Below are 56,602 nucleotides of genomic sequence, written 5' to 3' on the forward strand. Positions count from 1 at the left end.
GGTTGTGGATTTCCCGCCAGTGCTCCCGCACCTCAACCGGGCGGCCGGGCAGCACAGCCAGCACGGGCTGCACGGCCAGCACGGGCTGGCCGGGCAGCACGGGCTGGCCGGGCAGCACGGGCTGGCCGGGCAGCACGGGCTGGCCGGGCAGCACGGGCTGGCCGGGCAGCACGGGCACAAACTCAAGACCAGGCACGCCCTCAGGCTAAGCCCGCCCCACCAAAGCGCGGACTTCAGAACCCTGCACCCACCCAGGCACAGCCGCACCGCCGAACGGAAACGTCAGAACCGCCCCGGCAAAGCCGCACCACCAAGCCCGGCCACCAGATGCATTCGCTCAGCGCGCCACGACGGCTAGCCGACTCGGTCCAGGAAGGTGTGCAGGGCGGCGTTGAACACCTGCGGCTGCTCGAGGTTGGGCAAGTGGGCGGCTCGGTCGATCACGGTCAGGGTCGAGTCGGGCAGGAGGGCGTGCATCTCCTCGGCGTCGCTGACCGGGGTGAAGGTGTCGTCGGCGCCGACCACCACCAGGGACGGCACCGTCACCGTGGTCAGCAGGGTGCGGTAGTCGGGGCGCTCGGCCCGGCCCCGCAGGGCGGCCGCGGCGCCCTGCGGTGGGGCGCCGAGCATCATGCGGCGTACGTGAGTGGCCACCGATGGGAGGGCCGGCACGTTGTAGGGCGCGATCATCCTGGTCAGGTTCTCCGACGCATACCACTCTGTGCCTTCGGCGACGAGGCGGTCGGCGGCTGCCCGGCGGGCCTGCCTCGCCTCCGGAGGGTCGGCTCGCGGGAACGTGTCGGCCAGCAGCAGGCCTGCGATGCGGGACGGGAACTGGCGGTAGCACTCCATGACGATCTGGCCGCCCATCGACAGGCCGCCGAGGACGAACCGCGCGATGCCCAGGCCGTCGGCCAGGGCGAGCAGGTCGGCGGCGAACGTCGACAGCGGGGTCTTGCCGGGGACGACGGTGCTCGACCCGTAGCCCCGGAGGTCGGGCGCCACGACGCGGCACCGGGACGAGAACTCTGCCACCTGTGGGCCCCACATCGACCGGTCGAACGGGTGCCCGTGCACGAGCACCAGGGCGGGCCCGGCGCCCGCGTCGTCGTAGCCGACCTCGATCCCGTTCGTCAACACCGTGCCATCAAACCAACGCTGACCTAATTCTGCAATCGTTTTCAGAGGGTAGACGGCCACTTCAGACCGTCATGACAACTGATCATGGTCGATCTATTGACAACGATCAGAAATGGATTTCAGACTGGCCCGCATGGCCGTGACGATCAAAGATGTGGCGCGCGCCGCCGGCGTGTCCGCGTCGACTGTCACGCGGGCGCTGAGCAATCCGGAGATGGTCAATCCGGCTACGCGCGACCGGGTGCGGCAGACCGCGGCCGCGCTCGGCTATCAGCCCAACCGGGCCGCGCGGGGGCTGATCACCGGGCGCACCGGGAACCTCGGTCTGCTCGTCCCCGATCTGGCCAACCCGTTCTTCCCGAGCATCGTCAAGGGTGTGCAGGCCCGGGCCCACGAGGCCGACTACGCGGTCTTCCTGGTCGACACCGACGAGGACGCGACCGCCGAGGCGGGGCTGGTCAGCAAGCTGTCCAAGCAGGTCGACGGCCTCATTCTGTGCTCGCCGCGGATGGCCGAGGAGGAGCTGCGCGCGATCCTCGCCGAGACCCCGGTCGTGCTGATCAACCGGCGGGTCGGCCGGGTGCCGTCGGTCACGCCGGCCTTCACCGATGCCATGCGCCAGGCGGTCAGCCATCTGACCGCTCTGGGTCACCGCCGGATCGCGTATGTGGCCGGGCCGCGAAGCAGCTGGGCCAACCGCGAGCGGGTGCGGTCGCTGCGGGCCGTCGTGGGGCAGGGAGGCGTCGAGCTGGTCGAGATCGGCAACGTGATCCCGCAGTTCCCGGGTGGGGTGGCCGCGGCCGATCAGGTGCTGGCGGCCGACGTCACGGCGGTCATCGCCTACAACGACCTGGTCGCGCTCGGGCTGCTGCACCGGTTCGCCGCCCGGGGTGTGGCCGTGCCCGCCGACATCAGCCTGCTCGGCTTCGACGATATCGCCCTGGCCGAGATGGTTCACCCGTCCCTGACCACCGTCGCCCTCCCCAAGGAGCAGGCCGGCCGCGCCGGCGTCGACCTGCTGCTGCAACTGCTGGAGCAACCGGACCGCGCCGGCGGGGTCCGCCGCGAGCTGCCCACCCAGCTGATGGTCCGCGGCTCAACCGGCCCGGCGAGGACTTGACCCAGCGAGACAAAAGGACCAAGCGCCCGAGCACGAGAGAAGGCAGCAATGAAGCGTAGAACTCTCCTCACCACCGCCGCCGCGGTCCCGGTCGTCCTCACTGGAGCGGCGGCGTGCGGCGCCCCGGACAAGCCGGGCGGTTCGAGCGGCAAGACCGACGGCCCGGTGCCCGACAAGCCCGGCAAGGCGGTCACCCTCAACATCCTCGATGTGGCCGGTAACCTGCAGCTGACGCAGGGCATGATCGATCAGTTCTCGGGTCAGAACAAGGATCAGATCGGCAAGGTGACCTATTCCAAGGCGACCGCTCCGGAGCTGGTCGGCAAGGTCAAGGCACAGCAGGCCGCGAACCGGGTCGACATCTCTCTGGTCCTGACGGGGGTCGACGGCCTCGCCGCCGGCATTGACCAGAACCTGTGGCTGCCGCTGCTGCCGGCCTATCAGGGCCGCCTGCCCGGGATGAGCAACTATCTGGACGGCGCGGCCGCGATGCAGAAGCTGGCCGGCGACTTCGGCGTGACGATCACCTACTACCCGTCCGGGCCGCTGATCGAGTTCCTGCCGGCGAAGGTGCCGACGCCGCCGAAGAGCGCCGACGAGCTGCTGGCGTACGCGAAGGCCAACCCGGGCGCCGTGCAGTATGCGCGGCCGTCCAACTCGGGCCCCGGCCGTACGTTCCTGATGGGTCTGCCCTATCTGTTGAAGGATTCGGATCCGAAGGATCCGGTCAACGGCTGGGCCAAGACCTGGGCCTATCTGGCCGAGCTCAACAAGTACGTCACGCTCTACCCGTCGACGACCTCGGACACGATGAAGAACCTGGCCAACGGGTCGGCGAAGATCATCGCGAGCACGACCGGGTGGGACATCAATCCGCGGGTGCTCGGCACGGTGCCCAAGGAGGCCGCGATCGGCACGCTCGAGGGCTTCCACTGGGTCACCGACGCGCACTACGCGGTGATCCCGAAGGGTGTCGACGTCGATCAGCAGGCGGCGATCCTCAACCTGCTCAAGGACATGCTGACCCCGCAGCAGCAGGCGAAGGCCTACGACAAGGGCTACTTCTATCCCGGCCCGGCGGTCAAGGACGTGACGATTCAGATGGCGCCGGCCGAGAGCCAGAAGGCGATCACCGAGTACGGCCGCCCGGAGTACGAGCAGCTGATCGCCGGCAACCCGCTCGAGGTGCCGCTGGACGCCAAGGCGCTGGTGGCCGCGTTCGACAAGTGGGACCGGGAAATCGGCGGCGCCAAGGTGAAGAAGTGACCGCAGAGGGATTCCAGCAGCTCCGGCTGGACGGCGTGACCCGTCGTTTCGGCGGCAAGGACGCGCTGACCGGCCTGAGCCTGACGATCGGGCGGGGCGAGTTCATCGCCCTGCTCGGCCCGTCCGGTTGCGGCAAGTCGACCGCGCTGAACTGCCTGGCCGGTCTGCTCCCGCTGTCGGAGGGCAGCATCTGGCAGGACGACCGGCGCCTCGACACGCTTCCTCCCGAGCGGCGCGGTTTCGGCATGGTCTTTCAGAGTTACGCGCTGTTCCCCCATCTGTCGGTCCGTAAGAACATTTCCTTCGGCCTGCAGATGCGCCGGGTCCCGCGTTCGGAGGTGCGGCGGCGCACCGACGAGGCGATCCGGCTGGTCCGCCTGGAGGAGCACGCGCGCAAGTTGCCGGGTCAGCTCTCGGGCGGCCAGCAGCAGCGGGTCGCGATCGCCCGGGCGGTGGTGCTCGAACCGTCGCTCGTGCTGATGGACGAACCTCTGTCCAATCTCGACGCCAAGCTGCGGCTGGAGATGCGCACCGAGATCCGGCGGCTCCACCAGTCGCTGGGCCTGACCACGGTCTATGTCACGCACGACCAGGAGGAGGCGCTGTCGATGGCCGACCGGCTGGTGGTGTTGCGCGACGGCCGGGTGCAGCAGGTCGGCACGCCGGAGGAGCTGCACACGCGTCCGGCCAACCGGCACGTCGCAGATTTCATGGGCTACCGCAACCTGCTCCCGATGACGGTCGCCGAGGCGACCGGGGCGGTGGTCACCGTCGAGGGAGCCGGTTTCCGCTTGCGGGGTACGCCGGTGGGCCGCGTCCGCGTCGGCGACGAGGTGATCGCCGCGATCCGTCCCGAAGACCTGGTCCCGGGCTCGGACGGCGTTCCCGCGACCGTCGACGTGGTCGAATACCAGGGCCGCGAGCTGGCCGTCGAGGCCCGCACCGAGTCGGGCGTCGCCCTGCACCTGAGAGCGGCCGAACGCCCCGCCCCCGGCGACAAGATCACGGTCACCGCCGACCCGGCCCGGGTCCTGGTGTTCAGTTCATGACGCCGCACACCGAAGACCGGAAGACCGGGCTGGGCAACGACAGCACCGGCGAAGGCCGGAAGACCGGGCAGCACACCGCCGCGCCGCGCGACAGCGGCGCCGGTGAGGGAGGCGGAGCATGACGGCCACCGCGGACAACCCGGCAACCACGCGGCTCGCACTCCGGCACCGGCTGGCCGAGCGGGGCATCGACCGCCAGCTGCTGCTTCTCGCGCCCGCCCTGCTGGCCGTGCTGGTGCTGTTCGTCTACCCGTTCGCCTACGGGGTCGGGCTCTCGTTCCAGCCGTCGCACGGCGGCACCCTCGGGGCCTATCGCGACTTCTTCAGCGACGCCTACCAGCGCGACACCATCTGGACCACGCTGAGACTGTCGCTGCCCGCCGCGCTCCTCAACGTGGCGGCCTCGGTCCCCATCGCGTACCGGATGCGCGGAAGGTTCCGCGGAAAGCGGATCCTCACGACGGTTCTGGTTGTTCCGATCACGCTCGGGACCGTGCTCACCGCCGAGGGCCTGCTCAACTTCCTCGGGCCGACCGGGTGGTTCAACCGGGTGCTCATGGGCATCGGGCTGACCGACGGTCCGCTGCGGCTGACCAACAACTACTGGGGTGTGTTCTTCTCGCTGGTCATCACCGGCTTCCCGTTCGCCTTCCTGCTGATCCTGTCGTATCTGTCGGGCATCGACCCGACGCTGGAACGGGCCGCGGCGACGCTCGGGGCCGGCTGGTGGCAGCGGTTCCGCCGGATCACCCTGCCGCTGCTCGCGCCCGGCCTGGCCACCACGTTCTGCCTGACCTTCGTGCTGGCCTTCAGCGTCTTCCCGTCGGCGGTGCTGGTCGGCGACCCGGCCGGCACGACCCGGGTCATCTCGATCGCCGCCTACCACGCCGCCTACGAGGTCTACGACTATTCGCTGGCCAGCGCCATCGCGGTCGTCATGGGCGTCGTCGAGCTCCTCGTCGTGGCCATCGTGCTGGGCGTGCGCACGCTGTTCTACACCGGATCGACGGGAGGTAAGGGATGAGAAGCCGAAGGATCGTCGCCTCCCCCGGCGCCTGGATCGTGTGGGGCGTCGTCATCTTCTTCTTCGTCAACCTGGCCGGGCTGATCGGCTCGGTGCTGGTGAGCTCGTTCGGGAGCCGCTGGTTCGACACGTGGCTGCCGCAGAGCTGGACCACCCAGTGGTATGGCCAGGCCTGGCACGAGTTCACGCTGCTCGACGTGCTGATCGTGACCGTCGAGGTGTCACTGCTGGTCGTCGTGATCTCGGTCCTGGTGGGCGTCCCCGCCTCGTACGTCCTGGCGCGCCGGACCTTCCCGGGCCGGCGCCTGCTCTATCTGTTGTTTCTTCTGCCGATTTTGATGCCGCCGATCACCTACGGCATCCCGCTGGCGACCGTGCTCTACAAGTACGGCTTCGCGGGGCATCTGAGCGGCGTCGTGCTGGCCAACCTGGTGCCGTCGATCCCGTTCGTGATCCTGACGATGACGCCGTTCATCGAGCAGGTCGACCCGGCGATCGAGCGCGCGGCCCGCATGTGCGGTGCCCGCACCTGGCAGGTCTTCCTGCGCATCCTGGCGCCGCTGCTGGTGCCGGGCATCCTGGCCGCGTCGATTCTGGTGCTGGTGCGCACGGTCGGCATGTTCGAGCTGACGTTCCTGACCGCCGGACCCGACTCGCAGACCCTCGTCGTGGCGCTCTATTACACGATGTCGGCGGCCGGCATCCGCGCTCAGCAGTCGGTCGACGCGATGGCCGTGATGTACATGGCGATGATGCTGGTCCTGCTCGTGATCGCGTTGCGCTTCGTCAATCCGACCCAGTTGGTGGCCCGGGTCAAGGAAGACGTCGAGTGAGGATCGCGTCGGCAAGGGTCGTCGTCTGCTCCCCCGGCCGCAACTTCGTCACGCTCAAAATCGAGACCGACGAGGGCGTGACGGGGGTGGGCGACGCCACGCTCAACGGGCGGGAGATGGCCGTCGCGGCCTATTTGACCGAGCACGTGATCCCGGCGTTGATCGGGCGGGATCCGGCCCGCATCGAGGACACGTGGCAATACCTCTATCGCGGGGCCTATTGGCGGCGTGGGCCGGTGACGATGAGCGCGATCGCGGCCGTCGACACCGCCCTGTGGGACATCAAGGGCAAGGTGGCGGGGCTGCCGGTCTATCAGTTACTGGGTGGGCGGTCACGGGAGGGCGTCACCGTCTACGGTCACGCGAACGGCACGTCCGTCCCCTCGTTGCTCGAATCGGTCGCCCGATTTGTCGAGCAGGGCTATCGGGCCGTCCGGATCCAGGCCTCCCCGCCCGGCATGACCGACATTTACGGTATTTCGACCGCACCGATCTATGAGCCCGCCTCGTCGGCCATCCCCAGCGAGACGATCTGGTCCACTCCGGCCTACCTCGACTTCATCCCGTCGATCTTCGCCGCGGTCCGGGCCGAGTTCGGCCCGTCGTTGAGACTCACGCACGACGTCCACCACCGGCTGACCCCGATCGAGGCGGCGCGGCTGGGCCGCGCGCTCGAGCCGTACGCGCTGACGTGGCTGGAGGATCCGGTGCCGGCGGAGTCGCAGGAGGCGTATCGGCTGATCCGGCAGCACACGACCACTCCCCTGGCGGTCGGCGAGGTGTTCAACTCGATCTGGGACGCCTCGACCCTGATCTCCGAGCAGCTGATCGACTACATTCGGGCCACCGTGGTGCACGCGGGCGGGATCACCCACCTGCGGCGCGTCTTCGACCTGGCCGCGCTGCACCACGTGCGCACCGGCTCGCACGGCGCCACCGACCTCTCGCCGGTCTGCATGTCGGCCGCCCTGCACCTCGACCTGGCGATCCCCAACTTCGGGCTCCAGGAATACATGCCGCACAGCGCCGAGACCGACGCGGTCTTCCCGCACGGCTACCGTTTCGAGGCCGGCTATCTGCATCCATCCGAGGAACCGGGGCTGGGCGTCGACATCGACGAGGCCGAGGCCGCCCGGTATCCCTACCGGGCGGCCTCCCTTCCCGTCGCCCGCCTCGAGGACGGGACCATGCACAACTGGTGAGCCGAGTGACGGATCAGCCGACCAGTGCGTGTGTCCTCTCGGGCGGGGCGGTCTTCTCCTGCGTGCGGCCTATCGTCGGCAGGAACGCCTCGGCAGTCAGCGCGGCGACGGCGATCCGGGGCAGGTCCCGGGCGGTCGGGAAGCACAGGTAGCGGGGCAGCCACTCGGGCTGATACTTCGCGTTGGCCCGGTAGAGCGACTCGATCTGCCACAGCCGGGACGCGGCCTTCAGCAGCCGGTGCCACAGCCGCAGGACCGGACCGGCGCCCAGCTCCTCGGCCCGGGCGAACACCGAGCGCAGGACGGCGAAGTTGAGCGACATGCGGCGTACGCCCAGAGCCGGCGCCGCCTCGGCCGCCGCGACCACCATCATCTCGGTGAGGCCGTTGTCAGCCGTGCGGTCGCCGCGCATGAGGTCGAGCGACCAGCCGTCGGCGCCCCAGGGCACGAACTGCAGGACGCCCCGGATCCGCTTCTCGGGGTCGCGGCCGACGACGAGCACGCAGTCGCCGTCGCGCGGGTCGCCGAAGCGGGACAGCGCCATCGAGAAGCCGCGTTCGACCGAGCCGTCGCGGAAGTCGGTGGCCGCCCGGATCGCCTCGGCCAGGCGCTCGGAGGTCATGTCGCTCTGCCGGGCGACCTCGCAGGTGTAGCCGGCCCGCTGCATCCGGTTGACCGCCTGCCGTACGCCGCGCATCGGCCGGCCCTGCAGCGAGAAGCCCGGGAGGTCGAGGATCGCCTCGTCGCCCAGTTCGATCACGTCGAGGCCGTGTTTGCGGAAGGCCCGGCCGCTCCGGTTGCTGCAGCCCAGCACCGCGGGGGTCCAACCGTAGGCGGTGCACTCGGCCAGCCAGGCCGAGATCACCTCGGGCCAGGCCGACTCGGGGCCGATCGGGTCGCCGGAGGCCAGGCTCACGCCGTTGATCACCCGGTAGGCGATGACCGCGGCGCCGTTGGGCGCCCAGATCAGCGACTTGTCCTCGCGGAGGGCGAAGTATCCGAGTGAATCGCCGTGGCCGTGCCGGGCCAGCAGATCGCGGAGTCTCGTCTCGTCGGCCTCGGTCCGCGACGGCCTGGCCGAACCCGGCCGCAGCAGCAGGATCACGGTCGCCACGGCGGCGAGCAGCCCGAACGCACCGGTCGTCAGCGTGACCGCCTCGGCCCCGATCGGCGACACGAACTTCAGGGGTCCCGGCACCCCGGCCAGCCCGAAGAGGGCCTGTTCGGCCCAGTCCCGCACGCCCGGCGCGCCGACCAGGTGGTTCTCGCGGATCGCGATCTCGGCGAACCCGAGGAGGAAGCCGGCCCCGCCGAAGCCGAGCAGGGCGGCCGGGGCCCGCCGGCGGTTGCGGCGGTCGGGCCGGGCGTGGAACTCGCGCCGGACGACGAACAACAGGGCGAGCAGGGCCGCCGAGACCGCCGCGGCGTCGAGGTCGAGCCCTTTGACGACGTGGAGCAGGGTGCCGGCGGCCGAGGAACCGACGGCCAGGAGCCAGGCGCGGTGCTTGCCCCGGCGCAACCCCGCCCCCACGTAGATCAGGAGGACGCCGGCCACCGCGGTCGCCGCCCGAGCCGAGAGCATGCCGGTGGTCGGCACGAACTCGCTCAGATCGGCGATCCGGCCGTGCCGCGGCGGCAGGACGGTGGTGAGCACGTCGAACAGTCCGACGAACTGCACGATCCGCGCCACCGCGGTGCGCGACAGCGGCGGCCTCGACCGCCAGCAGGGCTCTGACATGACCGGAACGCTAGGTCCGGGCCGATGAGAAGACGATGAAGGGGCGTCTCACTCTGCTCTCATGCTGGTCTTGACAGCCTGCTCCGGTGCCGTTGACGAGTCTCCGCCTGATCGTGCTCGCGGCCGTCGTGACCGTGGGAGCGCTCGCCGCGACCGTCCTGGTCTGGCCGCGCTGGGGCCGCTGGCGGTTCCTGGTCCGGCCGTCCGGTGTGCTCCTGACCGAGGCCCTGCTGATCGTGACGGTGGGCCTGGCCGTGAACCGGTCGCAGGAGTTCTACCCGTCGTGGGCGGCCCTGCGCGACACGTCGGGCCCGGGGCCGGCGAGCTATCACGTCTCGGCGGGCCGCCTGGACGCGTGGCTGGCCGCCCGGCCGTCGGTCCTGTCGTTCCCCTGGCGGCCGCCGGGCTGGACGTCCTGGCACCTGGCCGCCGCGCCGACGGTGACCGTTCCGGCCGACTACCTGGCCCACCCGGCGTGGCGGTATTCGGCGGTGCTGATCGTCGGGACCCGCCCCTGGGCCCTGCCGCCGGTCGCCGGGCCGACCGTGCTGGTGAACGTGACCACGACGGCTTCCACGTCGGCGTCGACCCTGGCCGGGGCGCTCCCGGGGTCGCTCGGGCGGGATCTGCGGGTGACCTCGCACCGGTGGGCGCTGGTGACGTCGGCGGCCGACAGCGCGCTGGCCCGGCGGGTCGCAACTGCCGCGCGGGGGCGGTTCCCGGCGGTCGCGTTCGTCGGGGTCGCGGCTCCGGCCCGCGCGGCACAGACCGCCTACTTCCCCCGCGCAGCAATGATCAAGGCCGCTCTGACCTGGGCGGCCGACGAGACGCCCCCGCCGCTGGCCGCGTCCGCGCCCGAGCCGGCCTACCTCCCGCCGGCCCCGCGACGTTCCCACCACTTGAAGCCGAAACCGAAACCGAAAGCGGTACGACATGGCGCCCGACAGCCTCGCCCTTGAGATCGTGGCGGGCGTCCTGACCCTGCTGACCGCGGCCGGCCTCGGCGTCCTCTGGTCGTTCGCCACCGGGCGCCTGCGCTGGGTCAACCGCGCCGCGGCGATCGTCGCCTGCCTGGCCGCGACCGCCGCGACCGGACTGATCTGGGTGAACCGCCAGGTCGACGCGTACCCGACGTGGGCGAGCCTGCTCGGTTCGACCGCGGCCGCCGCCGACGCCCCGATCACCCAGACCGACGACGGCCAGGTCGTCAGCTTCACCGTCCACGGGCCGGCCAGCCACCTGAGCATGCCGGTCTACGCCTACCTGCCCCCGGGCTACCGGAGCGACACGCGCACCCGCTATCCGGTGATCGAGGCGCTGCACGGCTACCCCGGATCACCCCTGCAGTGGATCAAGAAGCTGGGCGCTCCGCACGTGCTCGACACCGAGATCGGCGCCGGGCGGATGGCGCCGACGATCGTGCTGTTCCCCTACCAGACGCCGAACCCGCGGCTCGACACCGAGTGCACCAACCTGGTCGGCGGGCCGCAGACCGAGACGTTCCTGACCGTGGACGTTCCGGCCTACGTGCGGGCCCATTTCCGGGTGCTGAGGACCGGCTGGGGCCTGACCGGCTATTCGGCCGGCGCCTACTGCGCCTCCGACCTGCTGCTGCGGCACCCCACCGAATACGTCGCGGCGGCGAGCCTGAGCGGCTACGCCGACCCGGGGATCGCGGTCGGCAACGGCACCGAGCACACCGGCTACAACGAGATGTGGCGCCTGGCCCACCTGCCGATCCCGGCGGTCGCCCTCTATCTGGCCTGCGCCCGGACCGACAAGAACGCGCTGCGCGGCACCCAGGCGGTGGCCCGGGCCGCCCGGGCGCCGATGTCGGTGACCACGTCGTACGTCAACGGCGGCGGCCACAACCAGGCGACCTGGGTGGCCATGGAGGCGCCGTCCTTCGACTGGCTGTCGTCATGGCTCCCCCGGCCGTCGGCCTAGGACAGGGGATCGAGCCGGTAGCCGGCGCCGCGCACGGTCTGGATAGTGCCGCGCCCGAACGGCCGGTCCACCTTGTCACGCAGGTAGCGGATGTAGACGTCGACCACGTTGGAGCCGCCGTCGTAGGCGAAGTCCCACACGTGGTCGATCAGGTAGGTGCGGCTGAGCGTCTCACCGTGCCGCCGCATCAGCTCGTGCAGCAGCGCGAACTCCTTGGCCGACAGGGCGATCGGGGTGTCGCCCCGGTGCACCTCCCGGGTGGCCGGGTTGAGCACGAGGTCGCCGACCGTCAGCGAGGACGGGCGCTCGGACGTCTCGCGCCGGGTCAGCGCCCGCACCCGGGCCAGCAGCTCGTCGAACGCGAACGGCTTGGTCAGGTAGTCGTCGGCGCCGGCGTCGAGGCCGCGTACCCGGTCGGTGACCGCGTCCCGCGCGGTCAGCATCAGCACCGGGGCCCAGCGCCCCTTCTCCCGGATCTGGCGCAGCACCTCGAACCCGTCCGGCGGCGGGATCATCGCGTCGAGCACGACCACGTCGTAGTCGGTCTCGGCGATCGTCCAGACCGCGTCGGTGCCGGTGGCGGCGGTGTCCACGGCATAACCGGCCCGGCGCAGGCCGCGGCTCAGCATGGCCGACATCGCCGGGTCGTCCTCGACCACGAGAAGTCGCATGCCGACCACCCTAAGTGCCGGCCCTCAGGCCGGCTCGCCCGCCGGGGCGACGATGCTGCGGCGGGGTTCGGGGGCGGGCTCGCTTACGGCGTACGCGGAAAGCGGGCGCAAGTCGAAAGCGGAAGCGAGCAACGGCCCCGGGAACCTCGAAGCGGTCCGCCGATAGGCGGTGACCTGGCCGTTGAAGTCATCGACGGCGGCCCGCAGGGGTTCGTCGAGCGCGCGCAACCGGTCGAGGGGAGCGTGCAGCCGGGCGTCGCCGCGCAGGCCCGGGTCCCGCCCGGCCGCGTCGACCAGCCGGGTCAGCGTGGCCGTCAGGTGCTCCTCGGCCCGGCAGGTGCCGGCCGGATCGGTGAGCACCCCGGCGCTGATCGCGGCCCGGCGGGCGGCCCGCACCGGACCCGCCTCGGGCGAGCGGGCGTCGTCGAGCAGCATGCCGATCAGGGTGTGCCGGCGCTGCAGCAGGGTGTCGACCGTGCGCCAGGAATGCGCGGCCCGGTTCCGGCCGGCGATCAGAATGAACAGGTCGGCGGCGGCCCCGGCCAGGACGAGGAGCAGGGCCAGGACGACGATCAGCGCTACCGGCACGGGAGGCCTCCTCCGCTTCTGGTTCGTTCGAAGATCAGCTTTGCTCGCGTTGGATGACATCACGATGAGAATCGGGGTTCAGAATGGTTCGCGTGGTGCCGCGCTCGGTGCGGACGCGGCTGGTGCTGTTCTTCTCGGTCGGCACCGCGCTGGTCCTGCTCGCCTGCCTGCTGGTGCTGCACGAGGCGCTCGACCGGCAGCTCCACGGCGCGCTGGCCAACGACCTGTCGGGGCGTTACGACGACCTGTCGGCGGCGGTCGCCGCCGGCGACCTGCGGGCGGTGGCCGACGACCCGCTGGCCCAGCTCTACCGCGCCGACGGCACGCTGGTCACCGGGTCGCGGAGCTTCCGGGACCGGCGGCTGCTGACCCCGGACCAGGTGCAGGCGATCACCCGCCAGCAGACGATCTCGGCCGAGCTGCCGGCCGGGATCCACTTCACCGAGGCCGACGTGCAGATCCTGGCCGCGCCGGCGCACCACTACGTGCTGGCGGTGGCGGCCCGGTCGGATGTCGTCGACAACGCGGGTGGCCGTCAGCTGGTCGTGCTCGCGCTGGCCGCCCCGCTGCTGATCGCGGGCCTGGCGGCGGCCGGCTGGGTGACCGTGCGGGCCACGTTGCGGCCGGTCGGGCTGCTGAGCCGGGAGGCGGCGGCGATCTCGTCGCTGGACGCCGAGCGCCGGCTGCCGGCCGTCGAGGGTGACGACGAGATCGCCCGGCTGGCGGCGACGCTCAATCAGATGCTGGGGCGGTTGCAGGTCGCCTTCGCCCGGGAGCGTGCCTTCGTCGACGACGCCTCGCACGAGTTGCGGACGCCGCTGGCCGTCCTGCGCGGGGAGATCGAGTTGGCGTTGGGCGCTCTGGACGACCGTTCGGAGCTCGAGCAGTCGCTGCTGGCGGCCAAGACGCAGGCCGAGCGGTTGACCCGGCTGGCCGAGGATCTGCTGATGCTGGCGCGGGACCGGGACGGGACGCTGGCCCTGAATCGCCAGCCGGTGGATCTGTTCGATCTGGTGCGCTCGGAGGCGGCCGCTCTCGGGCCGGCTCTGGATCTGGACATCTCCGCGGTCGGCGACCCGGTGGTGATCGATGCCGATCCGAGCCGGCTGCGGCAGGTGTTCGCGAATCTGGCCGCCAACAGTGCGGCCGCCCGGGCCACCCATGTGCGGGTCTCGGTGCGGCAGTCCCACGGTGACGTTGTTCTGGAATGGGCCGACGACGGGCTCGGCTTCTCGTCCTCGCTGCTCTCATCGGCTTTCGAGCGCTTTGTTCGAGGCGACACCGCCCGAACCGAGACCGGCGCCGGCCTCGGGCTGTCGATCGTGCGCGCCATCGTGGCCGCCCACGGTGGCACCGTTTCGCTGGGAAACGGCCCACCGCTGGAAGGAGCGGTTGTTAGCGTTCACATCTAGGGTTGTACCGGGTTCCAGCCGTCACTGCCGGCGAGGTATTTCTGGGAGGTGTAGTCGGCCGCGGTGGCCGCGCTCATCTGCGGGCGGTCGCTCGTGCCCTGCGTCTTGCCCGAGCCCGAGTTGTTGTATTCGGTGAAGCGGCACGTCTTCCACGAGAAGCCGCTCATGTCCTGCCAGGCGCCGGCCTGCCGGATGTGGCCGCCCAGGCTCGAATCCCGGACGAGCACCTGGCCGATCGCGTCGGCCGCGTTGCCGGCGTGCCAGCAGCGGCCGAGGGCCACCGTCTGGGCGGCCGCGCTGCTGCTCAGCGTCGACCGGGTGATCAGGATGCCGTACTTGTTGGAGGCGTTGGTCGCCGCCGCCGTGATGTAGCCGTTGTTGCTGCTGTTGCGGTTGAGCGACACGATCGTCGTGCTGTCGATGACCAGGTCGCCGTTGCCGTAGATGAAGTCGACCGCGCCCTCGATGTGGCTCTTGTAGACGTACTGCCGGACCTGGGCGCTGCCGGTGCCGCCCCAGGAGAGGAACGTGTCCTGGAAGCCGAGCATCCGGACGTTGCGGTAGACCTGGCGGTCGGCGCCGGCGTAGACGGCCAGGGCCTGACTGCCCTCGCCGTACGTGTTCTGGACCGTCAGGTTCTTGACCGTCGTGTCCTTGGCCAGGTTGAGCAGCGTGGCACTCCCCTGTGCCCCGGCGGTCGACTGCGGCGTGTTCCCGGTGATCACCACGTCGGTCGCGGTGCCGCTCGCACCCTGGATCGTGAGACCGGACTTGCCGGCCGGAACGCTCACCTGGCCGTGATAGGTGCCGGCCTTGACGCTGATGACCGTGCCGCTGCTCGCCGCGGCGACCGCGGCCTGAATGGTCGTGTAGTTGCCGGAGCCGTCCGCGGCAACCGTGATCGTGGCCGCCGCCACCGGTGCCGGGACGGCCATCAGCGCGACCGTGAGAACGCTTGTGAACGTGAACATTCGCTCACTGTAGCCATCGATGCTGATCGATTCAATTGTCGGCCGGTGTTTCGAGCTTCGGCAGCACCGCCTTCATCACAGTGATCTCCTCGGTCAGGTTCTGATCGTCGGTCCCGGCATGCGAGTACACGTCGACCTGCACGTCGTCGTCCCGCACGTAGAGATGCCCGGCCAGGTCGAAGGCGTCATACCCCTCCACCCCGTCAACCGGCTGGGCCTGCGACACACCGGCGTCGAAATCGTCGGCCGTCGTCTTGGACAGGAACAGCGCCAGCTGGCCGCCGTCCTGCTGCCACTGGCAGTAGCGGCTGGAGTCGCCCGGCTTCGCGTCGTCCCCATCCACCTCGGTGATCTGCCGCCCGGTGAGGCGGACAACCTCGGAACGGCTCAGCAGGGAACACGGATCGGGCAGGTCGTCACTTCGGTCAGCTTCCCCGAGCCCGCTGACCCCGGTCGGCGTCGAATTCGGTCCGGCCGCGTCGGCGGCAACCGGCCGCCCGGCATCGGCATCCAAAAAGCCGCACCCGCCGAGGGCGGCGACGGCGAACGTAGCAGCGGCGAGGGCAGACAGGCGTCGCTTCATGCTGCTCAGAGTCCCGGCCCGGACGGCGCCGGCCAAGCAACTCGGCCCGCGGTGCACTCCTGGGCGGGAGACTTTCAGTCCTTAGGAACGGCGGCCACACCGGAAAAAGACAAGACTGTCATCGAGCCGGTTCCCGGTCTACCTTCGCCGTCGTGACAGGCGACGTACTCATCCTGAGCGGCCCACCCGCGGCCGGAAAAACCACGGTGGCCCGCTTGCTGGCCTCCTCGGCCCCGAAGCCCACCGTCCACCTGGAAACCGACCAGTTCTTCCGAGCCATCCGCACCGGCTTCGTCCTGCCCTACCTCCCGGAAGCGGAACCCCAGAACAAGGTGGTCCTGACCGCAGTGGTGGACGCGGTGGCCGCGTTCACGTCGGGCGGCTACGACGTCATCGTCGAAGGCATCATCGGCCCGTGGTTCCTACCCCGCTTCTCGCCCTTGGCGGCCCTACGCATCGACTACGTCGTGCTGCTGCCCTCACTGGAGGCCACCCTGGCCCGAGCAGACACCCGCGCGGCCTCCCACCTCCGCGACCCGGGGCCGATAACCGGCTTGCACGGCGCCTTCCCCCGAGACGCCCACACCATCGACACCACCGGCCAGGAGCCGTCGCTAACGGCTTCCCACGTACGCGAGGGGCTCGCATCCACCCGCTTCCGCCTGCCCGCCCCCCAACTGTCAGCCGAAGTCGCCGAGTAACCGCGCACTCCCACCGCTCCCACAGCTGGCACCGCTGCCACCGTTCGGCACCGCTCCCACCGCTCGGCACCGCTCCCACCGCTCGGCACCGCTTCCACCGCTCGCCACCGCTCGGCACCGCTCGGCACCGCTCGGCACCGCTCGGCACCGCTCGGCACCGCTCGGCACCGCTCGGCACCGCTCGGCACCGCTCGGCACCGCCGCCGAGGCGGCGCGCCCTCAACTGACGCCGTGGATCCGGTCCGTCAGCGGCGGAACGCCCCCTCGCCGCCGCACCCGCAGTCAGGACCGCAACCATCGCCGGAGCAGCCCGAACGGCCCGGCGGCATCCGGGTCCGATCCCCCGCTCAGCGCATGTCCTCAAGCTCCCGCTCTTTGCGGCCGTCGCCAAGCCTTGCCCGGCAGCCGGTTCCGGTTTACTGACGAGTCCCCGCCAGCGACCACATGTCCGGCGCCACACCCTTCACCTGCCACGCCTCGCCCTTGATCGTCCTTCACCCGCCGCACCCTTAGCCTGCCGCGCCCTCACCCGCCGCACCCCTCACCCGCCCCGCCCTTAAAGAGTTCCGCCCTTCACCCGCTGCGCCTTCATCGCCGCGCCCTCACCCGGCGCGCCCTTCACCCGGCGCGCCCTTCACCCGGCACGCCCGTCACCCGGCACGCCCGTCACCCGGCACGCCCGTCACCCGGCACGCCCTTCACCCGGCGCGCCCGTCACCCGGCGCGCCCTTCCACAGCGGTGTCCTTCACTCCGGTGCCTTCGACCGCGGCGCCTTTCAACCGCGGTGCCAGCGCGCCAGCTTGGGCGGGCTCACCACGATCCAGAGGCCGACGACGTGGGTCTCGGTCACCTGGACAGCGACCACGGCGAGGGCCCGGCCGGCCCGGCGCAGCGCGAGGCCGGGGCGACCGTTGACCGACTCGACGGTCAGGTCGGTCCCGGGCCGGCCGCAGAGCAGCACCTCGCAGAGCCGGCCGACCTCGCCGGCCCCGTGCACCGGGCCGGGCATCGGCCCCGGTCCGCCGCCGTCGCAGAGGGCGAAGACCTCCGCGTCGAGAAGCGCGGCGACATCGCCGGCACGGCAGGCTTCCGCGAACCTCCGCACGACGTTGTCATGCGGACCGGGCATGTCCGGTCGGGACCACTTCCCCGCCGACCGACTCCGACCCGCCGCCACCGCCACCACCCAGCAGCCCAGCGTCAGCACCGGCATCCAACGACTCCGGCGCGGCGCCTATGTGCGACGGCCCGGGCCCGACACCGCCGCCGTTCGAGCGCCCCGACGAGGCGCCGTCGGCTGACGTGCCGGCCGCCAGCGACCCCGACGAGGCACCGCCACCCGGCAACCCCGACCCGACGCCGTTCGACGGGGCGTCGGCGCCAGTCAGGGCCGGCGGAGTGGCGGGGGCCGGCGGCTCGGGCTCGCCACCGTTGATGAAGGCGCGACGCGGGTGCTGGACCGAGGCCAGTGACACGATGTCGCGGCCGAACAGGGCCGCGGTCAGCCAGACCGCCAGCACGCGGACCTTCCGCTCCCAGCTCGGCACCGCCAGCACGTGGTAGCCCCGGTGCATCAGCCAGGCCGGCAGGCCCTTGATGACGACGCGGTGGAACTGGAAGATGCCCCGGCCCAGCCCCAGCGTGGCGACCGTGCCCAGGCTGTGGTGCTTGTACTGCTTGAGCGGCCGGCCGCGCAGCGACGCCACGAGGTTGCTTGCGAGCAGTTTGCCCTGGCGTACGGCGTGTTGGGCGTTGGGCACCGTGGCCGCGCCCGGCTCGGGGGCCGCGAGGTCGGGCACCGCGGCGTCGTCGCCGGCGCCCCAGGCGTCGGGCACCGGCTCGGCGTCGGTGCCGACGCGCAGGTCGGCCCGCACGACGAGCATGCCGCGGGCGTCGATCGGCAGGTCGGTGTGGCTGCGGACCATCGGGTTGGCGCCGTTGCCCACCGTCCAGACGATCAGGTCGGAATCGAAGGCCTCGCCGGTGGAGAGCACGACGCGCCCGTCGCGCGCCGATGTTACTTGCGCCTTGAGGTGTACGCGGCCGCCGCGCCGCTCAAGAGCGCGAACCACCCACCGGCCGGGGCCGTCGGTGACCTCGGGGAGGATGCGGTCTCGGGCCTCGACCAGGTGGAAGTCGAGCTCCGCCGGGTCGATCTCGGGATAGCGCCGGGCCAGGGACGACGCCAACGACAGCAGTTCGCCGAAGCCCTCGACGCCGGAGAAGCCGCCGCCCACGAAGGTCACGGTCAGCAGCCGGCGGCGCGCGGGTCCGGGCGGGAGCGTCGACGCCCGGTCGAAGTTGGTCAGCAGGCGGTCGCGGATCGCCACCGCCTCCTCGACGTGTTTCATGCCGATCGCCTGCTCGGCCACGCCGGGGATGGGGATCTTGCGAGTCACCGCGCCCGCCGTCACCACCACGATGTCGTACTTCACGGGGAACGCGGGGGCGCCGGAGGTCGGAAGCACGGTCGCGGTGCGATGCGCGTGTTCGAGTTTCACGACCGTACCGGAAATGAGCCGTGAGCGGCGCAGATGCCGTCTCAGAGAGACGGCGGCGTGCCGGGCTTCGACCGAACCGGCGAGGACCTCGGGCAGGAAGGGCTGATAGGTCATGTAGGGGCGCGGATCGACGACGATCACCTCGGCCTCGTCGCGCCGGAGCTTCTTCTCCAGCTTCCAGGCCGTGTAGAAACCGGCGTAGCCGCCGCCGACGACGAGAATGGTCTTCACGCGACATAAGACAACGCGGGGCGCCGGTTTGTGACACCGGAACTCAGGCCAGTTGGGTCAACTTTTCCGGAACCACCATCCAGAGCACCCGGTCGATCAGGTCGTTCGACGCGGTGACCGTGATCACGCCGAGGAACGCGCCGTCCTTGTGCATGACGGCCGCGGTCCGGCCGTTGGCCTCGGCCCAGCTGATCTCGACACCCTCCCAGTACCAGCTAGAGACCGCGGTGAAGAACTTCGCCACCCGAACCGGCCCGAGCACCGGCGTGCGGGCGACCCGGATCGCGCCGTTGCCGTCCGACACGCTCTGCACGTCGGCCGCGAACAGCTTCTCGAGCCCGGCCATGTCACCGCTGCGGGCCGCCGCGATGAACCGCGTGAGCAGCTCCTTCTGCTCGTCGGCCGCCACCGGGGCGCGCCGGTCGCCGGCGACATGCTTGCGGCCCCGCGACACCAGCTGGCGCACCGCCGGCTCGGTCGACTGGAGAATGTCGGCGATCTGCGCGTACGGGTAGCCGAACGCCTCCCGGAGCACGTACGCCGCCCGCTCGCTCGGGGTCAGCTTCTCCATCAGCAGCAGGGCCGCGAACTCCAGCGCCTCCCCGCGCTCGGCCCCCAGACAGGGGTCGGCCGACGTGTCGACGGGCTCGGGCAGCCACGGGCCGATGTACGTTTCGCGGCGCACCCGGGCCGACTGCAACTCGTTGATCGCCAGCCGGGTCGTGGTCGTCGCCAGGAACGCGCCCGGATTCCTGACCTGGCTGCGATCGGTGGTCTGCCAGCGCAGCCACACCTCCTGCAGCAGGTCCTCGGCCTCGCTGGCGCTGCTCAGCATGCGGTACGCGATCCCGAAGAGCCGGGGCCGCACGCTCTGGAACACCGCCGTCGCGTCGTCGAGATCCGTCACCGCCCCATCGTGGCGCACCGAAACGCATTTACCAATCAGGCGACGCCCTTGTCACAGATTCGCCGGCCGCCTGCCGGGCTGCCCACGGGCACGCCGGCCTGGCAGAGCATCCCGTCCTGGTTCATCTTCGGCGACCAGGACCTCAACATCCCGGTCGCCCTGCACCGTTTCATGGCCGAGCGGGCCACGGCCAAGGGCGTACGGGAAATCGCCGGCGCGTCCCATGCGCTCAGCTTCTCCCAGCCCGACGCCGTCGCGACGTCGATCCTCGAGGCCGTCGCCGCCTCCTGAACAACCGCGGTTCCCGGCCCGGCCGCCGGGGACCGCCTCCGAGCGCGCATCCCTTACGGTGTCGGCGTGACGGGGCATCTTCTACGCGTACGCCTGATCGCGGTAGCGGCGATAGCCGCCTTCCTGGCCCTGGCCTTCGGCATCCGCCTGGCCTTCACCGGCGGCAACGTCCTCAACAGCTCCCCGGGCCTGGCCCAATACTCAGGCACCGCCCTGTACGCCGCGACCGTCTACGCCGCCGTCTTCGCCCTGTTCCCCCGAACCCGCCCCGGGCCGGCCGCCGCCGCCGCGATCGCCTTCTGCTGGCTCATCGAGTTCTTCCAGATGACCGGCATCCCGGCCCACCTCTCCGACCAGAGCGCCCTGGCCCGCCTGGCCCTGGGCCGCACCTTCGACCCCACCGACCTGCTCTGGTACGCACTGGGCGTACTCCCCCTGGCCCTACTCCACCACCTCGTGACCCGCCACCGCCCAGCCGGACCACCGAGGGTTTCGGGTTAACCGCAAGCGGCACGGTTTCTGCCCGCGCACCCCACCACCCAGGGCCGCCCGGGTGACAAACCCGATGTCGAAAAACCAAGGCGCGGCAGCCAGACCCCCCACCCGTCAGGTGACCGCCCAGCAAGAGCTGCAACCAGCAGCGCGGTGCCAAAACCAAAGCGTGGGTGAAAACCATGCAAGGTTGCCGAGCAAGAAAGCCAGGCCCAGCCCAGAAAACCTCAGCGCGAAGACGGCACCACAGTCTTGGACCACCGCATGGCCTCCATGACGGTACGAGTCAACTCGGCCCCCGAATACTGCCCCTCGAACGCTTCCATGTCTCCCCGCTGATAGGCCTCAACGGTCCGAAGCAGCCGGCCGAGCGAGCCCGTGCCCCGGGCCAGCGCCAACTCGATCTCGTCGGTCAGCGGCAGGTGCTGCGCGAGCATCGCCGGCGTGACCGCGAGCAGGGCGGCCACCGCGGTCACCAGCCCGGCGATGAAGGCGGTGTCCGGGTCGGCTGAGAAGGCCGGTGCCAGGTTGCTGCACAGGCGGGCCCGGTGGAGGGCGTCGACCAGCTGAGCTTCGGTGGCTTCGGCCACGTCGTCGACGACCATCAGCATCGCCCAGCGGCGGATCTGGTCGAGTCCCTGCATGACCACGGCCTGCCGGATCGACGAGATGCGGGTGGTCGGGCAGGCGACGGCCGAGTTGCTGGCCCGCAGCACGCGCATGGTCAGCGCCGGGTCGCTGGCGATGATGGTGAGGACCTGTTCGAGGTCGGCGTCGGAGCTGCCGAGGGCGGCCACCAGTTCGAGCCGGTGCAGCTTGGTCGGGGACAGCGAGGCCGCGGTCAGCACCTGGGGTCGCGAGAGGACGTAGCCCTGGCGCAGTTCGAACCCGTAGTGGTTGGCCAGCTTCAGGTGGTCGGGGGTTTCCAGTCCTTCGGCCACGATCTGCATCTGCGGGAACCGCCGGCAGGCCGCGATGATCTCGTCGACGTGCTCGGTGACGCCGTTGAGGAGGTCGAGTTTGACGTACGACGCGAACGGGATGAGCCGTTCGTGGCCGGAGCCCCAGACGAAGTCGTCGAGCGCGATCCGGTAGCCGGATTCGACCAGGGAGGCGATCCCCTCGACGACCGCGTCGTCGACGACGACCGTCTCCAGCACCTCCAGCACCACCTGCTCGGGGCCGAACGGCAGCGGCAGTTCGCCGACCAGGAACTCGCGGGTCATGTTGATGAAGCAGGTGCGGTCGCCGACGACCTCGTCGAGGCCGAATTCGGTGAACGCGTTGACCACGACCTGGCTGGTGGCGTACGAGTCGCGCCGTTGGGCGTCGACGGCGTCCATCTGGCCGCGGAACAGCAGTTCGTAGGCTACGACGTCGCCGGTCCGGTCGAAGATCGGCTGCCGTGCCACATGGACGAGATGAGTGCCCGGTGCGGGCGACGACAGACGAATCAGCACGGACCACTTATCGGGCGGCCAGGTCCGAATGTGAGAGGTAACGGCGGACCACCCGGGGCCCGATGCCGGTGAGGATCTCGTGCGGGTTGGTGTCGGCCCAGCGGGCCCAGTCGGCCGCCGTCGGTTCGCCGGACGTGCCGGGCCCGAGCATCACCGCGACGTCGCCCGGCTGGACGGGCAGGTCGCCGATGTCGACGACGACCTCGTCCATGGTTATCCGGCCGGCGATCGGGACGCGTACGCCGTGAAGCTGAAGCGACGCACGGCCCGCCACCCGCCAGGGAATCCCGTCGGCGAAGCCGAGCGGGATCTGAGCGAGGGAACCGCTCACCGAGACCACCCGGGCCCGGACGGTCATCGCCGGGGAGAGGCCGAAAATTCGGCCGGGCACCGGCTCGATGCCATAGAGCGCGATTCCCGTACGCACGAGGTCGTGCCGCGTCTGCGGCAGGTGCAGGGTGGCCGCCGAGTTGGCGAGGTGGATCAGCGGCGCGAGCACCCCGGCCGTCTGGGCCGCGCGGCGGAAGTCGGCGAACCGGCGGATCTGCTCGTGCAGGCCCGCGTCGGTCGTGTCCTCGGCGGTGGCCAGGTGGGACCAGAGGCCGGTGACGCGGACCGCGCCGTCCTCCTCGAGCCCGCGGGCGGCCTCCAGCAGGCGAAGCCACTCGGAGGGCACGGCGCCGCCGCGGGACATGCCGGTGTCGGCCTTGAGGTGCACCGAGGCGGGCCGGCCGGTTTTGACCGCGTCGGCCGCGACCGCCTTGAGCACGGACACGTCGGCCACCGACACGTCGACCCCGGCGGCCAGGACCGGGCCGAAGTCGTGGTCCGGCGGGTAGAGCCAGAGCAGCACCGGCGCGTCGATTCCGGCCGCGCGCAGGTCGAGCGCCTCGCCCGGGGTGGCCACGCCGAGCCAGGTGGCGCCGCCGGCCAGTGCCGTGCGCGCGACCGGCACCGCGCCGTGGCCGAAGCCGTCGGCTTTGACCACCGTCATCAGTTCGGCGCCGCCGGCCGCCCGCAGCAGCAGCTCGGTGTTGTGGGCGATCGCGCCGAGGTCGATGACGGCCTCGGCGAGAACGTCCAGGCCGTAGGAGACGCTGGTCATCCGGCCACCGCGGCCACCTCGCGGCGCCCGGAGGCCAGCGCGGTGGCGATGAACTCGTCGAGGAGCCGGCTGTACGACACGCCGGCCGCCTGCCACATCTGGGGGTACTGCGAGTGGGAGGTGAGGCCGGGGATGGTGTTGACCTCGTTGACCACGGGCACGCTGTGGCCGTCGCGTTCGGTGAGGAAGAAGTCGGCCCGCAGCAGGCCGGCGCAGCCGAGGGCGCGGAAGACGCCGACCGCGGCCTCGGCGAGCAGGCGCTCCTGGGTCGCGTTGAGGTCGGCCGGGATGACGAACGTGGTGCCGGCGTCGGTGTATTTGCCCTCGTAGTCGAAGAAGCCGCGGTCCTCGGCGATCTGGATCTCGAGGGCGGGGGCGGTGACGATCGTGCCGTCGGCCTTCTCGAGCACGGCCACGTCGATCTCGCGCCCGTGGACGGCCGCCTCGACGAGCACCTTGCTGTCGCGGGAGCGGGCCTCGTCGAGCGCGGCGGCCAGGTCGTCCCAGTCGTCGACCCGGGAGACCCCGATGCTGGAGCCGCCGCGGGCCGGTTTGACGAACACGGGCAGCCCGAGGCGCTCGCGGTCGGCCAGTCCGACGGTCTCGTCGTCGGGGCGGACGACCACCCCGTCGGCGACCGCGAACCCGGCCGTGGCCAGGATCTTCTTGGTGTATTCCTTGTCCATGGCGGTCGCGCTGGCGAGGACGCCGCTGCCGACGTACGGCGTGCCGGCCATCTGCAGGAGCCCCTGCATCGTGCCGTCCTCGCCGAACGGGCCGTGCAGGACCGGGAACACCACGTCGACGTTGCTCAGCACCTGGAGGGCCTCGGCGATGCTGGCGAGGGGCTTCGTGTCTTTGTCGCCGGTGCCTTTGTCGCCGGTGCCGAATCCTTCGAGCAGGGAGGACACGTCGGCCGGCGGTCCCTGGTCGACGCCGGGCACCCAGACTCCGTCGACCGTGATGTGCACCGGGGTGACCCGGTAGCGGGCGCGGTCGAGGTGGCTCAGCACGCCGACCGCCGACTGGCAGGAAACCTGGTGTTCCGTGTTACGCCCGCCGAACAGCACAGCGACGTTGATCAAGTCCGACAATTCAGTGACTCTCCGTAACTCGGTCGCGACCCGCTCGGGGGCGGCGTGGCCCTTCTGCGCGCTTACCATTTCTCGGACGCCCATTTCTCGCCACGGCCCGGGAATGGTAGTTGCGCGCCCAAGATACCGGCAACATATCGAACCGTCGCAATGTCGCGTGTCCTGGGTCACACCCCAGCCCGCACGGGCACCTGTCCGAGGCGACCGGAAACGGTCACTGAGCAGCGCGGATCGCAAAAAGGGCGACAAGGTATTCACCTCTGGTCAACCGGCGGCTCACCCGTTCCGCGAGCAACTCCGGCCGGCCCGCGAAAATGTTTTTCCGTGCAAACTCTCGACGTCGGCCGAGAAAGAAAAACGGCTCGCGCGACTGGTCGGTCACGGCTTATCACTATGGCATTCGCCCAGTCACCGTGAGTCACGTAGGCATGGGTTGCGGGCGGCGATCGACCCCCGTCACTGGCTACGATCACCTGAGCGACCGAGGGAGTGCGGATGACCAGCGAAGACACATCGTCCACGTTCGACAGCGGGGTGCCGCACCCGGCGCGGCGCTACGACTACTGGCTCGGCGGGAAGGACAACTTCGCCGCCGACCGGACGTCCGGAGACGCCGTCGAGGCGCAGTTCCCGACCATCCGGGTCAGCGTGCGCGAAAACCGCTGGTTCCTCCACCGCGCCGTGGCGTTCGCCGCCCGCCAGGAGGGGCTCCGCCAGTTCCTCGACATCGGCACCGGCATCCCGACCAGCCCCAACACCCATCAGATCGCCCAGCAGGCCGACCCGACCGCCCGGATCGTCTACGCCGACAACGACCCGATCGTGCTCGCCCACGCCCGCGCCCTGCTGACCGGCACGCCCGAGGGCCGAACCACCTACCTCGACGCCGACCTCCGGCAACCGGCCGAGATCCTCCGGCACCCCGGCCTGCGCGCGACGATCGACCTGTCCCAGCCGGTCGCCCTGATGCTCATCGCCGTCCTCCACTTCCTGCGCGACGACGAGAACCCCCGCGCCATCATCGACACCCTGATCGACGCGCTCGCCCCGGGCAGCCTGGTCATCGCCTCCCACGCCACCCTCGAACACCTGCCCGCCGACCAGGCCGAAGCGATCACCCGTGCCGACGGCCGTGCCCACCCCCGCCCCGGGACGGCGCTGGCCGCGTTCTTCGACCGCCGCGACCTGCAGCCGGTCGAGCCCGTGAAGTCGGTGTCCCGCTGGTGGCCGGACGCGGCGCCCCAGCCCCGGCCCACCGTGGAAGACGTGGCCTGCAACGGCTTCGTGGCCCGCGTCGTCCCAGGCGCGCTCTGAGCCGCACCTTCCTTGAGCGGTGGGCATCGACTCCCAGCGGACCGCCGGCGTGCCTGAGACGACTGAACTGGTCCCTGAACATGGTCGCCCGCCGTACTACGCTGTAAGACCTGCCGTATTACGGGAGGTGCGTTTGTCAGTGCCGGCGATCCCGATCGATGCTTGGGCCCGATCAATGCTTGGGGGAACTGATGGATCACGAAATCAGGCTGAGGGCCGGACAACGCGCCCCGCAGACCGGTCTCTACCGGTCGACGAGCACCGGGCAACAGATCGCCGTGACGAAGAATGAGAAGCTGCCCCACGGCGGCGGGTGGCAGCTGGTGGAGCAGGGCGGCGACCAGGAAGCGGACCCCCTCACGGGCATGACCGACAGCGAGATCGCCCAGCTGGCGGAGCAGGCCTACGAAGAGCGTGACAATGCCGGCGCCTGGGAGGACGTTCCGCCGCCCGAGACTGCTGCTGACGTTCGGTCGGTCGTGTCTGTTCGGTTCAACCCCGGTGAGTTGGCGGCGGTCGAAGCGGCCGCACGGTCGGCCGGGATGCCGCTTTCCACCTATATCCGGCATGCCGCGTTGGCGACCAGCTCGCCGGTTGATGTGGAGCAGGTGCGCGGGGCGGCGGAAAAGCTGCAGAGGGATTTTCTCAGCGACTTCGTCGCGCTCGCCGGGACCCTCGGGATGGCGGGCAGAGCTGCGGACCTACTCGTTCGCCTGGGTGGGGGCCTGCCCGTGGGCAAGTAAGGACGAGGCTCGTCCGGGGATGACGCGGATATCGCTGGTGGAGTTGCCGCCGGGAGGTGATGCCCAGCTGGTGGCGCCTGCGGGCGAATCAGTGCAGTAACGCACCTACCGCGTTGATGAGGGCGAGATGGCTGAACGCCTGAGGCAGGTTCCCGAGCGCGTGACCGTCCGGGGCCATCTGCTCGCTGAGTACTCCGACGTCGTTGGCCAGCGCCACCGCGTCCTTCATCCGCGCCGTGGCCTCTTCCTTCCGGCCCAGGATCGCCAGCGCCGACACCATCCAGAACGAGCAGGCCACGAACGCGCCCTCCTCCTCGCGCATGCCGGTGTACCGGTAGACCAGCGGACCGTCCGACAGCTCGCGCTCGACGGCGGCCAGGGTGCCGGCCAGCCGGTCGCCCCGGTCGAAGCCGAACGGGCCGGCCAGCAGCGTCGCCGCGTCCAGGTCCTCGGTGCCGGCGTAGAAGGTGTAGGAGTTCTTCGCGCCTGACCAGCAGTGCTCGTCGACCCAGGCGTGAATCAGGTCCCGCTCCCGGCGCCAGCGGTCCACGTGCGTGGTCGGGACCTGCCCCTGCTCGTGCAGGCGCACCGCCCGGTCCAGCGCCACCCAGCATCCCATCTTGGACTGCGTGTAATGCCGGTTGACGTGCAGCTCCCAGATCCCGGCGTCCGGGTTTGCCCACTGGTCGCAGCAGCGGTCGGCGAGGTCGGCGAGCAGTCGCCCGGTCGGCGGGTCGAGGGCGTGGCCCGCGTCGACGTACTGCCGGACGGCGTCGAGCAGGTGCCCGAACGTGCCCAGCTGTGTCTGCTCGGCGGCCTCGTTCCCGGACCGGACCGGCCGGCTGCCGCGATAGCCCGGCGCGTCCAGTTCCCGCTCGGCGTCCGGCACCTCGCCGTCGAGATCGTAGAAGACCTTGAGGTGCGGCGCGGTCGACCGGGCGCACCGCAGCAGAAACGACAGCCCGGCGTGCACCTCGGCGTGCAGCCCGAGCCGGATCAGCGCGTCCACCGCGAACGCGGCGTCACGCACCCACATGTACCGGTAGTCCCAGTTCTTGTCGCCGCCGACCCGCTCCGGCAGCGATGTCGTGGCCGCCGCCGCGATCGCTCCGGTCGGCTCGAACTGCAGCAGCTTCAGCATCAGGGCCGAGCGGCGCACCTCCGCCTGCCAGGGCCCGCGGTAGGCGAGAGGCCAGGCTTTCCAGCGGTCCCCGGTCGCCTTCCGGCGACCCAGAAGTTCGGCCCGGCCGGGCAGCGGAATCGGTCCGTCGTCACCGACGGTCAGGGCGAGGAGCGTACGGCGTCCGGGTCCGGCCCGGAACCGCCCGGCCAGGGCGCGCGGGGCCGTGGTCGGGTCACCGGCGTCGAAGTGCCGGACCGCCAGGTGTTGATCGCCGCAGTGCAGCAGGTGGCCCCGGCCGGCGCCGAGCGGCTCGGACCAGGGCTGGGCCGTGCCGAAGCGGGTTCCGGGACGCACCTCCCAGCGCATCGGCACCTCGCCGGCGATCCCCTCGACCTCCCGCACCAGCTCGGTCCAGGGCAGATCCGTATTCAGCGCGTCGGTGACCCGCACCTCGCCGCCCGCGGTCCGGAAGGTCGTCTCGAGGATCGGCGTCCCGGGCAGGTAGCGCCGCGACGTGGTGAACGGCTCCTCCGGCCGCAGCTCGACGAACCCGCCGTCCGGTGGATCCAGCACCGCGGCGAACACCGGCGGCGCGTGCATCGAGGGGGTCGGCAGCCAGTCGATGCGGCCGTCGGTGGCGACCAGCGCCACCGTCCGCCCGTCACCGAGCACGGCGTAATCCTCCAGCGGCACGTAGCCGTCGACCCGCTCGCCCACGCCGCTTCCCGCGCGTCAGCGGGACGTGCCCAGCGCCCGGAGCAGCTCGGCCTTGGTCATCGACGAGCGGCCCTCGATGTGGCGGCGGCGGGCTTCGGCGTACAGCTCAGCCTTGGACCGTTCGGCCTTGGACCGTTCGGAGCCGGCCTTCGCCGGGGTCCGCGGTTTGTCGGACGACTTCATCGTGCGGGTCGGCTTGCCGAGCTCGCGCCAGCTTCTCTCGGTCATCTCGACGCCGAACTTGCCGGCCGCCCGCTTGATCCGGCGGAAGGCCTCGTCGCGCTCGGCGTCGGAGACGTCGCGGACCTGGTCGAACCGGGCGATCGCGTTGCGCACGTGGCGGGCGTCGTTGAGCGGCTCCTTGCGCACCCGCGGGAAGGCGAAGGTGCGGTCGGACATCGCGTTCCGTTCGGCGGCATCAAGTTCGTGCTTCTTGGTAGCCATGGAGATCGCGTACCCCTCGCGGCGCCACACAAACCAGTTACCGGCCCGGATAGCCGGGTATGCCGTGGTCATGATGAAAGCTGTCGTCTACCGGGGACCGCGGAACGTCGAGGTGACCGAGGTCCCGGAGCCATCCGTCCAGGCGCTGACCGATGCCGTCGTGCGCATCACCACGACCAACATCTGCGGTTCCGACCTGCACATGTACGAGGGCCGCTCGGCGGTCGAGGAGGGCAAGGTCCTCGGGCACGAGAACCTCGGCGTGGTCGAGGCGGTCGGCGACGCGGTCAGCCGGATCAAGGTCGGCGACCGGGTGTCGGTGCCGTTCAACATCGCCTGCGGCACCTGCCGCAACTGCGTCGCCGGCTGGACCAGCTACTGCCTGCGGACCAACCCGACCGACGGCGTCGACGGCGCGGCCTACGGCTACGCCAACATGGGACCGTACGACGGCGGCCAGGCCGAGTTCCTGCGCGTGCCGTACGCCGACTTCAACCTGCTCGAACTGCCGCCGGGCCCCGAGCACGAGAACGACTTCGCGATGCTGTCCGACATCTTCCCGACCGGTTGGCACGGCACCGAACTGGCCGGCCAGCAGCCCGGCGACCGGGTCGCGATCTTCGGCGCCGGCCCGGTCGGGCTGATGGCGGCCCACAGCGCGATGATCCGCGGGGCCTCCGAGGTCTTCGTCGTGGACAAGGAGCGCGACCGCCTCGACCTGGCCGGCAAGATCGGCGCCACCCCGGTCGACTTCTCCCGCGGCGACCCGGTCGAGCAGATCCTCGACGCGACCGGTGGTCGCGGCACCGACTGCGGTGTCGAGGCGGTCGGCTATCAGGCTCACGACCCGGCCGGCGAGGAGCACCCCGAGCTGGTGCTCGACAACCTGGTCAAGGTGGTGCGGTCGACCGGCGGCATCGGCGTGGTCGGCGTCTACGTGCCCTCCGATCCCGGGGCCGCGTCGCCCCTGGCGCGGGAGGGCCGGATCGCCTTCGACTACGGCACGTTCTTCACCAAGGGCCAGCGCATGGGCACCGGCCAGTGCCCGGTGATGCGCTACAACCGGCACCTGCGCGACCTCATCGTCACCGGCCGCGCCCAGCCGTCGTTCCTGGTGTCCCACGAGCTGCCGCTGGCCGAGGCCGCCGACGGCTACGCCAAGTTCGACCGGCGCGAGGCCGGCTGGACCAAGGTGCTGCTCAAGCCAGGCGCGTAGGCCGGGATCGGCGGGCGGGATCGGCGGCCGGGTTACAGGGTGGACGGATCGACCTCGACCCGGTCGCCGGCCGTCAGGTCGACGGTGGTCCGGCGGCCGGCGAACGTGACGGTCACCGTGGTGCGGCCCGAGGGACGGCGAGCGCGCAGCGCGATCGCCGTCGGCCCGATCCGCCCGTCCCGGGTCGACCAGGTCAGGTCGACCGAGACTCCCGGGCGGGCCACCAAGCCGGTCACCCGGCCCGACGGCCAGTCCGGGGGCACCGCCGGCAGGAGGTCGATGGCCCCGTCGTGGCTCTGCAGCAGCATTTCGGCGACGGCGGCCACGTAGCCGAGGTTCGCGTCGATCTGGTAGGGAGGATGGGCGGCGAGCAGGTTCGGGTAGAGGCCGCCGCGCTCGCCCGTCTGGTCGGCCGTCGCGGGGCGCAGCATCAGCGGCAGCAGGCGGGACACGTGAGCGGGCTGGCGGAGGCGGGCCCGCAGCGCCAGCTTCCAGGCCAGCGACCAGCCGGTGGAGTCGTCGCCGCGGTCGTCCAGGCTGCGGCTCGCGGCCTCGAGCAGCGCCGGATCGGCCGGGGTGTCGCCGGGATAGACCCAGACCAGGTGGCTGACGTGCCGGTGGCCGGGCTCGCCCGGCGGCGGGTCGCCGGCCCACTCGGCGATCAGGCCGCCGGCGCCGACCGGGGGCCCGGGGATCAACGGCCGCACCTCGCGGACCGAGGACACCACCGGGTCGTCGGATCGGCGGGCGGAGAGTGCCGCGCCGCCGGGCGAGGCGGCCTGGTCGTCGCGATCGAGCCGACCAGCCAACGAAGTCAGCGCGTCGAACAGTCCCGCGATCAGGGCCAGGTCCATCGTGGACGACTCGCCGGCCGCGGCCGGACGGCCACCGGCCAGGAAGTGGTTCTCGGGCGAGGTGGACGGCGAGGTTCCCATCGAGCCGTCGGGAAGGCGCCGCAGCCAGTCCAGGGCGAAGGCCGCCGTCCCGCGCAGAACCGGCCAGGCCCGCTCCCGCGCGAACTCCGCCGAAGCGCCGAAGCGGACGTGCTCGTGCAGCAGCCGGCTCAGCCATACCCCGCCCATCGGCCAGAACGCCCACGACGGATCGGCCCGGCCGCGCCCGACCGGAGCGGTGAACGCCCACGCGTCGGTGTTGTGGTGGGCGACCCAGCCGCGCGCCCGGTAGAGGTCGCGGGCGGTCGCGGCTCCGGCCCGGGCCAGGGCGTCGAGCAGATCGGCCAGCGGGGCCACCGTCTCGGCGAGGTCGGTGGTCTCAGCCGCCCAGTAGTTCATCTGCGTGTTGATGTTGATCGTGTAGTTGGAGCTCCACGGCGGCCGCATCTCGTTGTTCCACAGGCCCTGCAGCGTCGACGGCAGGCCGCCGGCGGCCGACGAGCAGATGGCGAGGTAACGCCCGTAGGTGAACAGCAGCGCGGCGAGCCCGGGGTCGCCGTCGCGCAGCCGGGCGCCGGTCGGCCGGTCTGAGGTGGAACCGAGGTCGAGCGTCACCCGGTCGAACAGTTCCGCGTGCGCCTGCTCGTGCCGGGTGACCAGCGCGTCCACCCCGCGGGCGAGCGCCCGCGAGACCCGCGCAACCGCCCGCTGACGAGCCTGCTCGGCCGAACCCTCGGGCGGTGCGCCGATTCCGGCGAAGGAGGTCTCGGTCGCGAGGACCAGGTCGAGGTGGCGGACCCCGTCGGCCCCGCCGGCCACCGCCCGGCCGTCGTGCGAGACGCGCAGGACGACCGCGCCCCGCACCGCGGCCGCCGGGTCGGCGTCCCAGACCGGCGACAGGTCGGGCTCGTGGGGCGGCGGCATGTCGCTCGGCAAGCGCACCAGCAGCGAGCCGCCGCTCTCGTCGACTTCACCGCCGTACACGAAAAGCGGCGACGTGATCTCCCAGCGCACGCCGACCGGTTGCCGCGCCGTCAGGCGCAGCACGAGAACCCCGTCGGCCCGGGAGACGAAGGAGTTCCAGGCCGTCTCGACTCCGTCGAGCCGATAGGCGACGCGACAGGTCGCGGTCGAGAGGTCGAGCTCTCTGCGGTACGCCTCGACGACGCCGCCGGACTCGCCGGCCGTCAGGTGGAGGTCGGCGAACGGGAGGTAGGCCTGGGACCAGCCGCCCTGCAGGTCGCGCAGCCGCTGGTCGGCGGCCGAGGGTTCGCCGCGCGAGATCGCCGCCCGGGCGTCGTCGAGGGCCGAGGCGGCGGCGGCCGGGTCGATGCGGCTGTTGGCGGCCTCGTTGAGCGGGCTGCCCGACCACGCCGTGCCGTCGTTGATCTGCAGGTGCTCGCGGCCCGGGGTGCCGTGGACCATGGCGCCCAGGCGGCCGTTGCCCAGCGGATAGGCCTCGAGCCAGCGGGCCGCCGGGGTCTCGGACCAGAGAAGGTTCTCCACCGGCGGCATCGTAGCCGCGAGCGGGCTAGTCTTCGATGCCCGCGCCGCACCCACGGAGGGACCCAGTGACGATAAAACCGCACGGCAAACGCCACAAATCACCCCTCTGGGCGCGGCTCACGCTGGCGCTGGGCATCGTCCTGGTGATCGTGACGGGCAGCGGGTACGCGGCGATGGGCGTCGTGTCACACAAGGTGAACTCGGCGCTCCCGGACGAGGACCTGCTGGGTTCCGTCCAGGGGTCGGGCGCGCAGAGCCACAAAGACGTCAAGGGCGCGAAGAACATCCTGCTGGTCAGCCTGGACACCCGGCCGAGCTGGTCGAAGTCGCACGAGCCGAGCCGCTCCGACTCGATCATCATCATGCACATCCCGGCCGACCATTCGACGGCGTACATGCTGTCGATCCCGCGCGACACGCTGATCGACATCCCGGCGTACGACAACGGCGCCCAGAAGTACGCCGGCGGCGCCAACAAGGTCAACTCGGCGTTCGCGTTCGGCAGCCGCGGCCTGGACGGTGACAAGGCGATCCAGGACGGCACCAAGCTGCTCGCGCTGACCATCCAGAAGAAGTTCGGCATCGTGCCCGACGCCGCCGCGATCATCGACTTCTCCGGCTTCAAGCAGATCATGCAGGTGCTGGGCAAGGTCTGCATGTACGTGGACGAGGACGTGACGTCGATCCACGTCGGCCGGAAGAAGTCGGACGGGTCGTTCGCCGTGCCGTACAAGACCGACTCGGCCGGCGCCCACCCACGAGCGGTGCCCGGCACGATCCCCAACAAATACACGATCGGCAACCACTGCTTCACGCCGACCGAGGCGCTCGACTACGCCCGCCAGCGCGACCTGCTCTCCAAGGGCGACAGCGACTACGGCCGCCAGCGCCACCAGCAGCAGCTCCTCAAGGCGATCATGAAGCAGACGGTGAGCAAGGGGTTCAGCTCGCCGACCAAGCTGCCCGGCCTGCTCGACGCGATCGGCAAGGCGATGGTCATCGACAAGGGCGGCATCGAGCTGCAGGACTGGGCCCTGAGCATGAAGGACATCAACCCAGACCATCTGGTCACGCTCCGCACCAACGGCGACGCGCCCAACGGCTTCCGGACCGTCCCGTCGAGCCAGACCCCGCCGGGGGTCGGCGAGGCCCAGTACCTCGACGACGAGAGCCTGCAGATGTTCCAGGCGGCCAGGAACGACGCGCTCTCGTCGTTCGTCCTCGACCACCCGACCTGGGTGGCGGCGAACTAGCCGGCCTTCACCTTGTCGTGCAGGCCCTTGATCGCCTGCACATAGATCTCGGAGAAGGTCGGGAACGGCTGGATCGTGTCGCGCAGGACGTCCAGCGGCACCTTGGCCCGGATCGCCAGCGTCGCCTGCTGCAGCCACTCCCCCGCCTCCGGGCCCACCGCGTACGCCCCGGTCAGCACCCGCCCGTCGCTGAGCAGGGTGAGGAAGCCGGTCGACTCGGCGTACGCCCGGGTGTAGGCGGCCGTCTTGGCCACGTCCTTGAGCGGCACCGTGGCGCTGAACGGCGCCTCGGTCGCCCCGGCCGCGGCCACCTGCGGGTCGGTGAAGACGACCCGCGGGACGGCCGTGTAGTCGGCCGGCCGGGGCGAGCCGAGGATGTTGTCGGCGACCACCTCGCCCTGGTATTTCCCGACGTGGGTGAGCATGAACAGGCCGGTGGAGTCGCCGACCGCCCAGGTACGCTCGGCCACCCGCAGATGGTCGTCGACCGGGATGCCCCGCGCCGTCCCGGCGACACCGATCGTCTCCAGGCCGATGCCCTCGACGCGGGGCCGCCGGCCGGTCGCGATCAGCAGCTTCGAACCGCGCAGCTCCTGGCCGTCGTCGAGGGTCAGCACATAGTCGTCGCCGTCGCGGCGGGCCGCCGTCGCGTGCGGGCCGAGCACCACCTCGACGCCGTCCCGGCGCAGGACCGTGCCGAGCGCCTCGCCCATCGACTCCGGCTCGCGGGGCAGCACGTGCCGGCCGGGACCGGTGATGACCACCTCGCCGCCCAGCCGGCGGACCGCCTGCGCCATCTCGACCCCGACCGGGCCGCAGCCGAGCACGATCAGCCGGCGCGGAACCTCCTTCATGCCGGTGACCTCGCGGTTGGTCCAGATGCCGGGCAGCTCGCGCAGGCCCTCGATCGGCGGGATGATCGGGTCGGCGCCGGTCGCGATGACCACGTGGTCGGCCGTGTACTGCCGGCCGGCCACCTCGACCACGCCCGTCCCGGCCAGCCTGCCGGTGCCCCGGATCAGGGCGATGCCGCCGGCGGCCAGCCAGCGCTCCTGCCCGGCGTCGGAGTAGTCCGACACCATGAAGTCGCGCCAGGCCAGGGCCGCCGCCACGTCGACCTCGGCGGTGGCCAGCGCCTCGCGGGCGCCCTGCACCGCCTCGCCCGGGCGCAGCAGGGTCTTGGACGGGATGCACGCGTAGTACGAGCATTCGCCGCCGACCAGTTCCCGCTCGACCAGGGCGACCCGGAGCCCGCCGTCGGCCAGCGCTCCCGCGGTGTGCTCGCCGGGCGACCCGCCACCCATCACGATGACGTCGAAGTCGTTGCTGCCACTCATCGATAACCCCTCACCACGTTTGATCCCCGGCCCGGACGAGCATCTCGTTGACCGCCATCCGCCGTTCCCGGGTGACGATGTAGGCGATCGCGTCCGCGATGTCGGACGCCCGCAGCGCCTCGATCCCGGACACCTGACGGCGGGTCGCGTCCCGGGTCGCGTCGCCGAGATGGTTGACCAGTTCGGTGTCGACGGTTCCCGGTTCGACCACACTGACGCGTACGTGCTCGCCGAGCAACTCCTGCCGCAGCGACTCGGTGAAGCCCTGCAGCCCGAACTTGGTCAGGTTGTAGACGCTGCTCCCGGGGCGGGCCACCCGTCCCGCGGTCGAGCTGACGTTGACCAGGTCGGCGACCTGCCGCGGCGAGGTCGCGGCCGCGTCGATCAGGTACGGCACGGCGGCGTGCGTGATGTGCAGCAGCGCCGCCACGTTGAGCGAGACCATGCGGTCCCACTCCTCGACCGTGGTGTGCAGGGCCGAGTTGAGCAGCATGATCCCGGCGTTGTTGACCAGGATGTCGAGCCGCCCGAGGCGGTCCAGCGCGCGCTGGACCACCTCGTCGGCGCTCTGGGGGTCGGTGATGTCGGCCTCGACCGGGATCGCGGTCCCGCCCTGGTCGGCGATCGCGCCGGCCACCTGGTCGAGGCGGTCGCGGCGCCGGGCCACCAGCGCCACCGTCGCGCCTTCGAGGGCGAGCCGGCGCGCGGTGGCGGCGCCGATCCCGCTGCTGGCCCCGGTGACGAGCGCGACCGCCCCGTCCAGCGTCGAGTCGGGCATGGCCGCCGCCCCTCAGGAGGGAAGCTCGGTGCCGGCCTGCTCGGCCACCATGTAGCCGGCGTACCAGTCGGGCCAGTTGGCGTCCTCGGTGCCGGTGCGGGCCTCGTGCTCGCCGTGGGCGGCGGCCGCCCGGCGCAGCGCGGCGGCGAGGTCGGAGCTGGACGAGAACTGGGTGACCGACGGGTCGAGACGGCCCGGGAGCCGGTTGGTGATCTCCTGCAGGACCCAGCCGTTGCCGTCCGGGTCGCTGAACGACAGGAACGAGCCGTAGCTGTTGCGCTGCGGGTCGGGCCCCTCGACGCGGGCGTCGGTGCCACCGTGGTGGAAGATGCCGCCGGCGTCGTGGAAGACCTCGCTCGGCTCGGCGCCGAGGCGCTTGAGCTCGTCGTGGGCGGCCTCGACGTCGTTGACGACCAGGTGCAGCCCCTGGGTGGTGCCGGGTTCCTGGGCGGTCACCGACGTACCGAAAATGACCGAGGCCGGCGAGCCGGGCGGAGTGACCTGAACGACGCGGAAGTCGTCGCCGGTGGCGACGTCCGCGTCGAGCCGCCAGCCGAGCGCCGTGTAGAAGTTCTTGGCCCGGTCGACGTCGCTGACCGGGATCACAATGACTTCCAGTTTCAAATCCATGACCAGAGCCTCCAGCGCTCATTCGTGTTGCCGACGGCTAAAGACTGCCGCGATCACCCCGGGGTCGCGCCAGGGAGAGTCCCTGGCCTGTGCCGCCGGCCGCCGCTCAGGGCCGCAGCGCCTCGCGCAGCTGACGCCGGGAGCCGATCCCCAGCTTGGCGAACACCTTGCGCAGGTGCCATTCGACCGTCCGCGGACTGAGGAACAACCTCGCGCCGACCTCGGGGTTGGACATCCCGTCGCGGACCAGCAGGGCGATCTGCCGCTCCTGGGCGGTCAGCTCACCGTCGGTCGCGGCCTCCGGCGTACGCCGCCGGGCCGTCTCGCCGGTCGCCAGGAGCTCCCGCCGGGCCCGTTCGGCGAAGCCGGCCATCCCGATGGCCGAGCACATCTCGTACGCCGTCCGCAGTTGCGCCCGCGCCTCGACGCGCTGCCGCCGCCGTCGCAGCCACTCCCCGTACAGCAGGTGGGCCCGCGCCAGTTCGGGCCGCAGCCGGGTGCGCCCGAGCCGCTCGACCGCCTCGGCATAGAGCAGCCGGGCCGCCGGACCGTCGCTGACCAGTGCCCGGCTCCGCGCCGCGAGGCCCCGCGCCCAGTCGGTGTCGCACCCCTTGGTCGCCTCGGCCAGATCGGCCCGCGCGGTGCGGGCCCGCTCGCTGTCGCCCACCCGGACGGCCGCCTCGACGAGTTCCGGCAGCGCCCACCGGGAGACCCACGGATCGGCGGACGCCACCGCGGCCCGGGCCGCGTCGAGCGCCTGTTCGTAGCGGGCCAGACCATTCCCGAGCACCGCGGCCGTCCACAGCCCGGCCGGTCCGGGCGCCGCCGCGCCGTCCCCGCGCAGCGCGGCGATCAGCAGCCGGGCATCCGGATCGACCGGAACACCGGCCGCCTTCCCGACCCGCCCGGCCTCGGCCGCGATCGCCGCCGCCGCACCGAGATCCCCGGTCCAGGCGGTCGCCACGGCCAGCGGCACGAGGCTGCTCGGAAGGTCGGCCAGCGCCCCGGCCGCCCGGGCCCCGTCGGCCGCCCGCCCGAGCGTGTCCCGCAGGGCGCCGTCGTCCCACAGCGCCGCCCCCACGCCACCGGCCAGCCACCCCCACCGGGCCGCGACCGGCCGCGCGGCGAGTGCGGCCGCCGCCCGCCTCAGCATCGGCACCGCCTCGCCCGGCCCGCCGGTGACCAGCCGGGCATAGCCGGTGAGGACGAGGTCGGCCGGCTCCGGTTCCGCCGCCGGCGGTGGAACCGCCTGGGAGACGGCCGCCAGGTGATGCCCGGTCCGGGCGGCGGCACCCCAGGCGAGCAGATAGGCCTCGCGGGCCAGGTCGAGGTCGAACGGCTCGATCCGGCGCGCCGCGGCCAGCATCGCCGACACCGCCTCGCCGGCCGGCCCCGACCGGGCCCCGCGGTCAGGCCGGTCGACCGAACGCAAGGGCCGGCCTTCCCCAGCGGGGCCGAAGTCAGCGTCAGGGGCCGGGCCGGAGTCGTTGGGCGGCGGCCAGCGGGCGCTGTCGAGCACGGCGAGGCGGGCCCGCACGAGGTGGGCCCGGGCCCGGACGAAGTCGCCGTCGGCGTCGCGGGCGGCCAGGCCGGCCAGGGAGCTCGCCGACTCCAGGTCGCCCGCGCGGAGGCTGACCTCGGCGGCCGCGGCGGCGCGGGAGGCGCGGCGGGCCGGGTCGGCGGTCAGGGCGACCGCGCGCTGCCGGAAGGCGGCCGCGGCCGCGAGACCGCCCCGGTCGCGGGCCCGGCCGGCCGCGCGTTCGAGGGCGACCGCGACCGACTCGTCGGGGACCGGGGCCGCGGCGGCGAGGTGCCACGCCCGGCGGTCGGGGTCGGTGTGCTCGTCGGTGAGCTCGGCGAGCACGCGGTGCACGCGGCGCCGGTCCTCGGCCGGCGCCGACCGGTAGGCCGACGACCGCACGTGGGGGTGGGCGAAGATTACGCGTACATCGAAGGCCAGGAGCCCCTCGATGCCGGCGCCGAGCGCCGAGGCCGGAGTGACGCCCAGCCGGTCGGCGGTCTGCCAGACGAGCGCCGGATCGCCGACCGGTTCGGCCGCCGCGATCAGCAGGAGCAGGCGGGCCGGCCGGGGCAGCGCCGCGATCCGCGCGCGGAGGGCCGGATCGTCCGGGCGGTCGGCCGAGAGCAGGGCGAAGCCGCCGGCCAGGCGGGGCACCGGCCGGCCGTGCGGCAGGTCGCGCAGCGCGAGCGGGTTGCCCCGGGTCTCGGCGACGATGCGGTCGAGCACGTGCGGATCGAACGGGCCGTGGGTGACCGAGCGCAGCAGCGCCCGGGCGTCCGCCTCGGGCAGCCCGGCGACCTCCAGTTCGGGGAGTCCGCGCAGGTCGACGACGTGGTCGCGTGCGGCCAGGACCAGGCCGACCGACTCGGCCAGCAGGCGGCGGGCCACGAAGCCGAGCACCTGGGCGGACGCCCGGTCGAGCCACTGGGCGTCGTCGACCAGGCAGAGCACGGGGCCTTCGGCCGAGACGTCGCTGAGCAGGCCGAGCACGGCCAGCGCGACCAGGAAGCGCTCGGGCGGCCGGCCGTCGCGGGTGCCGAACACCGTTTCCAGGGCCGTACGCTGCGGCGGCGGCAGCTTCGGCATCCGGTCGAAGAGTGGCGCGCAGAGCCGGTGGAGTGCGGCGTACGAGAGTTCGGTCTCGGCCGCGAGGCCGGCCGTGCGCAGCGTCCGCAGGCCGGCCGCCGTGGTCTCGGCGTGGTCGAGCAGGGCCGTCTTGCCGATCCCGCCCGGGCCGTGCAGCACCAGCACCCGGCTCTCGCCCGCGCGAACGGCCGCGACCAGCCCGTCGAGGGCGAACCGTTCCGGTCCGCGCCCGAAAAGCTCGGCGCCCTGCCCTTCTTCCTGCCCCCGACCCGCCACCTTGCCCGCCTTCGTCACGGTTGATCCGCTGGTGAAGACCGTGCGCTGTCGTGGTCATCCTGACCCGGATCGGGCATCAGCACCAGTTACCCTCCGCTACTTTCAACTCACGCTCGGCAATACAAAACCTTGCTCCGAGTTCGATGGACGACTATGTTTCGATCTAGTTGAGGCCGTCACCTGTATCGGAACGGATGTGACGTATGCCTAAGTCTGTCCCCCTGATCTCGGCGGTCATCGTCGTCGCCGCAACGATCGGAATCCCCGCCACCGCCGCCGCGGCGACCGCCCCGGCCTGCCCCTGGGTCGGCTCCCACGCGCCGGTCGACACCCGCGTCGGCCAGGTGCTCAAGCAGATGACGCTGGACGAGAAGATCGCCATGGTGCACGGGGCCGGCGGCTCCGCCTACACCGGCTACATCCCCGGCGACAGCCGGCTCTGCATCCCGGCCCTCAAGATGCAGGACGGCCCGGTCGGCGTGCGGATGGCCGACACCACCCAGCTGCCGTCGGCGTCCACGCTCGCCGCCTCGTTCGACCCGGCGCTGGCCCGGCAGTACGGCGGGGTCATCGGCGCCGAGGACAAGACCAAGGGCGTCGACGTCGACCTCGGGCCGACCATCAACATCGTCCGCGATCCGCGCTGGGGCCGCTCGTTCGAGTCCTACAGCGAGGACCCCTACCTGACCGGGCAGATCGGCGCGGCCGACATCGAGGGCGTCCAGTCGAAGGGCGTGATGGCGCAGGTCAAGCACTACGCCGTCTACAACCAGGAGACCAACCGCAACACCGCCGCCGACAACGCGATCGTCGACGACCGCACGGTCCGCGAGATCTACACCGCGGCGTTCGGCGACATCGTCGCCCAGGCCGACCCGTCGTCGGTCATGTGCTCCTACAGTTCGATCAATGGCGTGTTCGCCTGTGAGAACGCCTATCTGAACACGATCCTGAAGAAGGACTTCGGGTTCGACGGCTTCATCACCTCGGACTGGGGCGGCACCCACAGCACGGTCGGGTCGGCCAACGCCGGCATGGACATGCAGATGCCGGACGACACGTTCTTCGGGGCCGCGCTCAAGGCGGCCGTGCTGGCCGGGCAGGTGCCGCCGAGCCGGGTCGACGACATGGTCACCCGGATCATGCGCGAGGAGTTCCGGTTCGGGCTGTTCGACCACCCGTCCGCCGACACCCCTTCCGCGATCGCCGCCACCCCGGCCCACATCGCGACCGCGCGGCAGGTGTCCGAGGACGGCACGGTGCTGCTGAAGAACGCGGGCGGGGTGCTGCCGCTGAACGACCGGAAACTCAAGTCGATCGCGGTGATCGGCGACGGCGCCGGCCCGAACACGATGTCGCACGGCGGCGGCAGCGCGGTCGTCAACGGCACCGGGACGGTCACGCCGTTCGACGGCATCAAGGCCCGGGCCGGCTCGAAGATCGACGTCGAGTACGCCCAGGGCAACGCGCCCACGAACGGCGCTCTGCCGGCGATCGACCCGCGGTATTTCGGCTCCGGCCTGCAGGGCGCCTACTACGACAACACGACGCTGTCGGGCACGCCGGTCGCCACCCGCACCGACCCGAACGTCAACTACACCTGGACCGGCGCGTCGCCCATCGCGGGCATCGGCCAGACCAACTACTCGGTCAAATGGACCGGCACGCTGACCCCGCCCACGACCGGCACCTACACCTTCGCGCTCACCAGCGACGACGGCAGCCGCCTGTTCATCGGCGGCCAGCAGGTCATCGACAACTGGCGCGACCAGGCGACGAACACCGAGCAGGCGACGGTCTCGCTGACCGCCGGCCAGTCCGTCCCGATCGAGGTCGACTTCTATCAGGCGGGCGGCGACTCCGTCGTCGGCCTCGGCTGGCAGCCGCCCGGCGCCGACCTGCTCAAACAGGCCACCGACCTGGCCGCGAAGTCGGACGTGGCGGTCGTCTACGCCAACGACTTCGAGTCCGAGGGCGGCGACCTCGCGAACATCGACCTGCCCGGCACCCAGAACCAGCTGATCAGCGCGGTCGCGGCGGTCAACCCGCGCACGATCGTGGTGCTCAACACCGGCAGCGCGGTCACGATGCCGTGGCTCAGCCAGGTCGAGGGCGTCTTCGAGGCGTGGTATCCCGGCCAGCAGTCGGGCGACGCGATCGCCGCGCTGCTGTTCGGCGACGCCGACCCGTCGGGCAAGCTGCCGGTCACGTTCCCGGTCTCGCTCGCCCAGGTGCCGGCGTCGACACCGGCGCAGTGGCCGGGCGTCGGCGGAACGGTCCAGTACTCGGAGGGTCTGAAGGTCGGCTACCGCTGGTATGACAGCCAGAACCTCACTCCGCTGTTCCCGTTCGGCTACGGCCTCTCGTACACCTCGTTCAAGGTCAGCGACCTCGCGCTGTCGAGCCGGACGCTGTCGGAGAAGGGCGGCCTGACGGCCTCGGTCGACGTCACCAACACCGGGTCGCGGGCGGGCTCCGAGGTGGTCCAGCTCTATCTGACCGCACCGGCCTCGGCCGGCGAGCCGGCCGCCCAGCTCAAGGCCTTCGCGAAGGTCGCGCTCTCCGCGCACCAGACCAGGCGCGTACGCCTTCAGCTGAGCGCACACGACGCCTCGTACTGGAACACCGACGCCCAGGCCTGGACGCTGGCCGCCGGCTCCTATTCCGTACGGGTGGGGACGTCCTCCCGGTCGCTGCCCCTGTCGGCCTCGTTCCGGGTCGACCACACCACGGGGCCGCGCTATACGAAGGTGACCGCGCCCGCACTGGTCAAGCCCGGTTCGACGATCACGGCCACGACCGCGTTCACCAACGACGCGACCGAGCCGGTTCTGCTCGCCCGCACCTCGTTGACCGTGCCCGCGGGCTGGACGGCCAAGGCGCTCACGCCCACGGCGTACGTCCTGGTTCTCCCCCATCGGACCGTGACCGCCCGATGGTCGGTCACCGTCCCGGCGTCCGCCGTCGGCGGCTCGGCCGACATCACCGCCACCACCCGCTACGCCGGCTCGTCCGCGACGGGCAAAGCGTCGGTCAACGTCGCCTATCCGAACCTGGCCGCCGCTTTCAACACGGTCGCGGTCAGCGACGACGCGAACCCGGCCGCGGCGAACTTCGACGGCTCGGGCTACAGCTACTCGGCCCAGGCCCTCGCCACGGCCGGGGTCACGCCGGGCGGCGCCGTCGGCGGGTTCACCTGGCCTGCCGTCGCGGCCGGGCAGCCGAGTGCGGTGACCACCCGGGGCCAGGTCATCGTGCAGGGCGGCTCGGGGTCGGCACTCGCCTTCCTGCTGGCCGGGACGAGCAGCCTGCAGAGCGGGACGGTCACCGTGACCTACACCGACGGGACCACCTCGTCGGGCACGGTCACCGGCCCGGACTGGTACAACAACACGGCGGCGCCGGGGTCGGCCCTGGTCGTGACCACACCCCACTGGAACCGGCCGGCCGGCAGCACGTTGCCGGCCGACCACCAGGTCAGCCTCTATTCGAGCTCGGTGCCGCTGACCGCCGGCAAGACCGTCGCCTACGTCACCCTGCCGGCCAACGGCAGCCTGCACATCTTCGCGACCGCCGTCAGCTGATCCGGGCAGGACGCAGTGGAGCCCCGATCCCCGGGGCTCCACTGCGGTGTTTCCGCCTTTTCGGCCGGCCGCTTTTTCGGTCCGCCTCCGCAACCGGCGGCGACGTGCCTCGTTGGACCCGGGGAGGGTCACCTTTCCCGGAAGACGGTGCCATGGAGATCACGCTGTCCGTCTCGGCGGACGAACGCGTCGACACGCTGGAAAACCTGCGGAGCTGGCTCGCCTACGAGCCTGAACTCGCCGGCTCGGTCACGCCCGTGCCGGCCGCCACCCGCCCGGGTGCGCTCTCCTGGACGGCGGACGCGCTGCTCGTCGCCCTCGGCAGCGGCGGGACGCTGTCGGTGCTGGCCGCCTCGCTGAAGGCGTGGTTCAACCAGCCGCGGAACGCCGACGTGCGCATCGAGATCCGCGACGGCGCCGGCCGGTCCGTCGTCATCGACGCCCGGCATGTGAAGGATCTGGATCGGCTGATCGGCGAAGTCTTCAGTGCTACCTGATCCGGCGTCGTCACGGGCCGTACTGATCGGATCGGGAACGTTCGCGTCGGACACACTTTCCGACTATCCCGCGATCAGCGACAGCATTTCCGGCCTGTCGAGCCTGCTCACCGGCGCCCACGGCCTGAGCCTGCCGGCCTCCCATTGCACCGTCGTGGCCGAGAGCGCCGACGCCCGCGACGTCGGCCAGGCCCTGCACGCCGCCAGCCAGGCCGCCACCGACCTTCTGATCATCTATTACGCCGGGCACGGAATCGTGGGAAAGCGCGGCGAGCTGTATCTGGCCCTCGCCGACACCGACCACCAGTGGCTCAACCTTTCGGCGCTCGCGTTCGAGGACGTGAAGGAGTTCTGCACCGACACCCGGGCGCAACGTCGGGTGGTCATCCTGGACTGCTGCTACAGCGGACGAGCGATCGGCGATCCGCTCTCGGCGTCGATGGCGGAAATTCTCGACAAGGTGAGCATCTCGGGGAGCTTCACGCTCACCGCCGCACCCGCGAACCGCGAAGCACTGGTGATCCCGGGAGAACGGTATACCGCCTTCACCGGCCGGCTCCTCAGTCTCCTGAACGACGGCGACCCCTGCGGCCCCGAATTCTGGACCCTGGACGAGATCTATCTACGCCTTCGCACCAGCCTCCTCAGCGAGAATCTGCCGGAACCGCAGCGATCCGGCACCAGAACGATCGACAAGCTACCGATCGCCCGCAACCGGCTCTACGGCAACACGGCCCGTACTGCCGTCGACCGAAGTCCGCAGCGGCTCCAATATCCGCTGGAGCGTTTCGTCTCCATGCCGGTCCGGCCGAGAAGAATCGAAGAACCGGTCTGGGCCCGCTTCGAATCCGCTCTTCTCCGGGTCGTCGGCGACCATTCGCCGGGCGCCGTCGACTTCCACGACGTCATGAACCGGCTGCAGCGCGAAGCGGCCCGGGTCAGCGTCTCGGCCGACGGCGACAAGCGGGTCCCGCACCGCTACACGGTGGCCCTGTCGAGCGACGACTTCACGTCCTGTTTCTCGATCGTGCAGCCGATCGCCCAATGCCTGGCCGAGACCCAGGCGAACTTCGTCGGCCTGGGCGGCTGGGACATCGCCGACGAGATCACCGTGGAGGTCCGGAAGGACCCGCTCCTCAACAAAGGGATCTATCGTGTCGCGGTCGACTGAGCGCCGAGGCACGTTCAACCGGCGGCTCATCGGCGGCTTCGCGGTGACCATCGCGCTGACGGCTCTCATGGGAGCGGCCTCGATCGCCACCGTCGTCACGGTGGCCCGCAGCACGGACACGGTGGTCGCGTCGGGCACCCGTCAGCTGTCCGACAGCCAGCAGCTCAACCTGTCCATCGAACGGCGCATCGACGACTACCGCGCTTATCTGATCGCCGGGCAGCGGGAATATCTGGATGCCTTCAACGCCGACCGTCAGCAGTTCCTCGCCCAGGCCACGAGCCTCCGGGCGGAGGTGCAGGACCCTATCGCGGTCCGGCTGCTCGGCGAAGTGATCAAGGCCGAAAGAGCGTACTCAGTCGTGCTGGACCCGGTGATGCGGCGCCGCACGGCGATAACCGACCTTACCGACATCACGCAGCTCAACGCCGTCAACGTCAAGCCGGCCCGCGAGGCTCTGGTGTCGGCCGTCGACGCGCTCGTCATCCGCCTCCGGGCCACCCTGGACGAGCACGTCCAGACGTCCTCGCGGACAGCGACCACGGCCATCCTCATCATCAGCGTGCTGGGCGGGCTGGCCATCATCTCGGCGGTGCTGATCGGCGTGTGGCTCAACAACCGACTGCGCCGGCAGGTGGGGGCGGCCGCGGCGCGTATCCAGGACTCGTCCCTGGAGCTCGAGGTGGAAGCGGACCTGCACGCCGCCGGTCGCCGGCACCCCACCGGCGCGATGGACGAGATCACCGCCACCATCAGCGAACTGCTGATCGCCTCGCGGCGCATCGCCGACAGCGCCCGGCAGGTCACCGAAGTCACCGACCAGACGCTGCACGAGACCACGGCCGGCGAGGCGACCCTCGACCGGGCCCGAGACTCGATCGCGGCGATCCGCGCCCAGGTCGACCGGGTCGCCACGCGGATGCACGCCCTGGACGGAAAGTCCCTGAAGATCGGCGGCGTCCTGGGCCTCGCGGCGGAACTGGCCGAGCAGACCAACATCCTGGCCGTCAACGCCACGATCGAGGCCGACGGCTCCGGCCACCGGGCGGGGAAGTTCGCCGACGACGTGCTCAAGCTGGCCGATCGCACCGCGGAGTCGGCCCGGCAGGTCCGGACGTTGATCGACGACCTGCGGGACGCGGTGGACACCACCGTGGCGGTCACCGGCAGCGGCGCCCGGGCCGTCGACGCCGCCGCCGAGGAATGCGGCCACGTCACGGCGTCACTTCGGCGCGTCGCCGAGCTGGTGTCGTCGGCCAGCGACGCCGGGCGCGACATCGAGCTGTCCAGCAGGCAGCAGAGCTCCGCGGTCGAGCAGATCAACATCGCCGTCGGCGAGGCCGCCCGAGCGACCCGCGAGACCGAGGCCGCGGCGGCGCACACCAGGAAGACCGCCGCGCATCTGTCGTCGTTGTCGCAGGACCTACGGCAGATCGTCGGCGCCGCGTACTGACACCGCCACTGCCCGGCGTTCCGGCGCCCGGCGGCGTGGCGGCCTACGTTGCCGGGCGCAGGGGCGATTGCGCTCGTGAGCGGACGCTCTGCCGCCGCGGCGCGGCCACGATCGGGGAATGAAATCTCTCGGCCCGCGGGCGAGCGTGGGCGCCCGGATCCTGATGGCCGTCGCCGCCCTCTCCTTCGCCGTCGCGTCGTTGATCCATTTCGGGGTCGACGTTCCGCTCGGCTTCACCACGGTCCGCGACCCGTTCGACGGGGCCGCGCCGCCGGAGGCGGTGATCGGGGCGGTGATGGCGATCGGGGCGGTCTTCGGCCGTCATCGAGGCGTCGCGCTGGGAGTGACCGTTTTCGCGACCCTCGGCACGGTGCTCGGGCTGACCATCACGGTCGCGAGCGGGCGGACCGGCGACATCGCCTATCACGTGAGCATCCTGGGCACGCTGGTCGTCATCATTGCTCTACTAATCCGGACTGGTAGGCGAACACCACCAGCTGAGCGCGATCGCGAGCGCCGAGCTTCACCATCGCGCGGCTGACGTGGGTGCGGGCGGTCGCCGGGCTGACGACCAGCCGCCCGGCGATCTCGTCGTTGCTCAGACCCTCGCCGACCAGGCCGACGATCTCGCGCTCCCGGTCGGTCAGGCTGCCCAGCCGGGGATGCGGCCGGGTCGGGCGGCGCGTGCGGTGGGCGAACTCGCCGACCACCCGGCGGGTCACACTCGGTGAGAGCAGCGCCTCGCCGGCGGCCACGACGCGGATCGCGCGCAGGAGCTCGGCCGGCTTGGTGTCCTTGGTCAGGAAGCCGCTGGCGCCGTGGCGGAGCGCGTCGAAGACGTACTCGTCGAGCTCGAACGTCGTCAGCACCACCACCCGGGCGTCCCGCGTCCGCGGGTCGGCGGCGATGCGGCGGGTCGCCTCGATGCCGTCCACGCCGGGCATCCGGATGTCCATCAGGACCACGTCGGGCCGCAGCTCACCGGCCAGCTCCACGGCGCGCAGGCCGTCGGCGGCCTCGCCCACCACGGCCAGGCCGTCCTCGCTGTCGAGCAGCGTCCGCAGGCCCAGGCGGACCAGCTCCTGGTCGTCGGCGATCAGCACCCGGATCACAGCGGAAAACTACCCCGTACGCGAAAGCCGCCGGCCGGCCCCGGGCCCGCCTCGAAGGTTCCCCCGAGGGCCGTGACCCGCTCCCGCATGCCGTTGATGCCGTGCCCGTTGTTGACCGGGCCGCCCGGACCGGCATCGGTGACGCTCACGGTGAGTTCGTCCGGTTGGTGGTCGATCGTGACCGTCACCGGCGCCCGGCCCGCGTGACGGAGGACGTTGGTCAGCGACTCCTGGACGAGGCGGTAGGCGGCGAGGTCGACGGCGGCCGGGAGCTCCCCGGGCGTACCCGTGATCTCGACCGTGACCGGCACGCCGGTGCCGGACATCCGCCCGACCAGGTCCCGCAGCCGGGCCAGGCCGGGCGTGGGAGCACGGAGACCCGCCGGGTCGGAGCGGCGGATGACCGCGAGCGTCGCCCGCAGCTCGTCGAGGGCCTCCCTGCTGGTGCGGCTGATCGCGGTCAGCGCCTCCTCGGCCTGCTCGGGACGCTTCGGCAGCAGGTGCAGCGCGATCTCGGCCTGCATGTTGATCGCCGACAGGCCGTGGCCGACCACGTCGTGCACCTCCTGGGCGATGCGGAGACGCTCCTCCAGGAGCCGCTCGGCCTTGGACCGGGCGTTGGCCTCGGCGGTCACCCGGGCGACCACACCGACGGCGAACGGAACGATGGTCCAGGCGGAGAACGGCAGGACCCCGGTCGCCGTGGCGCCCGAGACCCCGACCACGCCGTGCAGCAGCAGCGCGACCGTCGCGGCGGCGCAGGCGGTCGCCGCGACGGTCAGCGGAAGGCTCCGGCCGACGGTGAAGACGGCCACGACCAGCGAGATCTGGATCGGGCCGTAGGGGAAGCCGAGGATCAGGTAGACCGAGGTGGCGGCGGCGGACGCGGCGAGAACGGCCAGCGGGGCCCGGCCGCGCGCGACCAGGGCGAGGGCGGCGGTGGCGACCAGCAGGTAGGCCACCGGGCTGAGCCGGTCGCCGCCGTGCTGCGTGTAGGCCGCCCAGCGGGTGCCGAACAGGCCGATCGTGAGCACGATGAGGGCCAGGGCGGCGTCCCTCGTCCATCTGGCCATGAGGCCCATCCTGCCCTGCGAGCCCGGTGCGGCATCCCGCACCGAGCGGCTTTTCCCGTACGTCGGAGGCCGTAGCCGGATTCGAACCGGCGTCCACCGCTTTGCGGGCGGCTCCCTGACCACTCGGGCATACGGCCGTGGTCCCGGCAAAGTCGTCAGGTGATGCCGAGGAGTGTCAACGGGCGCGCGTGTCGCGGGCGTGAGGGGCGGGGTGCCGGCGGCGATGTCGGCGCTGCCGGCAAGCCGGACACCATCGCGGTTTGCCGCGGCCGGGTCGCCTGACGTGTCGGCTATGTGGCGACGTTGCTTCTCGTCAGCGATTCGGCGATGAGGGCTTGTGGTGCTTCCAGGGCGCGACCACCGTCCTCGACGATCCACAATGAGTTCTGAAGAGTGCGGCCCAGCGTCCAGCGCACCGCCCGCTGCCGGTCCAGTCCCATGACCTCGACCATCGCGTCGAACCGTCGGCGTATCGCCCGGTGTGGATCGTCGGCACCGAGCACTTCGTGCCAACGGTTTTGTAACGCTGGGAGCAACTCGAACGCTGGATCACCGGCGAGCGGTTTGGGATCGATCGCCAGCCAATGGTCGCGGTCTGCGGCCAGTACGTTCTCGTAGTGCAGGTCGGGCTTGATGCACATGCAGGCTGGTGATGGGTGTCGCGCAGGTAGCCGATCTGGTCGAGCAATGGCTGGAAGCGGGTGATCTCGTTGGTCTTGCCGCCGACGTCGGTGCCCGCGAGCATGACGCCGGTGTCCTGGTCGCAGGCGGCGAGGACGTGCCGGGCGGTCGTGTCGGCGGTGCGTGAGGCGCGCAATGTCTTGCCGTCGACCGCAATCGCCCGTTTGATGGCCGGTGCCTGCGCGGTGGTGATCCGGCCGGTGAGCCAGCCGCTGATCGCGACGGTGAGCAGGTCCGGATCGGGGGCTTGCAGCAGCCTGCGGATCATCGCTTCGGACGGCCTGCGGGCAGGGTCGATACCCAGGGCGAGCACGGTAGTGGCGGGGACGTCCTCGACCCACTCGGCGATCGCCGTGTAGGAACGGTACCGGCCACGACCGCGCAGACCGCGGCGCTGAGCACGACCGGTAAGCGATGCCGCACGCCGCGGCGGGCCCGCCCTGCTGCCGCCAGCGAGGGCGTGTCTCCACCAATCATCCCAAGCCGGACACACTCACGACTTTGCCGGGGCCCTGGTGTTACCCCCGACCGCTTTCGAGGCGGTGGCCGGCGCCCATCGACGGCAACGGTATTCGGGCTTTGCGATCGGTGCGACGGAATTGCCGGGACGACGACCTGCTTTCCGTTGCGCGAATTGGCATTTTATGGCCTGCTTCGGACGCCGGTAGCGTCCGATTCATGGAATGGAGTTTTCGGACGGCCGAAGAGTTGGCGGCCGCATTGCGGGCCGGTGAAGTGACCTCGGCGGAGCTGACCGATGAGGCGATTGCCCGTATCGAGCGCGACGACAAGGTGATCAACGCGATCTGTGTGCCGGACTTCGACCGGGCGCGGGCCGCCGCGCGCCGTGCCGACCAGGCGCGCGCCCACGGCGAGGACCGGCCGCTGCTCGGTATTCCGGTGACGGTCAAAGAGTCCTACAACATGGCTGGGCTGCCCACGACCTGGGGCATGCCGCAACACCGGGGCTTTGTGCCGGCCGAGGACGCGGTGCAGGTGTCGCGGCTCAAGGCCGCGGGCGCGGTGGTGCTGGGCAAGACCAATGTCCCCTTGGGGCTGCAGGACATCCAGAGCTTCAACGAGATCTACGGCACGACCAACAATCCGTGGGATCACGATCGCACTCCGGGCGGATCCTCCGGCGGTTCCGCGGCGGCCCTGGCGTCCGGATTCGGCGCGCTGTCCATCGGTTCCGACCTCGCCGGTTCGCTGCGCACCCCCGCGCACTTCTGCGGCATCTACGCGCACAAGCCGACGCTCGGACTGGTGGCGCCCCGCGGTATGGTCCCGCCGTCCGAGCCGGCCTGGCCGGTCGACCTCGACCTCGCCGTCGTCGGTCCGATGGCGCGCACGGCCCGCGACCTCGCGCTCCTGCTCGACGTCATGGCCGGACCCGACCCGCTCACGCATGGCAAGGCGTACGACTTGACGCTGCCGCCCGCGCGCCACGAGCGGCTCGGCGACTTCCGGGTGCTGGTCGTCGACGAGCATCCGTTCATTCCGACCGGGTCGGCCGTGCGGGCGGGCGTGAACCGGGTGGCCGACGCGCTGGCCGACGCCGGCGCCCGCGTCGAGTGGCACACCCCGCTGCTGCCCGATCTGACCGAGGCCGCCATCGTTTACACGCAGTTGCAGTTCTCGGGCTCGGTCGCACGCTTTCCGGTCGACGCCCACGAGCAGCTGCGGACCCGGGCCGCCGGGCTGAGCGCGGACGACCGGAGTCTCGACGCGGCGCGGCTGCGCGCGATGGTGTTCAGCCACCGCGACCGGCTCGAGACCGACAACCGTCGCGAGCTCCACCGGCACCTCTGGCGGCAGCTGTTCACCGAGTTCGATGCCGTGGTGTGCCCGATCACGCCGACTCCCGCGTTCCCCCACGACCACGACCCCGACCCGCTGGGACGCCGGATCGACATCGACGGCGTCGAGTACCCGTACTTCGACCAGCTCGTCTGGGCCGGCCTGGCCACCATGCCGGGCCTGCCCGCCACCGCCGTACCAGCGGGCCGGACCTCCGCCGGCCTGCCGGTGGGGGTGCAGCTCATCGGCCCGATGTTCGAGGACCGCACCCCGCTGCGGCTGGCCGAACTGCTCGAGCAGAAGATCGGCGGCTTCGCGGCACCGGGGTAGGCGCGGTTTGAGGATCGCGCGCCCGGGTAGCCGCGGGGGCATGAACAATCTTGTGCGCGCGGGCCTGCTGGGCGCCGCGACCGGCGCCCGGAGCGCCACCCCGCTCGCCGCGCTGGCCTCGCACGGCGGAAACCGTTGGCTTTCGGCGCTGGCCACGGTCGCGGCGGGCGGCGAGCTGATCGCCGACAAACTTCCGGGTACGCCGAGCCGCGTGAAGCCCGCACCGCTGGCCGCCCGCATCGTCACCGGCGCGGTGGCGGCCGGGCTGGACGCTCGTCGCCGTCATCGGGGCGTGGCCGGGCCGGCGCTGGTCGGCGCGGCGGCGGCGGCCGCCGGGAGTTACGCCGGGGCGTGGTGGCGGGCCTTCGCGGCGCACCGGGGCTTCGCCGTGCCGGCTGCCCTGGCCGAGGACGGCACCGCGATCCTGCTCGCGACTCTGGCCGCCCGCGGCTGACTCAGTCGTCGGCCAGCAGCTTGATGACGGCCTTCTCGGTGCCGTTCCGGGCGACCTCGCCGTCCTCGAACTTGTCGACCACGCGCGGGTCGACGTAGGCGCTGCGGGCCACCGCGGGCGTGTTGCCGAGCTTGTCGGCGACCTCGCGCATCGCCGCGGCCACGGCCTTCTTACGCGCCGTCTTCGTGGGCTGCGGACCGGCGTCGGCCAGGGCGGAGGCGGCCGCGACGGTGCCGTGCCAGGTGCGGAAGTCTTTGGCGGTCATGCCGGCGTCGCGGAGGTAGTCGTTCACGTCGTCGGCGTGGACCTCGTGCCAGCGCCGGCCCTCCCAGTACGCGAACAAACGGTCCTCGCCCCGGCGCCGGCGGCGGAGGTCGCGCAGCACCTGGCAGACCTCCCCGTCGCCGACCGTGACGGCGTGGGGAATTCCGGACTTGCCGACGAACTCGAGCAGGACGCAGCCGCCCTTCCCGCGAACGTGTTCGGGACGGAGCGTGGTCAGTCCGAACGACGGGTCCTCCGCGCGCTGGGCCGACTCGTCGCCGCCGACCCGGAGCAGGCCCAGATCGAGCAGCCGCACCATCGCGGCCAGGACCCGCGTGCGGGCCAGTCCCCGGCCGGTGAGGTCGTCGCACAGCCGTTCGCGCAGCTTCGGGAGGTTCGTGGCCACCTCGAGCGCGTGGTCGAACTTCTTCGAGTCCTGCCGGGTGCGCCACGCCTGGTGATACAGGTACTGCTTGCGCCCGGCCGCGTCCCGGCCGATCGCCTGGATGTGGCCGCGCGGGTCGGGGCTGATCCACACGTCTTCCCAGGCCGGCGGGATGACCAGGGCCTTGATGCGGGCAACGGCGTCACTGTCGTGCAGGGGCTTGCCGTGCTCGTCCACGTACCGGAAACCGCTCCCGGACCGGCGCCGGCCGAAACCGGCCCGGCCGGGATTGCTGCGCCGCAGGCGCATCGAAAACTCCTTCGGGGCAAGGGTGAGCTCCCCGCCGCGACCACGGCGCTCGGTCAGCGCTTCGCCTTGCGGGCGGCGGTTTTCTCGTCGCGGACACCCTCGGTGAGCAGGGTGCCGGACTCGGTCTCGAGGTGGGCGCGGACGAACCAGTGGAACTGCTCCAACTGGCTCGCCTGCCCGATCAGCATGTCCTGGGTGACCGGGTCGGGCTCGTCGGTCTTCTCGATCGCCTCGCGGTGGGCCTCGATGATTCCGCTGTAGACGATGTCGAGGGCGGCCAGGTGTGCGTTGGTGTCGGCCCGGCCGATCGAGTAGTCGTCCCAGCTCCGCTGGGCGACCAGCGCACCCGGCGTGCCGACCGGGGAGCCGCCCAGCGTGGCGATGCGCTCGGCGAGGTCGTCGACCATCAGCCGGACGGCGTCGACCTGCGGGTCGAGCATCTGGTGCACGCCGATGAAGTGCGGGCCGACGACGTTCCAGTGGACGTGCTTGAGGGTGAGCGCGAGGTCGTTGAGGGCGTTCAACCGGTCCTGCAGCAGGGCGATCACCTCGCCCGCGGCGTCCGGCTTGATCCCCGGGACGGTGTAGCTGGGCGCGCTCGGCTTACGGGTGCGCGGAGGCATCTCCCGCTCCTTCTCTCTCGTTCTCCGATTGGTGCGGCTTCGGATTCCCTTTGGCGGGACGGTCAAACCGCCTACCGGAACACCGCCTACAGGAACTCGGTGCGGTACATCTCCATCAGCTCGGCGTAGTGCGGGCCCATGTTGGCGATGTAGACCTCGTCGAAGCCGGCCTTCTCGTACGCCTCGAGCTGGGCGGCGTGCTTCGACGGATCGGGCCCGCACGCCACCGACGAGCGGGTCATGTCCTCGGTGACCAGCTGGGACGCCTGCTCGAAATGCTTCGGCGACGGCAGCACCTGGGACAGTTCGCCCGGCACGCCGCTGTTGGCCCACAGGCGGTGCGCGGTCTTGACGCCCTCCTCCTCGGTCGGCGCCCAGCACCCCTTGAACCCGCCCTGCACCTGCTTGTCGCCGCCGCCCAGGTCACGGAACCGGCTCACCATCTCGGCGTCCGGCATCGTGGAGACGTAGCCGTCGCCGATGCGGGCCGCCACTTCGAGCGCCCGCGGCCCGAACGCCGACACGTACACCTTGGGCGGCTCCGGAGGCCGCGTGTAGACCTGGGCCTGGTCGACGGTGAAGTATTTGCCGTGGTGGGTGACGAAGCCGCCGTCCCACAGTTCGCGCATCACCCCGACGGCCTCCTCGAGCATTTCGAGGCGCTCCTCGGCGAACGGCCACCGCTCGCCCGTGATGTGCTCGTTGAGCGCCTCACCGGTGCCGACGCCGAGCACGAACCGCCCGTCGTGCAGCACCGCGCTGGTCGCCGCCGCCTGCGCGACGACGGCCGGGTGGATCCGCATGATCGGGCAGGTCACGGCCGTGGTCACCGGGATGCTGACGACCTGGCTGAGCGCGCCGATGATCGACCAGACGAACGGGCTCTGCCCCTGCTCGTCGTTCCACGGGTGGTAGTGGTCGGAGATCCACAGACTCTGGAAACCCGCGTCCTGAGCCTGTTTCGCCTGCTCGATGAGCTGGGCCGGGGTGTATTCCTCACACGACAGGAAGTATCCGATTCGCATCCGAACCGGATACCCCCTGTCGCGTCAGCCAAGCGCCTCGCCCGCCGCTCGGAGGACCTCTTTTTCGCCGATGGCGAGCAGGGCCGGATGCGGGGGCCCGGGCCGGTCACCCGGCTCGCTCCGGGTGCCTTTCCAGAGCGTGCGATGGTACGGGCGGTCCGGCGGCCCCCAGCGGGCCGGCGACATCGGCCCGAACAGGGTCACCGACGGTGTTCGGTACGCGGTGGCCAGGTGCGAGATGCCGGTGTCGCCGCTGATGACCAGGCGCGCGTGGGCGACCAGTGCCGCGAGCTCGTCCAGCCCGGTCGCGGGCACATCTCGGTCGCTGAGGCCGGCCGCCTCGGCGACGCGTACGGCCAGAGGGCGCTCCGCGGCAGCGCCCGTCACCACGACGGTGTGGCCGTCGGCGCGCAGCGCCCGGGCGACGGCCGCGAAGCGGTCCGGAGGCCATCGTCTCGTGCCCGACTTGGCACCGGGGTGAATGATCGTGACGCCGTGCGGGACTTCGGCCCTCGGGGTCGCCAGGCCGAGTTCCTGCTGGTCAGCGTCGACGCCGTAGTAGCGCAGCAGGCGGCACCAGCGCGCGACCTCATGCTCCTCGGCGATCCACGGCGGCCCGTCCGAGAAGCCCGCCTCCGCGCAGGCGAACGCCCACAGCTTGGCCGGCGCGACCGACTGCAACAGCCGGTGCGACTCGGGCCCGCTGCCGTGCAGGTTGACGGCGATCGACGGGCTCAGACCGCCCGGCAGAGCCGCGCCCAGACCGCCCGGCAGAGCCGCGCCCAGACCGGGAGTGTCGATGACGGCCTCGACGCCGCCGATCAGCTCGATCAGCGGCGTCAGGCCGGCCGGGGCGGCCAGGGCCAGCCGCTCGCCCGGGTAGGCCGCCCGCAGCCCCCGGATCGCCGGCACGGCCGTGGCCAGGTCGCCAAGCCCGAGCGCCCGAAGGATCAGGATCATGGGTAGGAGGGCTCCGTCTCGGCGGCGATCACCAGCTCGCGCACGGCGCAGCCGGTGGGCTGGGCCAGCGCGAACATGATGGCCGCGGCCACGTTGGCCGGATCGTTGAGGATCGCGTCGGGGCCCGGCTTGTACTGGTCGGCGCGGTCGTCGAAGAACTTCGTCCGCATGCCACCGGGGACGACCAGGGTGACGTTGACCTGGCCGGCCAGCTCGGCGGCGAGCGAGCGGGTGAAGCCGACGACGCCGAACTTGGCCGCGCAGTAGGCCGTCGCGTCGCCCACCGCCTTGATGCCCAGGGTCGACGAGATAGTGACCACGCCGCCGTGGGACTGTTTCAGGGCGGGCAGGGCGGCCCGGATGACGGCCGCGGTCGACAGCAGGTCGATGGTGACGATGCGGTCCCAGGTCTCGCCGGGAATGTCGGCCAGGGCGCCGGGCACGTCCATGCCGGCCGCGGTGACCACGCCGTCGAGGGTGCCGCCGGCGCGCTCGATCGCGGTGCGGGTGGCGGCCTCGGCGGCCCGGGTGTCGGCCAGGTCGCACTCGACCCAGTCGATGCCCTCGCGGGGCGGCTGACGGTCGATGACGTACGGGCGGCCGCCCGCCTTGACCACCGCGTCCACAACCGCGGCGCCCAGGCCGCTCGAGCCGCCGGTGACGATGACAGTGTCCATGTTCTACTTCCCTCCGGATCGGGCCGCGGCGATGGTTCGGGTGGTCGAGCGGCCGTCGACGTACGGGACGATCACGGTCTGACCGCCCCAGTGCTTCACGAGTTCGGCCTCGGGCAGGTCGGGGCCGCCGTCGGCGTAGTCGCCGCCCTTGACCCAGACGTCGGGGCGCAGCCACGTCAGGACGGCCTCCGGCGTCGGCTCGTCGAAGATGACGACGGCGTCGACGCAGTCGAGGGCGGCCAGCAGGCGGCCGCGGTCGGTCTCGTTGTTGAGCGGGCGCCCGGGCCCCTTGAGGTCGCGCACCGACGAGTCGCTGTTGAGGCAGACGATCAGGCAGTCGCCGAGGGCGCGGGCCGCGCGCAGGGTGGCCAGGTGGCCGATGTGCAGCAGGTCGAAGCAGCCACCGGTGGCGACTACCGTGCCGCCCCGGGCCTTCACCTCGGCCGCGAGCCGGCCGGCCTGCTCGGCGCCGATCCGCCCCGCCGACGCGGCGTCCGACTTGTCCACCGACAACGCGGCGGTCACGCCCCCGGCCGCCACGTACGCGGTGGCCTCCTCGACCGCGGTCTGGACGGCCTCGGACACCAGCGCGCCGTCGGCCAGGGCCAGCGCCGCCGCGGTGGCGAAGCGGTCGCCCGCCCCGCAGGTGTCCCCGTCGACTGTCGCCGGAGCCGCGACGGCCAGCGGGGTCGACCCGGAGTGGCACAGAATCGCGCCGTCCCCGCCGCACGTCACCACGACCGCCGCGGCCCGCCAGCGCTGCCGCAGCTGGTGCCCGGCCCGCTGGGCGACGGTCAGGGCGGATCCGCCGCCGGCGTCGCCCGACAGCTTGCACACCTCGGCCAGATTCGGTGTCACCAGCCGGGCGTCGGGCACCGGAACCGGCCCGTTGGGGTGCGGATCCCAGACCAGCGGCGCCTTGCTCTCGGCCAGCGCCGCCCGGATCTCCGGATGCCGGGCCATCCCCCGGCCGTAGTCGCTCACCAGGACGGCCGGCGCCGAACGGATCAGTTCGAGGGCGGCCGCCGGCGCGTCGCCG

The 56,602-nt window shown here is 71.6% G+C and carries 52 protein-coding genes, 1 tRNA gene and 1 pseudogene (1 of these 54 cut by a window edge); 23 read left to right on the forward strand and 31 right to left on the reverse strand.

From position 1 onward, the window contains the following. Together AB0M88_RS31670 and AB0M88_RS31675 are read right to left on the reverse strand one after the other, a co-directional pair. Window positions 1–196 (reverse strand): annotated as a pseudogene (locus AB0M88_RS31670) (hypothetical protein); the annotation flags it as partial. Window positions 197–354: 158 nt separating this feature from the next. Beyond that, window positions 355–1,140, reverse strand: a complete 786-nt coding sequence (locus AB0M88_RS31675; protein WP_364108788.1) for an alpha/beta hydrolase — start codon at window positions 1,138–1,140, stop codon at window positions 355–357. Window positions 1,141–1,252: 112 nt separating this feature from the next. On the opposite strand from AB0M88_RS31675, the gene AB0M88_RS31680 reads away from it, so the two are divergent. From AB0M88_RS31680 to manD, 6 genes are all read left to right on the forward strand, one after another. Next, the gene (locus AB0M88_RS31680; protein ID WP_364108790.1) at window positions 1,253–2,260 is read left to right on the forward strand and encodes a LacI family DNA-binding transcriptional regulator; all 1,008 of its coding nucleotides are present in this window, start codon (window positions 1,253–1,255) and stop codon (window positions 2,258–2,260) included. Window positions 2,261–2,308: 48 nt separating this feature from the next. Beyond that, window positions 2,309–3,526: an extracellular solute-binding protein gene (locus AB0M88_RS31685; RefSeq protein ID WP_364108792.1), complete on the forward strand. Its 1,218-nt coding sequence runs from the start codon at window positions 2,309–2,311 to the stop codon at window positions 3,524–3,526. Further along, entirely contained in the window at window positions 3,523–4,575 is a 1,053-nt protein-coding gene (locus AB0M88_RS31690; RefSeq protein ID WP_364108794.1) for an ABC transporter ATP-binding protein, read from the forward strand. Before AB0M88_RS31685 ends, AB0M88_RS31690 begins: the two co-directional genes overlap by 4 nt. Before the next feature lie 118 nt (window positions 4,576–4,693). Continuing rightward, on the forward strand, window positions 4,694–5,599 hold the full coding sequence (locus AB0M88_RS31695) for an ABC transporter permease (RefSeq protein WP_364108796.1): 906 nt from the start codon (window positions 4,694–4,696) through the stop codon (window positions 5,597–5,599). Continuing rightward, a complete protein-coding gene (locus AB0M88_RS31700) occupies window positions 5,596–6,432 on the forward strand; it encodes an ABC transporter permease subunit (RefSeq protein ID WP_364108798.1) in 837 nt (278 codons plus the stop codon). The genes AB0M88_RS31695 and AB0M88_RS31700 overlap by 4 nt, the downstream gene beginning before the upstream one ends. Continuing rightward, complete coding sequence (gene manD / locus AB0M88_RS31705) at window positions 6,429–7,634, forward strand: D-mannonate dehydratase ManD (protein WP_364108800.1); 1,206 nt, start codon at window positions 6,429–6,431, stop codon at window positions 7,632–7,634. The genes AB0M88_RS31700 and manD overlap by 4 nt, the downstream gene beginning before the upstream one ends. A 13-nt stretch (window positions 7,635–7,647) precedes the next feature. Here the strand turns inward: manD and AB0M88_RS31710 are convergent, their stop codons facing one another. Then, the gene (locus AB0M88_RS31710; protein WP_364108802.1) at window positions 7,648–9,372 is read right to left on the reverse strand and encodes a phosphatidylglycerol lysyltransferase domain-containing protein; all 1,725 of its coding nucleotides are present in this window, start codon (window positions 9,370–9,372) and stop codon (window positions 7,648–7,650) included. Window positions 9,373–9,458: 86 nt separating this feature from the next. Between AB0M88_RS31710 and AB0M88_RS31715 the strand changes: the two genes are divergently transcribed. Next, a complete protein-coding gene (locus tag AB0M88_RS31715; protein WP_364108804.1) occupies window positions 9,459–10,331 on the forward strand; it encodes a hypothetical protein in 873 nt (290 codons plus the stop codon). Further along, the gene (locus AB0M88_RS31720; RefSeq protein WP_364108806.1) at window positions 10,306–11,319 is read left to right on the forward strand and encodes an alpha/beta hydrolase-fold protein; all 1,014 of its coding nucleotides are present in this window, start codon (window positions 10,306–10,308) and stop codon (window positions 11,317–11,319) included. Before AB0M88_RS31715 ends, AB0M88_RS31720 begins: the two co-directional genes overlap by 26 nt. On the opposite strand, the gene AB0M88_RS31725 is transcribed toward AB0M88_RS31720, so the two are convergent. Together AB0M88_RS31725 and AB0M88_RS31730 are read right to left on the reverse strand one after the other, a co-directional pair. Continuing rightward, a complete protein-coding gene (locus AB0M88_RS31725; protein WP_364108808.1) occupies window positions 11,316–11,990 on the reverse strand; it encodes a response regulator transcription factor in 675 nt (224 codons plus the stop codon). The two genes, AB0M88_RS31720 and AB0M88_RS31725, sit on opposite strands and share 4 nt — an antisense overlap. A 24-nt stretch (window positions 11,991–12,014) precedes the next feature. Continuing rightward, window positions 12,015–12,578, reverse strand: coding sequence for a LemA family protein (locus AB0M88_RS31730; protein ID WP_364108810.1), 564 nt, complete (start codon window positions 12,576–12,578; stop codon window positions 12,015–12,017). A gap of 83 nt (window positions 12,579–12,661) precedes the next feature. On the opposite strand from AB0M88_RS31730, the gene AB0M88_RS31735 reads away from it, so the two are divergent. Beyond that, window positions 12,662–13,990, forward strand: coding sequence for a HAMP domain-containing sensor histidine kinase (locus AB0M88_RS31735; RefSeq protein WP_364108812.1), 1,329 nt, complete (start codon window positions 12,662–12,664; stop codon window positions 13,988–13,990). Here AB0M88_RS31735 and AB0M88_RS31740 read toward each other — a convergent pair. Both AB0M88_RS31740 and AB0M88_RS31745 read right to left on the reverse strand, forming a co-directional pair. Next, a complete protein-coding gene (locus tag AB0M88_RS31740; RefSeq protein ID WP_364108814.1) occupies window positions 13,987–14,961 on the reverse strand; it encodes a pectinesterase family protein in 975 nt (324 codons plus the stop codon). The two genes, AB0M88_RS31735 and AB0M88_RS31740, sit on opposite strands and share 4 nt — an antisense overlap. A gap of 31 nt (window positions 14,962–14,992) precedes the next feature. Beyond that, on the reverse strand, window positions 14,993–15,580 hold the full coding sequence (locus tag AB0M88_RS31745) for a DUF3558 family protein (RefSeq protein WP_364108816.1): 588 nt from the start codon (window positions 15,578–15,580) through the stop codon (window positions 14,993–14,995). A gap of 116 nt (window positions 15,581–15,696) precedes the next feature. Between AB0M88_RS31745 and AB0M88_RS31750 the strand changes: the two genes are divergently transcribed. Beyond that, window positions 15,697–16,245: an AAA family ATPase gene (locus AB0M88_RS31750; protein ID WP_364108818.1), complete on the forward strand. Its 549-nt coding sequence runs from the start codon at window positions 15,697–15,699 to the stop codon at window positions 16,243–16,245. A 776-nt stretch (window positions 16,246–17,021) separates the two neighbouring features. Here AB0M88_RS31750 and AB0M88_RS31755 read toward each other — a convergent pair. From AB0M88_RS31755 to AB0M88_RS31765, 3 genes are read right to left on the reverse strand one after another with little or no spacing between them, the layout of a single operon-like run. Beyond that, complete coding sequence (locus AB0M88_RS31755; RefSeq protein WP_364108820.1) at window positions 17,022–17,375, reverse strand: siderophore-interacting protein; 354 nt, start codon at window positions 17,373–17,375, stop codon at window positions 17,022–17,024. Then, complete coding sequence (locus AB0M88_RS31760; protein WP_364108822.1) at window positions 17,359–18,978, reverse strand: FAD-dependent oxidoreductase; 1,620 nt, start codon at window positions 18,976–18,978, stop codon at window positions 17,359–17,361. The genes AB0M88_RS31755 and AB0M88_RS31760 overlap by 17 nt, the downstream gene beginning before the upstream one ends. Before the next feature lie 43 nt (window positions 18,979–19,021). After that, window positions 19,022–19,885, reverse strand: coding sequence for an RNA polymerase sigma-70 factor (locus AB0M88_RS31765; protein ID WP_364108824.1), 864 nt, complete (start codon window positions 19,883–19,885; stop codon window positions 19,022–19,024). A gap of 48 nt (window positions 19,886–19,933) precedes the next feature. Here AB0M88_RS31765 and AB0M88_RS31770 point away from each other — a divergent pair, with 48 nt between their 5' ends. Next, window positions 19,934–20,176 (forward strand): alpha/beta hydrolase, encoded by a 243-nt coding sequence (locus AB0M88_RS31770; protein WP_364108826.1) that lies wholly within the window; start codon window positions 19,934–19,936, stop codon window positions 20,174–20,176. Between the two features lie 66 nt (window positions 20,177–20,242). Continuing rightward, window positions 20,243–20,677, forward strand: coding sequence for a DUF2809 domain-containing protein (locus tag AB0M88_RS31775; protein ID WP_364108828.1), 435 nt, complete (start codon window positions 20,243–20,245; stop codon window positions 20,675–20,677). A gap of 218 nt (window positions 20,678–20,895) precedes the next feature. Here AB0M88_RS31775 and AB0M88_RS31780 read toward each other — a convergent pair whose 3' ends face one another. The 4 genes from AB0M88_RS31780 to AB0M88_RS31795 all read right to left on the reverse strand — a co-directional run bounded on the left by AB0M88_RS31780 (window position 20,896) and on the right by AB0M88_RS31795 (window position 24,709). Further along, window positions 20,896–22,128, reverse strand: a complete 1,233-nt coding sequence (locus tag AB0M88_RS31780; protein ID WP_364108830.1) for an HDOD domain-containing protein — start codon at window positions 22,126–22,128, stop codon at window positions 20,896–20,898. A 7-nt stretch (window positions 22,129–22,135) separates the two neighbouring features. Next, window positions 22,136–23,233, reverse strand: coding sequence for an alanine racemase (alr, locus tag AB0M88_RS31785; RefSeq protein WP_364108832.1), 1,098 nt, complete (start codon window positions 23,231–23,233; stop codon window positions 22,136–22,138). Continuing rightward, window positions 23,230–24,327, reverse strand: coding sequence for a D-alanine--D-alanine ligase family protein (locus tag AB0M88_RS31790; RefSeq protein WP_364108834.1), 1,098 nt, complete (start codon window positions 24,325–24,327; stop codon window positions 23,230–23,232). The genes alr and AB0M88_RS31790 overlap by 4 nt, the downstream gene beginning before the upstream one ends. A 214-nt stretch (window positions 24,328–24,541) precedes the next feature. Further along, window positions 24,542–24,709 (reverse strand): hypothetical protein, encoded by a 168-nt coding sequence (locus tag AB0M88_RS31795; protein WP_364108836.1) that lies wholly within the window; start codon window positions 24,707–24,709, stop codon window positions 24,542–24,544. 113 nt (window positions 24,710–24,822) lie between these two features. Between AB0M88_RS31795 and AB0M88_RS31800 the strand changes: the two genes are divergently transcribed. Next, complete coding sequence (locus tag AB0M88_RS31800) at window positions 24,823–25,641, forward strand: SAM-dependent methyltransferase (RefSeq protein ID WP_364108838.1); 819 nt, start codon at window positions 24,823–24,825, stop codon at window positions 25,639–25,641. Window positions 25,642–25,832: 191 nt separating this feature from the next. Next, window positions 25,833–26,384, forward strand: a complete 552-nt coding sequence (locus AB0M88_RS31805) for a hypothetical protein (RefSeq protein WP_364108840.1) — start codon at window positions 25,833–25,835, stop codon at window positions 26,382–26,384. A gap of 88 nt (window positions 26,385–26,472) precedes the next feature. Here AB0M88_RS31805 and AB0M88_RS31810 read toward each other — a convergent pair whose 3' ends face one another. Both AB0M88_RS31810 and AB0M88_RS31815 read right to left on the reverse strand, forming a co-directional pair. Further along, window positions 26,473–28,224, reverse strand: coding sequence for a glycoside hydrolase family 15 protein (locus AB0M88_RS31810; protein ID WP_364108842.1), 1,752 nt, complete (start codon window positions 28,222–28,224; stop codon window positions 26,473–26,475). Window positions 28,225–28,239: 15 nt separating this feature from the next. Next, entirely contained in the window at window positions 28,240–28,740 is a 501-nt protein-coding gene (locus tag AB0M88_RS31815) for a DUF6582 domain-containing protein (RefSeq protein WP_364108844.1), read from the reverse strand. Between the two features lies 1 nt (window position 28,741). On the opposite strand from AB0M88_RS31815, the gene AB0M88_RS31820 reads away from it, so the two are divergent. Continuing rightward, entirely contained in the window at window positions 28,742–29,884 is a 1,143-nt protein-coding gene (locus AB0M88_RS31820) for a glutathione-independent formaldehyde dehydrogenase (protein ID WP_364108893.1), read from the forward strand. A gap of 32 nt (window positions 29,885–29,916) precedes the next feature. Here AB0M88_RS31820 and AB0M88_RS31825 read toward each other — a convergent pair whose 3' ends face one another. Continuing rightward, the gene (locus tag AB0M88_RS31825; RefSeq protein WP_364108847.1) at window positions 29,917–32,283 is read right to left on the reverse strand and encodes a glycoside hydrolase family 95 protein; all 2,367 of its coding nucleotides are present in this window, start codon (window positions 32,281–32,283) and stop codon (window positions 29,917–29,919) included. A 65-nt stretch (window positions 32,284–32,348) separates the two neighbouring features. Here AB0M88_RS31825 and AB0M88_RS31830 point away from each other — a divergent pair, with 65 nt between their 5' ends. Continuing rightward, window positions 32,349–33,536, forward strand: a complete 1,188-nt coding sequence (locus tag AB0M88_RS31830; protein WP_364108849.1) for an LCP family protein — start codon at window positions 32,349–32,351, stop codon at window positions 33,534–33,536. On the opposite strand, the gene AB0M88_RS31835 is transcribed toward AB0M88_RS31830, so the two are convergent. The 4 genes from AB0M88_RS31835 to AB0M88_RS31850 form a co-directional block, all read right to left on the reverse strand. Beyond that, entirely contained in the window at window positions 33,533–34,873 is a 1,341-nt protein-coding gene (locus AB0M88_RS31835; RefSeq protein ID WP_364108851.1) for an NAD(P)/FAD-dependent oxidoreductase, read from the reverse strand. The two genes, AB0M88_RS31830 and AB0M88_RS31835, sit on opposite strands and share 4 nt — an antisense overlap. Before the next feature lie 10 nt (window positions 34,874–34,883). Beyond that, complete coding sequence (locus tag AB0M88_RS31840; RefSeq protein WP_364108853.1) at window positions 34,884–35,651, reverse strand: SDR family NAD(P)-dependent oxidoreductase; 768 nt, start codon at window positions 35,649–35,651, stop codon at window positions 34,884–34,886. 12 nt (window positions 35,652–35,663) lie between these two features. Then, entirely contained in the window at window positions 35,664–36,281 is a 618-nt protein-coding gene (locus tag AB0M88_RS31845) for a VOC family protein (RefSeq protein WP_364108855.1), read from the reverse strand. 106 nt (window positions 36,282–36,387) lie between these two features. Continuing rightward, window positions 36,388–39,183 carry an AAA family ATPase gene (locus AB0M88_RS31850; protein WP_364108857.1) on the reverse strand — a complete coding sequence of 932 codons (2,796 nt, stop codon included), beginning with the start codon at window positions 39,181–39,183 and terminating at the stop codon, window positions 36,388–36,390. Between the two features lie 185 nt (window positions 39,184–39,368). Here AB0M88_RS31850 and AB0M88_RS31855 point away from each other — a divergent pair, with 185 nt between their 5' ends. From AB0M88_RS31855 to AB0M88_RS31875, 5 genes are all read left to right on the forward strand, one after another. Further along, complete coding sequence (locus AB0M88_RS31855) at window positions 39,369–42,749, forward strand: glycoside hydrolase family 3 C-terminal domain-containing protein (RefSeq protein WP_364108859.1); 3,381 nt, start codon at window positions 39,369–39,371, stop codon at window positions 42,747–42,749. Between the two features lie 152 nt (window positions 42,750–42,901). Beyond that, window positions 42,902–43,246, forward strand: coding sequence for a hypothetical protein (locus AB0M88_RS31860; RefSeq protein WP_364108861.1), 345 nt, complete (start codon window positions 42,902–42,904; stop codon window positions 43,244–43,246). Beyond that, complete coding sequence (locus tag AB0M88_RS31865) at window positions 43,236–44,417, forward strand: FhaA domain-containing protein (protein ID WP_364108863.1); 1,182 nt, start codon at window positions 43,236–43,238, stop codon at window positions 44,415–44,417. Before AB0M88_RS31860 ends, AB0M88_RS31865 begins: the two co-directional genes overlap by 11 nt. Then, window positions 44,401–45,870 (forward strand): methyl-accepting chemotaxis protein, encoded by a 1,470-nt coding sequence (locus AB0M88_RS31870; RefSeq protein WP_364108865.1) that lies wholly within the window; start codon window positions 44,401–44,403, stop codon window positions 45,868–45,870. The genes AB0M88_RS31865 and AB0M88_RS31870 overlap by 17 nt, the downstream gene beginning before the upstream one ends. A 118-nt stretch (window positions 45,871–45,988) precedes the next feature. Further along, window positions 45,989–46,411 (forward strand): hypothetical protein, encoded by a 423-nt coding sequence (locus tag AB0M88_RS31875; RefSeq protein ID WP_364108867.1) that lies wholly within the window; start codon window positions 45,989–45,991, stop codon window positions 46,409–46,411. Here AB0M88_RS31875 and AB0M88_RS31880 read toward each other — a convergent pair. The 4 genes from AB0M88_RS31880 to AB0M88_RS31895 all read right to left on the reverse strand — a co-directional run bounded on the left by AB0M88_RS31880 (window position 46,326) and on the right by AB0M88_RS31895 (window position 49,206). Beyond that, window positions 46,326–46,982, reverse strand: coding sequence for a response regulator transcription factor (locus tag AB0M88_RS31880; protein ID WP_364108869.1), 657 nt, complete (start codon window positions 46,980–46,982; stop codon window positions 46,326–46,328). The genes AB0M88_RS31875 and AB0M88_RS31880 overlap by 86 nt on opposite strands. After that, window positions 46,979–48,055, reverse strand: a complete 1,077-nt coding sequence (locus AB0M88_RS31885; RefSeq protein ID WP_364108871.1) for a sensor histidine kinase — start codon at window positions 48,053–48,055, stop codon at window positions 46,979–46,981. Before AB0M88_RS31885 ends, AB0M88_RS31880 begins: the two co-directional genes overlap by 4 nt. A 66-nt stretch (window positions 48,056–48,121) precedes the next feature. Then, window positions 48,122–48,192 (reverse strand) — tRNA-Cys (locus tag AB0M88_RS31890). 153 nt (window positions 48,193–48,345) lie between these two features. Beyond that, window positions 48,346–49,206, reverse strand: coding sequence for an aminoglycoside phosphotransferase family protein (locus AB0M88_RS31895; protein ID WP_364108873.1), 861 nt, complete (start codon window positions 49,204–49,206; stop codon window positions 48,346–48,348). 118 nt (window positions 49,207–49,324) lie between these two features. Here AB0M88_RS31895 and AB0M88_RS31900 point away from each other — a divergent pair, with 118 nt between their 5' ends. Together AB0M88_RS31900 and AB0M88_RS31905 are read left to right on the forward strand one after the other, a co-directional pair. Continuing rightward, complete coding sequence (locus AB0M88_RS31900) at window positions 49,325–50,866, forward strand: amidase (protein WP_364108895.1); 1,542 nt, start codon at window positions 49,325–49,327, stop codon at window positions 50,864–50,866. Between the two features lie 40 nt (window positions 50,867–50,906). After that, complete coding sequence (locus tag AB0M88_RS31905; protein WP_364108875.1) at window positions 50,907–51,320, forward strand: hypothetical protein; 414 nt, start codon at window positions 50,907–50,909, stop codon at window positions 51,318–51,320. Window position 51,321: 1 nt separating this feature from the next. Here the strand turns inward: AB0M88_RS31905 and AB0M88_RS31910 are convergent, their stop codons facing one another. The 6 genes from AB0M88_RS31910 to AB0M88_RS31935 form a co-directional block, all read right to left on the reverse strand. Next, the gene (locus tag AB0M88_RS31910) at window positions 51,322–52,278 is read right to left on the reverse strand and encodes a DNA topoisomerase IB (RefSeq protein WP_364108877.1); all 957 of its coding nucleotides are present in this window, start codon (window positions 52,276–52,278) and stop codon (window positions 51,322–51,324) included. Window positions 52,279–52,331: 53 nt separating this feature from the next. Beyond that, a complete protein-coding gene (locus AB0M88_RS31915) occupies window positions 52,332–52,901 on the reverse strand; it encodes a DNA starvation/stationary phase protection protein (RefSeq protein ID WP_364108879.1) in 570 nt (189 codons plus the stop codon). A gap of 86 nt (window positions 52,902–52,987) precedes the next feature. Continuing rightward, window positions 52,988–53,926, reverse strand: a complete 939-nt coding sequence (locus AB0M88_RS31920; RefSeq protein ID WP_364108881.1) for a TIGR03557 family F420-dependent LLM class oxidoreductase — start codon at window positions 53,924–53,926, stop codon at window positions 52,988–52,990. 24 nt (window positions 53,927–53,950) lie between these two features. Beyond that, entirely contained in the window at window positions 53,951–54,886 is a 936-nt protein-coding gene (locus AB0M88_RS31925; protein ID WP_364108883.1) for a glycosyltransferase family 9 protein, read from the reverse strand. Beyond that, complete coding sequence (locus AB0M88_RS31930; RefSeq protein ID WP_364108885.1) at window positions 54,883–55,563, reverse strand: SDR family oxidoreductase; 681 nt, start codon at window positions 55,561–55,563, stop codon at window positions 54,883–54,885. The genes AB0M88_RS31925 and AB0M88_RS31930 overlap by 4 nt, the downstream gene beginning before the upstream one ends. A gap of 3 nt (window positions 55,564–55,566) precedes the next feature. Beyond that, on the reverse strand, window positions 55,567–56,602 hold the 3' portion of the coding sequence (locus tag AB0M88_RS31935; protein WP_364108897.1) for a PfkB family carbohydrate kinase. 359 nt of this gene lie beyond the right edge of the window; the window shows 1,036 of its 1,395 coding nt (coding positions 360–1,395); its start codon lies beyond the right edge, outside the window; the stop codon is at window positions 55,567–55,569.

This window comes from Actinoplanes sp. NPDC051411 (genome assembly GCF_040682075.1).
Classification (GTDB): Bacteria; Actinomycetota; Actinomycetes; order Mycobacteriales; family Micromonosporaceae; genus Actinoplanes.

Excerpts from the sequence above, each read along its gene's own strand:
- AB0M88_RS31680 (WP_364108790.1), top strand. The coding sequence starts at position 1,253 with ATGGATTTCAGACTGGCCCGCATGGCCGTGACGATCAAAGATGTGGCG.
- AB0M88_RS31685 (WP_364108792.1), top strand. The coding sequence starts at position 2,309 with ATGAAGCGTAGAACTCTCCTCACCACCGCCGCCGCGGTCCCGGTCGTC.
- AB0M88_RS31695 (WP_364108796.1), top strand. The coding sequence starts at position 4,694 with ATGACGGCCACCGCGGACAACCCGGCAACCACGCGGCTCGCACTCCGG.
- AB0M88_RS31700 (WP_364108798.1), top strand. The coding sequence starts at position 5,596 with ATGAGAAGCCGAAGGATCGTCGCCTCCCCCGGCGCCTGGATCGTGTGG.
- AB0M88_RS31710 (WP_364108802.1), bottom strand. The coding sequence starts at position 9,372 with ATGTCAGAGCCCTGCTGGCGGTCGAGGCCGCCGCTGTCGCGCACCGCG.
- AB0M88_RS31720 (WP_364108806.1), top strand. The coding sequence starts at position 10,306 with ATGGCGCCCGACAGCCTCGCCCTTGAGATCGTGGCGGGCGTCCTGACC.
- AB0M88_RS31725 (WP_364108808.1), bottom strand. The coding sequence starts at position 11,990 with ATGCGACTTCTCGTGGTCGAGGACGACCCGGCGATGTCGGCCATGCTG.
- AB0M88_RS31735 (WP_364108812.1), top strand. The coding sequence starts at position 12,662 with ATGGTTCGCGTGGTGCCGCGCTCGGTGCGGACGCGGCTGGTGCTGTTC.
- AB0M88_RS31740 (WP_364108814.1), bottom strand. The coding sequence starts at position 14,961 with ATGTTCACGTTCACAAGCGTTCTCACGGTCGCGCTGATGGCCGTCCCG.
- AB0M88_RS31755 (WP_364108820.1), bottom strand. The coding sequence starts at position 17,375 with ATGCCCGGTCCGCATGACAACGTCGTGCGGAGGTTCGCGGAAGCCTGC.
- alr (WP_364108832.1), bottom strand. The coding sequence starts at position 23,233 with ATGACCAGCGTCTCCTACGGCCTGGACGTTCTCGCCGAGGCCGTCATC.
- AB0M88_RS31800 (WP_364108838.1), top strand. The coding sequence starts at position 24,823 with ATGACCAGCGAAGACACATCGTCCACGTTCGACAGCGGGGTGCCGCAC.
- AB0M88_RS31805 (WP_364108840.1), top strand. The coding sequence starts at position 25,833 with ATGGATCACGAAATCAGGCTGAGGGCCGGACAACGCGCCCCGCAGACC.
- AB0M88_RS31815 (WP_364108844.1), bottom strand. The coding sequence starts at position 28,740 with ATGACCACGGCATACCCGGCTATCCGGGCCGGTAACTGGTTTGTGTGG.
- AB0M88_RS31820 (WP_364108893.1), top strand. The coding sequence starts at position 28,742 with ATGAAAGCTGTCGTCTACCGGGGACCGCGGAACGTCGAGGTGACCGAG.
- AB0M88_RS31835 (WP_364108851.1), bottom strand. The coding sequence starts at position 34,873 with ATGAGTGGCAGCAACGACTTCGACGTCATCGTGATGGGTGGCGGGTCG.
- AB0M88_RS31840 (WP_364108853.1), bottom strand. The coding sequence starts at position 35,651 with ATGCCCGACTCGACGCTGGACGGGGCGGTCGCGCTCGTCACCGGGGCC.
- AB0M88_RS31845 (WP_364108855.1), bottom strand. The coding sequence starts at position 36,281 with ATGGATTTGAAACTGGAAGTCATTGTGATCCCGGTCAGCGACGTCGAC.
- AB0M88_RS31855 (WP_364108859.1), top strand. The coding sequence starts at position 39,369 with ATGCCTAAGTCTGTCCCCCTGATCTCGGCGGTCATCGTCGTCGCCGCA.
- AB0M88_RS31860 (WP_364108861.1), top strand. The coding sequence starts at position 42,902 with ATGGAGATCACGCTGTCCGTCTCGGCGGACGAACGCGTCGACACGCTG.
- AB0M88_RS31875 (WP_364108867.1), top strand. The coding sequence starts at position 45,989 with ATGAAATCTCTCGGCCCGCGGGCGAGCGTGGGCGCCCGGATCCTGATG.
- AB0M88_RS31885 (WP_364108871.1), bottom strand. The coding sequence starts at position 48,055 with ATGGCCAGATGGACGAGGGACGCCGCCCTGGCCCTCATCGTGCTCACG.
- AB0M88_RS31905 (WP_364108875.1), top strand. The coding sequence starts at position 50,907 with ATGAACAATCTTGTGCGCGCGGGCCTGCTGGGCGCCGCGACCGGCGCC.
- AB0M88_RS31910 (WP_364108877.1), bottom strand. The coding sequence starts at position 52,278 with ATGCGCCTGCGGCGCAGCAATCCCGGCCGGGCCGGTTTCGGCCGGCGC.
- AB0M88_RS31915 (WP_364108879.1), bottom strand. The coding sequence starts at position 52,901 with ATGCCTCCGCGCACCCGTAAGCCGAGCGCGCCCAGCTACACCGTCCCG.
- AB0M88_RS31920 (WP_364108881.1), bottom strand. The coding sequence starts at position 53,926 with ATGCGAATCGGATACTTCCTGTCGTGTGAGGAATACACCCCGGCCCAG.
- AB0M88_RS31925 (WP_364108883.1), bottom strand. The coding sequence starts at position 54,886 with ATGATCCTGATCCTTCGGGCGCTCGGGCTTGGCGACCTGGCCACGGCC.
- AB0M88_RS31930 (WP_364108885.1), bottom strand. The coding sequence starts at position 55,563 with ATGGACACTGTCATCGTCACCGGCGGCTCGAGCGGCCTGGGCGCCGCG.